Origin of the sequence: Niveispirillum sp. SYP-B3756, assembly GCF_009495745.1 — a bacterium.
Lineage (GTDB): Bacteria > Pseudomonadota > Alphaproteobacteria > Azospirillales > Azospirillaceae > Niveispirillum.
The window spans coordinates 1-55297 of sequence record NZ_WIDQ01000016.1 but is presented as its reverse complement, the minus strand read 5'-3'; the positions used below and the strand labels follow the sequence as shown (position 1 = coordinate 55297).

Annotated in this window: 61 protein-coding genes and 1 pseudogene (1 of these 62 cut by a window edge); 12 read left to right on the top strand and 50 right to left on the bottom strand. The window is 63.7% G+C overall.

Features of this window, described 5'->3' with window-relative positions; genetic code table 11:
• The 3 genes from nifB to nifT form a co-directional block, all read right to left on the bottom strand.
• Positions 1 to 1287, bottom strand: the 5' portion of a protein-coding gene (gene nifB, locus GE253_RS21455; RefSeq protein WP_247878803.1) for a nitrogenase cofactor biosynthesis protein NifB. It extends 213 nt beyond the left edge of the window; the window shows 1287 of its 1500 coding nt (coding positions 1-1287); it begins with the start codon at positions 1285 to 1287; its stop codon lies off the left edge, out of view.
• Positions 1288 to 1546: 259 nt separating this feature from the next.
• Entirely contained in the window at positions 1547 to 2431 is an 885-nt protein-coding gene (locus tag GE253_RS21450; protein ID WP_153206185.1) for an SIR2 family protein, read from the bottom strand.
• A gap of 1 nt (position 2432) precedes the next feature.
• Positions 2433 to 2648, bottom strand: coding sequence for a putative nitrogen fixation protein NifT (gene nifT, locus GE253_RS21445; RefSeq protein WP_029011754.1), 216 nt, complete (start codon positions 2646 to 2648; stop codon positions 2433 to 2435).
• A 273-nt stretch (positions 2649 to 2921) separates the two neighbouring features.
• Between nifT and GE253_RS21440 the strand changes: the two genes are divergently transcribed.
• On the top strand, positions 2922 to 3485 hold the full coding sequence (locus tag GE253_RS21440) for a DUF2478 domain-containing protein (protein ID WP_153206184.1): 564 nt from the start codon (positions 2922 to 2924) through the stop codon (positions 3483 to 3485).
• A gap of 27 nt (positions 3486 to 3512) precedes the next feature.
• Here GE253_RS21440 and GE253_RS21435 read toward each other — a convergent pair whose 3' ends face one another.
• From GE253_RS21435 to GE253_RS21375, 13 genes are all read right to left on the bottom strand, one after another.
• A complete protein-coding gene (locus tag GE253_RS21435; protein WP_153206183.1) occupies positions 3513 to 3722 on the bottom strand; it encodes a TOBE domain-containing protein in 210 nt (69 codons plus the stop codon).
• Between the two features lie 43 nt (positions 3723 to 3765).
• Positions 3766 to 5430, bottom strand: coding sequence for a nif-specific transcriptional activator NifA (gene nifA, locus GE253_RS21430; RefSeq protein WP_348770924.1), 1665 nt, complete (start codon positions 5428 to 5430; stop codon positions 3766 to 3768).
• Between the two features lie 305 nt (positions 5431 to 5735).
• Positions 5736 to 6608 (bottom strand): ModD protein, encoded by an 873-nt coding sequence (gene modD, locus GE253_RS21425; protein ID WP_153206181.1) that lies wholly within the window; start codon positions 6606 to 6608, stop codon positions 5736 to 5738.
• A gap of 5 nt (positions 6609 to 6613) precedes the next feature.
• On the bottom strand, positions 6614 to 6928 hold the full coding sequence (locus GE253_RS21420) for a ferredoxin family protein (protein WP_247878800.1): 315 nt from the start codon (positions 6926 to 6928) through the stop codon (positions 6614 to 6616).
• Complete coding sequence (locus GE253_RS21415) at positions 6925 to 8229, bottom strand: FAD-dependent oxidoreductase (protein WP_153206180.1); 1305 nt, start codon at positions 8227 to 8229, stop codon at positions 6925 to 6927. The genes GE253_RS21420 and GE253_RS21415 overlap by 4 nt, the downstream gene beginning before the upstream one ends.
• 12 nt (positions 8230 to 8241) lie before the next feature.
• Positions 8242 to 9345: an electron transfer flavoprotein subunit alpha/FixB family protein gene (locus GE253_RS21410; RefSeq protein ID WP_153206179.1), complete on the bottom strand. Its 1104-nt coding sequence runs from the start codon at positions 9343 to 9345 to the stop codon at positions 8242 to 8244.
• Between the two features lie 26 nt (positions 9346 to 9371).
• Positions 9372 to 10226 carry an electron transfer flavoprotein subunit beta/FixA family protein gene (locus GE253_RS21405; protein WP_153206222.1) on the bottom strand — a complete coding sequence of 285 codons (855 nt, stop codon included), beginning with the start codon at positions 10224 to 10226 and terminating at the stop codon, positions 9372 to 9374.
• Between the two features lie 172 nt (positions 10227 to 10398).
• The gene (gene nifW, locus GE253_RS21400) at positions 10399 to 10749 is read right to left on the bottom strand and encodes a nitrogenase stabilizing/protective protein NifW (protein ID WP_153206178.1); all 351 of its coding nucleotides are present in this window, start codon (positions 10747 to 10749) and stop codon (positions 10399 to 10401) included.
• Complete coding sequence (gene cysE, locus GE253_RS21395) at positions 10736 to 11497, bottom strand: serine O-acetyltransferase (protein ID WP_153206177.1); 762 nt, start codon at positions 11495 to 11497, stop codon at positions 10736 to 10738. Before cysE ends, nifW begins: the two co-directional genes overlap by 14 nt.
• A 16-nt stretch (positions 11498 to 11513) precedes the next feature.
• Positions 11514 to 12641 (bottom strand): homocitrate synthase, encoded by a 1128-nt coding sequence (gene nifV / locus GE253_RS21390; RefSeq protein WP_153206176.1) that lies wholly within the window; start codon positions 12639 to 12641, stop codon positions 11514 to 11516.
• Positions 12642 to 12654: 13 nt separating this feature from the next.
• On the bottom strand, positions 12655 to 13836 hold the full coding sequence (gene nifS / locus GE253_RS21385) for a cysteine desulfurase NifS (RefSeq protein ID WP_153206175.1): 1182 nt from the start codon (positions 13834 to 13836) through the stop codon (positions 12655 to 12657).
• 43 nt (positions 13837 to 13879) lie between these two features.
• Complete coding sequence (locus GE253_RS21380) at positions 13880 to 14182, bottom strand: NifU family protein (RefSeq protein ID WP_153206174.1); 303 nt, start codon at positions 14180 to 14182, stop codon at positions 13880 to 13882.
• A gap of 32 nt (positions 14183 to 14214) precedes the next feature.
• Positions 14215 to 14535, bottom strand: coding sequence for an iron-sulfur cluster assembly accessory protein (locus tag GE253_RS21375; protein ID WP_153206173.1), 321 nt, complete (start codon positions 14533 to 14535; stop codon positions 14215 to 14217).
• 298 nt (positions 14536 to 14833) lie between these two features.
• Here GE253_RS21375 and GE253_RS21370 point away from each other — a divergent pair, with 298 nt between their 5' ends.
• Positions 14834 to 15424: a hypothetical protein gene (locus tag GE253_RS21370; RefSeq protein WP_153206172.1), complete on the top strand. Its 591-nt coding sequence runs from the start codon at positions 14834 to 14836 to the stop codon at positions 15422 to 15424.
• Between the two features lie 28 nt (positions 15425 to 15452).
• On the opposite strand, the gene GE253_RS21365 is transcribed toward GE253_RS21370, so the two are convergent.
• The 11 genes from GE253_RS21365 to nifH form a co-directional block, all read right to left on the bottom strand.
• On the bottom strand, positions 15453 to 15881 hold the full coding sequence (locus GE253_RS21365) for a Rieske 2Fe-2S domain-containing protein (protein ID WP_153206171.1): 429 nt from the start codon (positions 15879 to 15881) through the stop codon (positions 15453 to 15455).
• A 15-nt stretch (positions 15882 to 15896) separates the two neighbouring features.
• Positions 15897 to 16511, bottom strand: a complete 615-nt coding sequence (locus GE253_RS21360) for a nitrogen fixation protein NifQ (protein ID WP_153206170.1) — start codon at positions 16509 to 16511, stop codon at positions 15897 to 15899.
• A gap of 7 nt (positions 16512 to 16518) precedes the next feature.
• The gene (gene fdxB / locus GE253_RS21355) at positions 16519 to 16812 is read right to left on the bottom strand and encodes a ferredoxin III, nif-specific (protein ID WP_153206169.1); all 294 of its coding nucleotides are present in this window, start codon (positions 16810 to 16812) and stop codon (positions 16519 to 16521) included.
• A gap of 29 nt (positions 16813 to 16841) precedes the next feature.
• Positions 16842 to 17042 carry a CCE_0567 family metalloprotein gene (locus tag GE253_RS21350; protein WP_153206168.1) on the bottom strand — a complete coding sequence of 67 codons (201 nt, stop codon included), beginning with the start codon at positions 17040 to 17042 and terminating at the stop codon, positions 16842 to 16844.
• A 21-nt stretch (positions 17043 to 17063) separates the two neighbouring features.
• The gene (locus GE253_RS21345) at positions 17064 to 17534 is read right to left on the bottom strand and encodes a NifX-associated nitrogen fixation protein (protein ID WP_153206167.1); all 471 of its coding nucleotides are present in this window, start codon (positions 17532 to 17534) and stop codon (positions 17064 to 17066) included.
• An 8-nt stretch (positions 17535 to 17542) separates the two neighbouring features.
• The gene (gene nifX, locus GE253_RS21340; RefSeq protein WP_153206166.1) at positions 17543 to 17938 is read right to left on the bottom strand and encodes a nitrogen fixation protein NifX; all 396 of its coding nucleotides are present in this window, start codon (positions 17936 to 17938) and stop codon (positions 17543 to 17545) included.
• A complete protein-coding gene (gene nifN, locus GE253_RS21335) occupies positions 17935 to 19329 on the bottom strand; it encodes a nitrogenase iron-molybdenum cofactor biosynthesis protein NifN (protein ID WP_153206165.1) in 1395 nt (464 codons plus the stop codon). The genes nifX and nifN overlap by 4 nt, the downstream gene beginning before the upstream one ends.
• 5 nt (positions 19330 to 19334) lie before the next feature.
• Positions 19335 to 20780 carry a nitrogenase iron-molybdenum cofactor biosynthesis protein NifE gene (gene nifE, locus GE253_RS21330; RefSeq protein ID WP_173012765.1) on the bottom strand — a complete coding sequence of 482 codons (1446 nt, stop codon included), beginning with the start codon at positions 20778 to 20780 and terminating at the stop codon, positions 19335 to 19337.
• A gap of 78 nt (positions 20781 to 20858) precedes the next feature.
• Complete coding sequence (nifK, locus tag GE253_RS21325; RefSeq protein ID WP_153206164.1) at positions 20859 to 22418, bottom strand: nitrogenase molybdenum-iron protein subunit beta; 1560 nt, start codon at positions 22416 to 22418, stop codon at positions 20859 to 20861.
• 79 nt (positions 22419 to 22497) lie between these two features.
• Complete coding sequence (gene nifD / locus GE253_RS21320; RefSeq protein ID WP_153206163.1) at positions 22498 to 24003, bottom strand: nitrogenase molybdenum-iron protein alpha chain; 1506 nt, start codon at positions 24001 to 24003, stop codon at positions 22498 to 22500.
• 71 nt (positions 24004 to 24074) lie between these two features.
• Complete coding sequence (nifH, locus tag GE253_RS21315) at positions 24075 to 24959, bottom strand: nitrogenase iron protein (protein WP_153206162.1); 885 nt, start codon at positions 24957 to 24959, stop codon at positions 24075 to 24077.
• 385 nt (positions 24960 to 25344) lie between these two features.
• On the opposite strand from nifH, the gene GE253_RS21310 reads away from it, so the two are divergent.
• The 4 genes and pseudogenes from GE253_RS21310 to GE253_RS21295 all read left to right on the top strand — a co-directional run bounded on the left by GE253_RS21310 (position 25345) and on the right by GE253_RS21295 (position 27541).
• Positions 25345 to 25827 carry a response regulator gene (locus tag GE253_RS21310; RefSeq protein WP_247878799.1) on the top strand — a complete coding sequence of 161 codons (483 nt, stop codon included), beginning with the start codon at positions 25345 to 25347 and terminating at the stop codon, positions 25825 to 25827.
• A 68-nt stretch (positions 25828 to 25895) separates the two neighbouring features.
• Positions 25896 to 26786, top strand: coding sequence for a xanthine dehydrogenase (locus tag GE253_RS21305; protein WP_153206161.1), 891 nt, complete (start codon positions 25896 to 25898; stop codon positions 26784 to 26786).
• Positions 26787 to 26918: 132 nt separating this feature from the next.
• Positions 26919 to 27079, top strand: a pseudogene (locus GE253_RS21300) (IS3 family transposase); the annotation flags it as partial.
• Positions 27080 to 27175: 96 nt separating this feature from the next.
• Positions 27176 to 27541: an NnrS family protein gene (locus GE253_RS21295; RefSeq protein WP_173012764.1), complete on the top strand. Its 366-nt coding sequence runs from the start codon at positions 27176 to 27178 to the stop codon at positions 27539 to 27541.
• Positions 27542 to 27708: 167 nt separating this feature from the next.
• Here GE253_RS21295 and GE253_RS21290 read toward each other — a convergent pair whose 3' ends face one another.
• From GE253_RS21290 to GE253_RS21280, 3 genes are all read right to left on the bottom strand, one after another.
• Positions 27709 to 28416, bottom strand: a complete 708-nt coding sequence (locus tag GE253_RS21290; protein WP_173012763.1) for a cyclic nucleotide-binding domain-containing protein — start codon at positions 28414 to 28416, stop codon at positions 27709 to 27711.
• An 80-nt stretch (positions 28417 to 28496) separates the two neighbouring features.
• Entirely contained in the window at positions 28497 to 28991 is a 495-nt protein-coding gene (locus GE253_RS21285) for a hemerythrin domain-containing protein (RefSeq protein WP_211101538.1), read from the bottom strand.
• A 116-nt stretch (positions 28992 to 29107) separates the two neighbouring features.
• Positions 29108 to 29368: a hypothetical protein gene (locus GE253_RS21280; protein WP_153206159.1), complete on the bottom strand. Its 261-nt coding sequence runs from the start codon at positions 29366 to 29368 to the stop codon at positions 29108 to 29110.
• A 299-nt stretch (positions 29369 to 29667) separates the two neighbouring features.
• On the opposite strand from GE253_RS21280, the gene napE reads away from it, so the two are divergent.
• The 6 genes from napE to GE253_RS21250 are packed head-to-tail and all read left to right on the top strand — an operon-like array spanning position 29668 to position 34071.
• Entirely contained in the window at positions 29668 to 29826 is a 159-nt protein-coding gene (gene napE / locus GE253_RS21275; protein WP_153206158.1) for a periplasmic nitrate reductase, NapE protein, read from the top strand.
• A 15-nt stretch (positions 29827 to 29841) separates the two neighbouring features.
• A complete protein-coding gene (locus GE253_RS21270; protein WP_153206157.1) occupies positions 29842 to 30138 on the top strand; it encodes a 4Fe-4S dicluster domain-containing protein in 297 nt (98 codons plus the stop codon).
• Positions 30135 to 30404 carry a chaperone NapD gene (locus tag GE253_RS21265; RefSeq protein ID WP_153206156.1) on the top strand — a complete coding sequence of 90 codons (270 nt, stop codon included), beginning with the start codon at positions 30135 to 30137 and terminating at the stop codon, positions 30402 to 30404. Before GE253_RS21270 ends, GE253_RS21265 begins: the two co-directional genes overlap by 4 nt.
• Entirely contained in the window at positions 30401 to 32902 is a 2502-nt protein-coding gene (gene napA / locus GE253_RS21260) for a nitrate reductase catalytic subunit NapA (protein ID WP_153206155.1), read from the top strand. Before GE253_RS21265 ends, napA begins: the two co-directional genes overlap by 4 nt.
• Positions 32903 to 32905: 3 nt before the next feature.
• Positions 32906 to 33436 carry a nitrate reductase cytochrome c-type subunit gene (locus GE253_RS21255; RefSeq protein ID WP_153206154.1) on the top strand — a complete coding sequence of 177 codons (531 nt, stop codon included), beginning with the start codon at positions 32906 to 32908 and terminating at the stop codon, positions 33434 to 33436.
• Positions 33436 to 34071: a NapC/NirT family cytochrome c gene (locus GE253_RS21250; RefSeq protein ID WP_153206219.1), complete on the top strand. Its 636-nt coding sequence runs from the start codon at positions 33436 to 33438 to the stop codon at positions 34069 to 34071. The genes GE253_RS21255 and GE253_RS21250 overlap by 1 nt, the downstream gene beginning before the upstream one ends.
• A gap of 540 nt (positions 34072 to 34611) precedes the next feature.
• On the opposite strand, the gene hypE is transcribed toward GE253_RS21250, so the two are convergent.
• From hypE to GE253_RS21150, 20 genes are all read right to left on the bottom strand, one after another.
• The gene (gene hypE / locus GE253_RS21245) at positions 34612 to 35670 is read right to left on the bottom strand and encodes a hydrogenase expression/formation protein HypE (protein WP_153206153.1); all 1059 of its coding nucleotides are present in this window, start codon (positions 35668 to 35670) and stop codon (positions 34612 to 34614) included.
• A complete protein-coding gene (hypD, locus tag GE253_RS21240) occupies positions 35667 to 36806 on the bottom strand; it encodes a hydrogenase formation protein HypD (protein WP_153206152.1) in 1140 nt (379 codons plus the stop codon). The genes hypE and hypD overlap by 4 nt, the downstream gene beginning before the upstream one ends.
• Positions 36803 to 37093, bottom strand: coding sequence for a HypC/HybG/HupF family hydrogenase formation chaperone (gene hypC, locus GE253_RS21235; RefSeq protein ID WP_153206151.1), 291 nt, complete (start codon positions 37091 to 37093; stop codon positions 36803 to 36805). Before hypC ends, hypD begins: the two co-directional genes overlap by 4 nt.
• 86 nt (positions 37094 to 37179) lie before the next feature.
• On the bottom strand, positions 37180 to 38694 hold the full coding sequence (locus GE253_RS21230) for a sigma-54 dependent transcriptional regulator (protein ID WP_153206150.1): 1515 nt from the start codon (positions 38692 to 38694) through the stop codon (positions 37180 to 37182).
• Positions 38695 to 38697: 3 nt separating this feature from the next.
• Positions 38698 to 39702 (bottom strand): hydrogenase nickel incorporation protein HypB, encoded by a 1005-nt coding sequence (gene hypB, locus GE253_RS21225; RefSeq protein WP_153206149.1) that lies wholly within the window; start codon positions 39700 to 39702, stop codon positions 38698 to 38700.
• On the bottom strand, positions 39702 to 40043 hold the full coding sequence (gene hypA / locus GE253_RS21220) for a hydrogenase maturation nickel metallochaperone HypA (RefSeq protein WP_153206148.1): 342 nt from the start codon (positions 40041 to 40043) through the stop codon (positions 39702 to 39704). The genes hypB and hypA overlap by 1 nt, the downstream gene beginning before the upstream one ends.
• Before the next feature lies 1 nt (position 40044).
• Positions 40045 to 40950 carry an uptake hydrogenase HoxC gene (locus GE253_RS21215; protein ID WP_153206147.1) on the bottom strand — a complete coding sequence of 302 codons (906 nt, stop codon included), beginning with the start codon at positions 40948 to 40950 and terminating at the stop codon, positions 40045 to 40047.
• Positions 40950 to 41789 carry a [NiFe]-hydrogenase assembly chaperone HybE gene (hybE, locus tag GE253_RS21210; protein ID WP_153206146.1) on the bottom strand — a complete coding sequence of 280 codons (840 nt, stop codon included), beginning with the start codon at positions 41787 to 41789 and terminating at the stop codon, positions 40950 to 40952. The genes GE253_RS21215 and hybE overlap by 1 nt, the downstream gene beginning before the upstream one ends.
• Positions 41786 to 42613, bottom strand: coding sequence for a hydrogenase expression/formation protein (locus GE253_RS21205; RefSeq protein WP_153206145.1), 828 nt, complete (start codon positions 42611 to 42613; stop codon positions 41786 to 41788). The genes hybE and GE253_RS21205 overlap by 4 nt, the downstream gene beginning before the upstream one ends.
• Positions 42614 to 42702: 89 nt before the next feature.
• A complete protein-coding gene (locus tag GE253_RS21200; RefSeq protein ID WP_153206144.1) occupies positions 42703 to 43092 on the bottom strand; it encodes a hydrogenase in 390 nt (129 codons plus the stop codon).
• Between the two features lie 14 nt (positions 43093 to 43106).
• On the bottom strand, positions 43107 to 43427 hold the full coding sequence (locus GE253_RS21195; protein WP_153206143.1) for a HypC/HybG/HupF family hydrogenase formation chaperone: 321 nt from the start codon (positions 43425 to 43427) through the stop codon (positions 43107 to 43109).
• Complete coding sequence (locus tag GE253_RS21190; RefSeq protein WP_153206142.1) at positions 43427 to 44056, bottom strand: HyaD/HybD family hydrogenase maturation endopeptidase; 630 nt, start codon at positions 44054 to 44056, stop codon at positions 43427 to 43429. Before GE253_RS21190 ends, GE253_RS21195 begins: the two co-directional genes overlap by 1 nt.
• 285 nt (positions 44057 to 44341) lie before the next feature.
• Positions 44342 to 45088, bottom strand: a complete 747-nt coding sequence (cybH, locus tag GE253_RS21185) for a Ni/Fe-hydrogenase, b-type cytochrome subunit (RefSeq protein ID WP_153206141.1) — start codon at positions 45086 to 45088, stop codon at positions 44342 to 44344.
• 11 nt (positions 45089 to 45099) lie between these two features.
• Positions 45100 to 45669 carry a HupE/UreJ family protein gene (locus GE253_RS21180; RefSeq protein WP_211101536.1) on the bottom strand — a complete coding sequence of 190 codons (570 nt, stop codon included), beginning with the start codon at positions 45667 to 45669 and terminating at the stop codon, positions 45100 to 45102.
• 14 nt (positions 45670 to 45683) lie between these two features.
• A complete protein-coding gene (locus GE253_RS21175; protein WP_247878798.1) occupies positions 45684 to 47495 on the bottom strand; it encodes a nickel-dependent hydrogenase large subunit in 1812 nt (603 codons plus the stop codon).
• Positions 47495 to 48610 carry a hydrogenase small subunit gene (locus GE253_RS21170; protein ID WP_153206139.1) on the bottom strand — a complete coding sequence of 372 codons (1116 nt, stop codon included), beginning with the start codon at positions 48608 to 48610 and terminating at the stop codon, positions 47495 to 47497. Before GE253_RS21170 ends, GE253_RS21175 begins: the two co-directional genes overlap by 1 nt.
• A 223-nt stretch (positions 48611 to 48833) precedes the next feature.
• Positions 48834 to 51170 (bottom strand): carbamoyltransferase HypF, encoded by a 2337-nt coding sequence (gene hypF, locus GE253_RS21165; protein ID WP_153206138.1) that lies wholly within the window; start codon positions 51168 to 51170, stop codon positions 48834 to 48836.
• Positions 51170 to 52621, bottom strand: a complete 1452-nt coding sequence (locus GE253_RS21160) for a nickel-dependent hydrogenase large subunit (protein WP_153206137.1) — start codon at positions 52619 to 52621, stop codon at positions 51170 to 51172. The genes hypF and GE253_RS21160 overlap by 1 nt, the downstream gene beginning before the upstream one ends.
• Positions 52618 to 53628 carry a HupU protein gene (locus GE253_RS21155; protein WP_153206136.1) on the bottom strand — a complete coding sequence of 337 codons (1011 nt, stop codon included), beginning with the start codon at positions 53626 to 53628 and terminating at the stop codon, positions 52618 to 52620. The genes GE253_RS21160 and GE253_RS21155 overlap by 4 nt, the downstream gene beginning before the upstream one ends.
• Positions 53625 to 54923: an ATP-binding protein gene (locus tag GE253_RS21150; RefSeq protein WP_247878796.1), complete on the bottom strand. Its 1299-nt coding sequence runs from the start codon at positions 54921 to 54923 to the stop codon at positions 53625 to 53627. Before GE253_RS21150 ends, GE253_RS21155 begins: the two co-directional genes overlap by 4 nt.
• Between the last annotated feature and the right edge of the window lie 374 nt (positions 54924 to 55297).

Here is a 55297-nt window from a genome sequence, read left to right as displayed (position 1 = left end):
GTGGCAGTCATTGATGGCACGGATCACCGTGGCCAGACTGTCCTCATCCCCATAACCGCCCTGGCAATAAAGATCGACACGTCGGTGACCGACGAACTTGGCCCCCTTGGCCGACAGTTCGTAGACCTGGAATTCCTTGGCATGGCCGAAATGCTCGTTGATCAGGCCCGACCCCTTCGTGGCGACGGCGACCAGCAGGGAGATGTCGGCATCGGCCCCTTCCAGTCCGGCCAGTTCCTCGGCCTTGGCCGCCACCTTCGCCACCCGCTCTTCCTCAACCAGGGCCTGATAGGCCTTGCGGCCTTCCAGGTCATAATCGACCTCCATCTCCATGATCTTTTCGGTGGTGAATTCAGCGCTGCGATCCTCGCCCAGCAGACCAACCGCATCGGCGCGGCACTGCCGGCAATGGCGCATCATGTTCATTTCGCCCTCGCAGGCATCCTGCAGGGCCTTCAATTCCTGCGCCGTCGGCCCGCGCTGGCCGGTCAGGCCGAAGACGGTGCCATGTTCGGGCGCCGAGATCAGGGGCATGATGTTGTGCAGGAAGGCGCCGCGCGACTTCACGGCCCGGTTGACCTCCACCAGATGCTGGTCATTGACGCCGGGGATCATCACGGAGTTGACCTTGCACAGGATACCCCGCTCGGTCAGCATCTCCAGCCCGCGCAACTGACGTTCCGTCAGCAGCCGTGCCGCCTCCACGCCCGTGTAGCGCTTATGCTCCCAAAACACCCAGGGATAGATCTTCGCCCCGATTTCCGGGTCCACCATGTTGATGGTGATGGTGACATGGTCGATATTGTAACGCGCGATCTCGTCGACATAGTCCGGCAAGGCCAGCCCGTTGGTGGACAGGCACAGCTTGATGTCGGGTGCTGTCTGCGCGATCAGTTCGAAGGTCTTGAAGGTCTTGGCCGGGTTGGCCAGCGGGTCGCCAGGACCGGCAATGCCCAGTACCGTCATCTGCGGAATGGTGGAGGCAACGGCCAGCACCTTTTTGGCCGCCTGTTCCGGGCTCAGCCGCTCGCTGACCACACCGGGGCGGGATTCATTGGCGCAATCATATTTGCGATTGCAGTAATTGCACTGGATGTTGCAGGCGGGCGCCACGGCCACATGCATGCGGGCATAATGGTGATGCGCCTCCTCGCTGTAGCAGGGATGGTTCTTCACCTTCTCCCAGATCTCCGGTGGCAGGTCGTTCTGGCCGGCGGATGATCCGCAACTGGCCTTGCCGCTGCCGCCCGTGGTGCCGCAGCCCTTATGTTCGGCCACCTGCTGCATCACGGCGTCGATATTCACCAGATGGCCGGTACTGCCACCCTGCTGTGTCGATGCGTGCATGTCCGCTCCTTAGCATTAGGCCGCTGGCAGGGCCGGCAGGCCGATTGGGGGTGAAGCGCTTTTGTCCATGGGGGACGCCTGATGACCCAAAAGCAAAGGGCGGGCCAAAGGCACTGAGATAAAATTTCTTTTTATTACAGATATTTACTTGTTGGATGGTTCGTCTGATTAACGACAGGCCTGTGGTCTTTGCGACATATCATGTCGCGCCACAGAGGATTTTCACGGCGCGCGTCAAGGGCATGGCGATGGGCGTGATCCCCTGCTCAGCCAAGAACCGGATTTCATTGCGGGTCAGTATCTCCGGTTCCACCAGGGCGAAATGCCGGTCGCCGGACCGTTTGGAAATCTGGCGTGCATAGGTGCGCAGAAGCTGGTCGTGGAAGCGGCAGCCGATATAGAGGAAGCCATGCGAGCGCCGCCGTTCCTTCACCGCCTCGGGAATGGGGGTCTGAATGTCGATCTCTGTCAGCACTTCGACATAGTCGGCGTCCGAGATCAGAAAATTGCGCGCGGGCGACACACCGCCATGGGGCTTGTAAAGCAAGGTCGCCCACGCGGTGACCTGATCGCGCCCTACCTCCACGCCATTGGCGTCATAGAAGCGATACCAGCGATCTTCACCGATGCCAGCACGGGTGATGCCTTGCACCTCTCCCCATTCGCCGGCGGGACGCCGCGCCGACAATGCGGCGCGCATCGCGCCATCATACCAACTGTCGACGATCAGGGGCAGCGGAAGGGCCGCCAGATGAAGATGTAGGTCCGTCGGTGCCACCGGCTGGGAAAATGCCTCCGCCATCAGGGCGGAAAGGGTCGACCGGTGCCGCGTACTCTCAATATGTTGGGCTGAGGCCCAGGCATTGCCCTTGGCGCGGCGGGGCAGCGCCACCTTAAGGGCAAAGAAGGTGGCCAGATCCTCCGGCGTCGCTGGAACAGCGCTCGCGCCCGTATCCAGTAAACCCGGTCCCAGATAGGGCACAAGTGCGCCTTCAACCAACTGTCGGGCCAAATCCGCGACCAGCGCCTCTGCTTCCGCCGGTCGGCTTACCAAGCGCTCCGCAGATATTTCCAGCACGGCCATGTCAATCCTCCTCCCCGCGCTTGCGGGCATTGACCGTCACCGGCAGCCGCGTGTCGGCGGCCATCTCCGGCAGGTCCAGTACCCAGCCATTGGCGATGCGGATCCAACCACCCCACAGGGTTTCGTGCTCCGTCTCCACCACCGGTTCCTCCAGATCCTTTTTCGGGACATAGATGGACAAGCCGGTTTCAGGCGAACGGCGGATCATGACTTTCATAGGGACGGTCCTTCCACTGATGGTCTGGGCCAGCAGGGGAAAAGCAAAGGCCATGCCAGGGGGCCATGATCGGTTAAGCCGGCCATTTCCGCTGGGTATATCGCGGCGACCCCACCCCATGAACGTCGGGAAGTCGACAAGCATGTCGCATCCCCGACCGTGTTTGGAGGCGTAAAATGGCCAAAGGCCGTCTGACCGGGGGGTGGCATGGAGACTGCAAGCCCCACACTATCCGGCATATGGCCGGACGACATTCAGCGGCGGGAGAGCAACATGCCAGATGGTTTCGCCTATACAGAGAACCTGTTGAATCTGGCGGCAGTCGTCTATCGACCGGAAGATGACGTCGACAGTCTGTTGGCTGGCTTCGCCACCGGATTGCAGAATCTGGGCCGCCGTGTCGGCGGCATCGTCCAGCGCAATCGCAAGGGCGATTGCGGGCCCGTAAAGCTGATGGAGATCATGGATCTGACCACCGGCCAGATCATTCCCATCTGCCAGAATCTGGGACCGGGTGCCGTATCCTGTCGCCTGGATACGGGCGGCTTGGCCGACGCTGCTTTGGCCGTGCAACATGCCATTGCAGAGGGGGTGGAACTGGTCGTCATCAACAAGTTCGGCAAAACGGAAGCCGAGGGGCGCGGCCTGCGCGGTGAAATGGCCATGGCGGTGGAAGCCGGGCTACCTGTGCTGACCGCTGTGCCCTGGCGCTTCTATGATGCCTGGTGCGATTTCACCGGCGGGTACGGCACGACCATGCTGTGCGAACCCAATGTGATCGCGGACTGGTGGGAAGAAACCAGCCGCCGTGCAACGTGGATGCACACGCGGCATTGATGCCGCGTGTGTTTGAACCGGAAACAATCAATCCTTGCCGATGATCACGTCTGAGGATTTTACGATTGCCGAAACCTCATCACCAACCTTGATGTCCATGTCCGCCACCGCCTCGTTGGTGATGGCGGATGTGATCACACAGCCATTTCCGATGTCGATCTTCACATTGGCTGTCGTCATCCCCTTGGTGACGGCAATAACCCGTCCCGCGATGACGTTCCGTGCGCTCAGCTTCATGGGGAAACTCCACTCCTAAGGGGCGAATTGCCGGGAACCAATGTCAGAATTTCTTGACCGGGATATTATGCTTGACCAGGGCGTAACCGACCTGACGCGGGGTCAGGTTCAGCAGCCGGGCTGCCTTTGCCTGAACCCAGCCGGCCATCTCCATGGCCTGCAGCAGCCGTTCCCGCTCCGACATGCGGTCACCCTGCGCCGCCGTACAGGTGGCTGCCTGCGGACAGGCGCCCGGCATGCCCAATCCCGTATCCAATGCTTCCTCGCCATCGGAGGTCGGCGTTGGGGGGGATAGTGGCGGCGGCATCGGAAGAGGTGCCGATGGACGGGAAACGATTTTCAGGGCATTTCCCGGTCCGATCACGCCCTGCCACAGGGTCGCAGAGAGGCATTCATCATGCCTGCAGGCGAAGTCGTCCGCACCGATGCCCGCGTCACGCGACAAGGTGGCGGTCCGCCGAACGCAATTTTCCAGTTCCCGGACATTGCCGGGGAAGAAACAGCTTTCCAGTACGGCCCGCGCCGAAGCGCTCAGCGTCTTGGCCGTGCCATGTTCATCATTGAATCGGCGCAGAAACTCCCCCGCCAGGGGCATGATATCCTGCCGCCGATCACGCAGGGCCGGCAGAAAGATCGAAACGACATTGATCCGGTAGTAGAGATCGGCCCGGAATTCACTACGGGCAACTGCCTCTTCCAGGTTCCGGTTGGTGGCGCAGACCAGACGCACATCGACCTTCAACGTTCGCGTCCCGCCAACCCGTTCAAATTCCCCCTCCTGCAGCACGCGCAGCAGCTTCGCCTGGAATGACGCAGAGATCTCCCCGATCTCGTCCAGGAACAGGGTGCCGCCGTGGGCCAGTTCAAACCGACCCTTCCGCTGCGCCAAGGCACCGGTAAAGGCACCTTTCTCATGTCCGAAAAGCTCGGACTCAAGCATGCTTTCCGGCAAGGCGGCACAGTTCAGTTTAATGAAGGGACCAGAACGACGGGAGGAAAGGTCATGGGTGGCCCGGGCGAACAGTTCCTTGCCGGTACCAGACTCCCCGCGCAACAGCACGGTTGAATTGCTGCGGGCAACAATCTTGATCTTGTCGATCACGGAACGGATCGCCTGGCTGTCACCGACAATGCCCGCAGGTCCAGGATCACGTTCCGGGCGCACGGTCTGTGACAGTTCTTTTTCCAACATGCGCTGCGCGCTCATCAACCGTTCTCGGTCGCGGGCGATCAGTTCATGCAGCCGCACTGTCTGCCCCACCAGATTGGCGATCATCACCAGGAAACGCACATCCTCATCCAGCCGGAAGTTCGCCTGCGCATCCCAAGTGCGGTCCAGGGTCAGGGTGCCGATAACCCTTTCCCGATCCTTGATGGGCACCCCAACGAAGGAAACGCGCGACGCTTCCCCCCATTCCGCCGGAGCCCAATCCTCAAACAGCGGATTGTCCGCGACATTGCCCACCACCACCGGCATCTTGGTGGTGACGATCTGGCCGATCGCCCTTTCTGGCAGCCGGTCGAAATAGCTCTTGGCGTTCTTTTCTGTCCAGCCCAGCCCCACCACCATCTGCGGCGTCCCATCCTCGCTGAACAGCGCGATGATGCCGTGATGCATTTCCAGAAAACTGGACAGCAATGCCAGCACGTTGGACAGGGTCGTTTCCAGACGGTTCGGGACCGCCAGGATTTTGGAAATCTCATACACCCCGTGCAAGGCAATTTCAGCACGGGATGAGAACCCGGAACCACGATGCCGATCAGCGCCAACGGCGGGCGGCGGGGAAACGGCTGGGGACTGCGAAGCGGAACTAACCAGTGGCATCGCACGAATCCTTTCGTGTCTCGAGGCCTACCGATATGGATGCTTTGCAACGGGGATGACGCTCGTCAAACCAAGCACCCGTCAAACAGTTTCGCAGGTGCAAAAGGGACTCGCAAGCGGATTCATAAAGCTCATCCAAAATAGATTCAATATTCGCCGAACAAATTATTTTAATATAAATATATGATTCACAATACATTCAGGGTCACCTGAATATCCGTTGGCATCGCATTGTACGGTGCCGAGGTCACGATGATGTCGGCACCCGCCTTCGCATATGCACCCGCATTGGCAGCATTGATGCCACCGGCGGCGGCCAGCAGGGGGCGACCATCACTGCGCCGCAGCAAGCGTCTGGCCAGACGGTCGACCCGCTCGGGGGGGAATTTTTCAAGCTGGATGACATCCACCAGGGCGTCGGCAGCGGCCAGGGCCTCGGCCTCGCTGGTGACCTCGACCATGACCGACCGGCCCGGTGCCGCCCAGCGCAACCGCGCGACCGCCGATCCCAGATCGTCGGGCGGGTCCAGGAAGACCCGGTGTTCGGGGAACAGCAGGATCGTGTCGGACAGCCCCAGACGATGGGCGTCGCCCCCGCCAGCCTGGATGGCCTTCAGGGCCAGTTGCCGGGTGAAGGGCGCGGATTTGCGCGTGCACAGCACGGCAATGTGCGGATTGACGGCCTGGGCGGCGTCAACGATGCCACGGGTCGCCGTGGCAATGCCCGATGACCATTCCATCAGGGTCTGGGCCGCCTTCCAACCGGCATGCAGCGCCGCGGCCGGCCCCGTCGCCGTCAGCAGCAGGCGGCCGGGATCACAGCGGCTGCCCGGCGGCGCAGCATCCCCGACCGTAATCCCCAGCCGGACCAGCATCCGCGCCGCTTCCTCCACGCCCGCCAGCACCAGGGGCATACGGGCCTGGAACAGCATGCGCCCTGGCGTGGGCCCGATCCCCAGGGCCCGCGTGGTCAGATCGCCGAAACGAAGATCCTCTTCCAGCAACCGCTCGATCGCCGCGTCGGAAACCGCCCAGGGGTCGCCGCCGGAAGGACCCGCCATCGTCATCAGCCGAACTTGAACAGCACACCGAAGCCGCCACGGGGATAGTTCCATTCCAGCTCCCCGGTCTGGGCCGTGACGACGCGGCAGGTGCCGCATTCGACGCAGCCATCCACCACGGCCTCCACCTGCCCCCGGTCATTCACGCTGTAGCAGCCGGCCGGGCACAGCCGCGTCATGGCCAGCAGCGCCTTGGACGGCGTTTCATGCGGCCGGATGCGGATATGGGGTCGGCCCGCATCCACCATGTAGCGGTTCTGGAACAGCCGTTCCTCGACCTTGACCGGGGCGGTGCCGCCCGCTTCTCCGATATTCATCATCGCCATGACCTCGCCAGTTTGAAGGCATCGCCGATCAGGCCGGTAAGCTTCCGGCCGGCGCGGAACGACTGGAAAATCTGCTTTTCCTTGGTGCGCTTGTCGACGCCATCGACCCGGAACCAGGTCTGGGCGGCACCGCTCAGCAGCTTGGGATAAAGATTGAAGAAATGCTTGTTGTGATGAAGAAAGTCCGGGATCTTCCGGTACTTCTTCATGTCCTTCATCACAAAGGTCTCTTCCAGGCGCCGCTGATATTCGGCCAAGTTGCCCTTGCTCAGTTCCTCGCGCCGACGCTTCAGCCACACCACCGTTTCGGCGGCAATCCGCCCGGTGGTCATGGCCAGGTTGGAGCCTTCGCGATGGACGGCATTGACGAACTGGCCGGCATCGCCGACCACGATCCAGCCGTCACCATAGAGCTGCGGCATGGCGTTATAGCCGCCCTCCGGGATCAGGTGGGCGACATATTCCTTGCATTCCGATCCTTCCAGCAGCGGCTGCACGGACGGATGGCGCTTGAAGGCTTCCAGCAATCCGTAGGGCGTGCGGTTGCTCTCGGTGAAATCCGACACGATGCAGCCGATGCCGATGGAGATGGATTCCTGGTTGGTATAGAGGAAGCCCGTTCCGGTCATCCCGTCGGTGATGGTGCCCATGGCCTCGATCACCACGCCTTCATTGCCCTTCAGGTTGAAGCGCGCCTCGATGGTCTCGCGCGGCAGGAAATGCATTTCCTTCACGGCCAGCGCCACGGTGTCGGGCTTCAGTTCCGGGCGCAGGCCGGCGCGCTGGCCCACCAGGCCATTGACCCCCTCGCCCAGGATCACGATATCGGCGAAGGCCGTGCCGCCCCCGCGGTCGGTGCGCACGCCGATGACGCGGCCCGCCGTGTCGCGCAGCAGTTCGGTCACCGTCGTCTCGCACAGCAGCACGGCCCCCGCCTCCCGTACCTTGCCGCTGAACCATCGGTCGAACTGGGCGCGGATGATGGTGTAGCGGTTGGGGCGTTCCTCGTTGAAATCGTCGGAACGGTAATGCATGCCGACATGGGAACCATTATCCATGGTCCACAGCCGCTGTTCGATGACATGGCGTTCCAGGGGCGCATCCTCCCGGAAATCCGGGATGATCTTCTCCAGCGCGTCGGCATAGAGAATGGCGCCCTGCACATTCTTGGAGCCGGGATATTCCCCGCGCTCCAGTTGCAGGACCTTCAGCCCTTCCTTGGCCATCGTGTAGGCGGCGGCATTGCCCGACGGGCCGGCACCGACGACGATGGCATCAAACCGTTCCTCGATCATGGGAAGCCTCCTTCAGCCGGCAAGGCGGTTGACCGACAGATGCGCCCTGAAGGCCCGGGTCAGGGCCGGCAGCAGCTCGATGGCATCCGCCACCACGCCCAGATGGGCGAATTCGAAAATAGGGGCCTTGGGGTCGGTATTGATGGCAACGATGGTGTCCGCCCCTTCCACCCCAACCCGGTGCTGGATGGCGCCGGAGATGCCGGCGGCGATATAGAGCTTGGGCCGGATGGTCTTGCCGGTCTGGCCGATCTGCCGGTCGGCACTGATCCAGCCCTTCTGCACCAGCGGCCGGGACCCGCCATATTCGGCCCCCAGCACTTCGGCCAGCGACCGCACCAGCTGGAAATTCTCGGCCGAGCGCAGGCCCAGCCCGCCGGCCACGACGATGTCGGCATAGGCCAGCTGGGCCTTGTCGCTCTCCCTGTCGGCCACGAAGCGCAGGACCTTGGTGATGATGTCGGCCTCGGTCAGGTTCAGGGGATGTTCGACAATGCGGCCCCAGCGACCGGGCGTGCGTTCCGGCAGCGACATCACGCGCGGCCGCACCGTCGCCATCTGCGGCCGGTAATTAAGTGTCATGATGGTGCAGAGCAGGGAGCCGCCAAAGGTCGGCCGCGTCGCCGCCAGCGATCCTTCATCATCGATGGCCAGCTCCGTACAATCCGCCGTCAATCCGGTCAGCAGCGTGGTGGCCACCGATCCCGCCAGGTCGCGGCCCAGATTGGTGGCCCCCAGCAGCAGGATTTCCGGCTTGTAGGTGTTGACCAGATCGGTCATGGCCCGCGTATAGGACTCGTTGCGGTAATGGGCCAGGATCGGGTCGGTGACGACATAGGCCAGGTCGGCACCATGTTCAAAGGCGGCGGCGGCCACCTGTGCCGCCGTCAGCGGGTCCCCCGCCAGCACCACGCCGGCCAGTTCCACCCCGCGCTTGTCGGCCAGCTTCCGGCCCTCACCCAGCAGTTCCAGCGACACCGGGTGGACGATGCCATGCTCACATTCGATCACCACCCAGACATGGCGGTAAGCCTTGAAATGCTCGGGCAGTTCACGCTTGGTGCCGGCCCGGCCGGCGGCGGGCTTGGGGGCATCGGCCTTCGGTGCGTCGGTCATGGTCTGGTTCCTCTCTGGCCGCCCGGTCACTGCCCGGCGGCGAAGCGCAGCAGATCGCCCTCAAGCGCCGGCTGCTTCTGGAAGATCGCGGCCATGACACTGGCCGCAAGCGCATCGGTGGACAGGTCGCTGGTGGGGATCTGCTGCACCTTCTCGGCACGGGCCTGGGGGGCGAACACCTTCTTCACGATGGTGGGCGACCCTTTCAGGCCGCATTTGGCCAGTTCGGTGATGCCGGCATCGGCGGCACTCCATTTCACGATCTGCGACCGCGCGGCCCGATAGGCATCGTCCAGCGAGCCGCGGCGCATCTCGTTCGTGCCCTCCAGCATGGTGATCAGCACCGGCATCCGGGTTTCCAGCACCTGGACCCCGCCTTCCGCCCGGCGTTCCACGCTGATGGTCCCCGCTGCCGGGTCCAGGTCGCAGATGCGGGCGACATAGGTCAGCTGGTTCAGGCCCAGGCGCTTGGCGATGCCGGGGCCGACCTGGGCCGTGTCGCCATCGATGGTCTGCTTGCCGGTGAAGACAATGGGCGTCGGCCCGAATACCTCACCGATCTTCGCCAGGGCCATGGACAGCGCATAGCTGGTGGCCAGCGTGTCCGATCCGGCAAAGGATCGGTCGGTCAGCAGCACGGCCCGGTCGGCACCGAAAGTCAGCGCCTTGCGCAGCGCGTCCTCCGCCATGGGCGGCCCCATGGTCAGCACCGTCACCTCCCCGCCCAGCCGGTCGCGCAGGCGCAAGGCCTCTTCCAGCGCGAACAGGTCATAGGGATTGATGATGGTGGGCACGCCCTGGCGCATGATCGTGTTGGTCACGGGGTGAACCCGGATCTGGGCGCTGTCGGGAACCTGTTTGAGGCAGACCACGATATGCATCTTCAAGTCTCCCATCCCTTGCCACTGATGTCCTTACATCCCAAAGGCAAGCGGCGTGCCAACCCTTGGTTTTGACCTAACCACTTGATTTTCCACCCATCACCCGTCACGGGGGGCCAGACGGGCTTTGTCGCAGACCCGACAGGTCTGTCGGGTCTGTGTCGGCGATGCGTCAGGGCCCCTTCACCTCGCCCAGTGCCGCCAGCGGGACAAAGGGTTTTGCCTCGGGCGCCTTGGGTGCCACAGCGTCGCGATGCACCTTGAACAGCCGTTCCGCGATGGGGCTGGAGGCGACGAAATCCTGGTAGGCCTGTTCCAGATGTGACCGGCACAGGGCCCGCAGGTCGGCCTCTTCCCCCGTCAGCAATTCGCCATCGACATCCGAACCGCGCAGATACTGGCCCATGCGCCGCATGATGTGCAGCCGGGCGACCCGCACCACGGCGGGATCGTAAGGCACGTCAAGATGCACAAAGAAATCTTCCGCCGAGGAAAGGCGGGATAGTTCATCAAGGATGCCCATGGCCGGTCCCCTGCTTGTGTTTGGCACGAAAATCATTGCCGCCGGCCCCGACCGGGGACGGCGGCGGCGGGGTCCGGCCCTGCATATGGGCCAGCCGCGTTTCCAGAAAGGTGATGCGGTCCAGCATCAGGGTCAGCGCCTCCCCGACCGGATCGGGGATCAGGTGACGTTCCAGGTCGATACGCCCCGCCACCGCCTTGCGGCAGCGCGGATCGCGCACGATGCGGCCGGGAATGCCCACCACGGTCATGTCGGGCGGCACATCCTCCACCACCACCGAATTGGCCCCGACGCGCGACGCCGCACCGACATGGATGGGCCCCAGGATCTTGGCGCCAGCACCGATCAGAACCCCATTGCCGATGGTGGGATGGCGCTTACCCGGCGACCAACTGGTCCCGCCCAGCGTCACCCCGTGATACAGCGTGACATCGTTGCCGATCTCCGCCGTTTCCCCCACCACGACGCCGGCGCCATGGTCGATGAAGAAGCGCCGCCCGATGCGGGCGCCGGGATGGATGTCGACATTGGTCACCAGCCGCGCGAACCAGGACAAAAACCGCGCCGGAAAGCGCAGGCCCCGGCACCACAGCCGATGGGCCACACGATGATGGATGACAGCATGCAGGCCGGGATAGGTCAGGATGATCTCGGCCATATTGCGGGCGGCGGGATCGCGCGCCTTCACACAGCCGATATCCTCCCGCACCATGGCCATCAGGCCGGGTGGGCGATCCTTTCCCGCCATGGTGCCCTCCCTTGGTTCAATCGCCGACCGCCTGATAGAAATCCAGCAGCTGCCCGTCGCTGACGGGGCGCTTCCAGACGATGGCGCTGTTGCGCACCTGTTCCAGCACCAGCCGGGCCCGGCTCTCTTCCGGGGACACACCCAGGGCGTTCAGCGCATTGATGATCGCGGCCATGCCGGAATGCTTGCCCAGCACGATGGACCGCACCCGCCCGAACCAGGCGGGATTCAGTGCCTCATAGGTTTCCGGGTCCCGCAGCAGGCCGGAAACATGGATGCCGGATTCATGGGCGAAGACGGAGGGGCCGACGATGGATTTGGCCGCCGGGATCGGCCGGCCGGCGGCGGCGGCCACCAGTTCGGCGAGATCAGTCAATTGCTTCAGATCGACGCCCGACCGGCGGCCGGCGATGGGGCCAAGGGCGGCCACGATCTCTTCCAGCGCCGCATTGCCGGCCCGCTCGCCCAGGCCCAGCACGCAGACGCTGGCATGGCTGGCCCCGCCGCGCACGGCAGCCAGGGTATTGGCGGTGGCTAGGCCAAGATCGTCGTGCCCGTGGAATTCCAGCTCCAGGTCGGTCTCCGCGCAAAGCTGGCGGAAAATCTCATGGGTGCGGAACGGGTCCAGGATGCCCACCGTATCGGCGAAGCGGAACCGGTGGGCACCCGCCTCCTCCGCCGCCGCGATGACGCGCAGCAGGAAATCGATATCGGCGCGGCTGCTATCCTCTCCACCCACCGCCACTTCCAGCCCATGATCGCGGGCATAGGCAACGACGCGACGGATGCGGGTGATGATGTCCTGCCGCGTGCCGTTGAACTTCACCCGGATCTGCAGGTCGGAAACGGGCACCGACAGGTTCACCCGCTTCAGGCCGGTGCGCAGGGCCGCGTCGACATCGGCCTCCGTCATCCGGCACCAGGCGATGGCGGCAGAGCGGGTCAGCGCCGCCCCGACCGTCGCCATCGCCTCGATTTCCTCATCCCCCATGGCGGGGATGCCGGCTTCGATCTCATCCACGCCAGCGGCTTCCAGCTTCAGCGCGATGGCCAGCTTTTCCGCCGCCGTGAAGGCCACGCCGGGCGCCTGCTCGCCATCGCGCAGCGTGCTGTCATTGATGATGATGGGGGGTGCGTTCAGCATTCTATGCCTCTCCTCATGCGGGGACGGGCGCGTGGTCCCGCCACAGGGGCGAACTCGCGCGCAGACGGGCGACGATCGGGGGCAATTCCTCCAGCACCCGGTGGATATCCGGGGTCGTTGTGTCACGCGACAGCGAGAAGCGAAGGGCGCCACGCGCCGCATTGGCGGGAACGCGCATGGCGCGCAGTACATGCGACGGTTCCATGGCGCCCGACGCGCAGGCCGCGCCGGAGGAAACGGCGATGCCGACCCGGTCCAGCAGCAGCAGCAGCGCGTCACCATCCACATAATCAAAGGCGATGCAGCTTGTATTGGGCAGCCGGTGCTGAACATCGCCCAGCACGCGGGCCTGGCCGATGCGCTGCATCAACCCCTGTTCCAACTGGTCGCGCAGCGCGCCGACCCAGCCCTGCTCAACCTCCAGATACCGGGTGGCCAGGGCGGCGGCGGCACCGAGCCCGACAATGCCGGGCACATTCTCCGTCCCCGCCCGGCGTCCCCGCTCCTGCCGTCCGCCGCGCAGCAAGGGGCGCACCGCGACACCCTTGCGCACATAAAGGGCGCCGACTCCCTTGGGACCATGCAGCTTGTGGGAAGACAGCGACAGCATGTCCACCGGCACCGATTTCAGATCGATGGGTACCCTGCCGGCCGCCTGGACAGCATCGGTGTGGAACAGCGCGCCAAAGGCATGGGCGCGCTCGGCCAGGTGGGTGATGGGAAACAGGGTGCCCGTCTCGTTATTGGCCCACATGACCGAGACCAGGGCGGTACGCGAGCCCACATATTCGTCGAACTGATCAAGGTCCAGCCGACCGCTGCTGTCCACCTCCACCACCCGCAGGGTCACGCCGCGCGTTTTCGCCAGATGCGTCGCCAGTGACAGGATGGCCGGATGTTCAACGGCGGTGACAACGATCTCGTCGCGGTCGGGCTGGGTCTCCAGCGCCGACAGCAGGGCCATGTTGTTCGCCTCCGTCCCGCCGGAAGTGAAAATGATCTCCTGCTCCTGCGCGGCCCCCAGCAGGGCCTGAACCTGCCGCCGTGCCAGCCGCATCCCGTCCGCCGCCGCCGATCCGAACCCGTGGCTGGAAGAGGCATTGCCGAAATGCACGTCGAAATAAGGCAGCATGGTGCTGACCACTTCCGGGTCCGTGCGTGTCGTGGCGTTATTGTCCAGATAGACGGGCTGCATGGTGCTTCCCCTTTCTGTCAGGGACGGGGGCAGTACGGGCAGGTCAGTGCGCCCCCGGTGTCCGTCCCATCACCGGAACCAGCCGTACGAAGGTGCCCAGGCGTTCAACGACGCGGGCCTGGATACCGTCCAGCGTGGCGCTGGACAGCCGGCACATGACACAGGCGCCCGTCAGCCGGACCTTGACGGTGTCGCCCTCCATGCCCAGCAATTCACAGTCTCCGCCATCCCGGCGCAGGCCGGGGCGGATTTCTTCGATGGCGGCGCGGACGATTTGCAAACGGGGGTCCGCCGTCTCAGTGCCAGACGGCGGGGCCGTGTCGAGCGCAATGTCGGGAGCAAGCATGGGGTGGCTCCTGTCAGAAGGGATGACGGTGATCAGCCGAACGACTTGCCGCAGCCGCAGCTCGACTTGGCGTTCGGGTTGTCGAAGGTGAAACCGGACCCTTCCAGGGCCACGACGAAATCGATGGTGGTGCCGTCCAGCAGCGCATGGCTGTTGGTGTCGACGAAGACCTTCACGCCATCCTGGTCGATGACCTTGTCTTCCGGCGCGGCCTCGCCCGCCAGACCCATCATGTATTTGTAGCCGGCGCAGCCACCGGCATCGACGGCGATGCGCAACCCGCCGGCGGGGTTGGCGGCACCGGCGATGGCGCTGCGGACGGCGTTTAAGGCGCTCGGGGTCAAGGTGATCATGGGAACAGCCCTCTGTTGCCATTGTGCGGAAGATGGCTTCACCACAGCAAAGGACGTGCCACCGCACAGTTCGTTGAAAAGCCTTGGTCTTTCCCTTCACCCCTGTCGTGTTTGTCGCGCTTCTGTCGCAAACCCGACAGGGGGAAACCAACGCAATCCGACAGGCAAATGCAGACAAATCCGCATGTTGGCGGCAGATGCCCCCGCCCTTGCAAAACCGGCAGAGGGTTTGCAAGGGCGGAAATGACGCCCCTTTCCCGTGGGCTGTCCCTTGCTGTCAAACAGGAGCGTTGCGCCCATGACCACCATCGACAAGACCGCCCTTGCCCGCCTGGACCAGGACGGGCGCCTGTTCAACGCCGTGCTGAAGGGTCCGACCAGCCATCCGGGCCGCTTCGGCTTCCGTGGCGACATCGCGCTGAAATTCCAGCCGCAGATCGCCGACGAGAAGCGCCCCCCGGATTTCTCGATGGAACAGGTCTTGACCGCCGCACAGGAGGGAGAGGCCACCCTGCCTGTGCTGGCCGGCTACATCCATTCCTTCGCCTATCTGGAAACGGTGGCCGAGGTGCTGGGGGGCCTGCTGCGGCCCGACGGTCGCTACTTCATCTTTTGCAATAACATCGACCTGCTGACCAGCTATCGGGTGGTGATCGACAACATTACCTACATGATCCTGCCCTGCGACGAATCCACCGTCTGGAAGGAGATGATGGACCTGATGGGTGTCGACAAGAACGACATCAAGAAGCTGGATACGGGGGCCAAGCTGGATGTAGTGCTGGACGTGGCCGCCCGGTTCGACGCGACCTCCCCCTTCATCAGCTTCGCCGAAGGGGTGGCGCGCATGGAACCCGTGAAGAACCGCAACGCCAACCGACCGGTTTGATGGAAACGGGGTGCGAGGGGAAAGCCCCTCACACCCCTTCGGCCTCGCAGGGCAATTCCGGTTCGTCCTCTTCGGCCAGCACCACGCCCGTGACGCAGATATCGCCATCCAGCACAGTCAGCGCGACCGGCGTCAGGGATTGCCCCCGACAGGGACCGTCGACGCAGGCACCGGTGCCCAGATCGAACAGGGCCCCATGTTTGCCGCACATCAGCCGCGTACCGTCAGGGTCCAGGAACTGGTTGCGCTCCCAATCCAGATGCACCCCGTCATGGGGGCAGCGATTGACATAGCCGACCACCTGCCGGCCCCAGCGCACGACGATGATGGTCCAGGGCCGGGTCCCCCCGTCCGCCTCCAGCCGCAGCAGGTGGAAGCCGCGTGCCTTGCGGCTGGGAATGTCGTCAAGCCGGCACAGCGCATAGGCGATGTCCGGCGGGTTCTGCGGCTGGGTCATGGGGTGGGCCTCCCTTTAAGGATGGCGATGCGGTCGGTCGGAACGGATATGGGCCAGCACCGCCTCCCCCTCCTCCGCGCCGAAGCAATTGTCGAAATCCTCACAATCGCTGCAGACAGGGGCCGTGCACAGGCTGAACCCTTCCGACCGGCAGATGGTGCGGTAGAGATATTTCTTCCATTTCATGTCCTGGCTGTTGCGCGCCGCCAGCAGGCCGAAATGCCGCGACATCAGCAGCGACAGTTCCCCCCGGTTGCGCAGGCCCAGATCCTGCCAGAGATGGTTGGGCCGGGTGCAGCGCCGGGCGATCATCGCCGACAGGCAGCGCTGCAACGCGGTGCCGCCATCGGCATACATCCATAGCAGGTCGCGCACCGCCATCTCGTCATCGCCCAGCACAGCCGGCCCCGGCAGCAGCGGCGCCAGGGCGGGAAAGGCATCGGGGAACAGCCGCGTGATCATTCCGGCCGCCGCATCGCCGTCCAGGCCCAGCCCTTCCGGCAGGCCGCCACCATCGGCCACGGCCTCCGCCCAGGCCAGCGACAGGATGCAGGCGACGACATGCAGGTCGAACGGGTCGCCCGCGCCGCCGCGCGCCATCAGCCAGGGATAGGCGTCGCCTGCGCGCATCGCCGCCTCACGCCGCCACGGGTGAATGAACCTGGCAATTGGCCGGGCAGACGCGGGCGCAAGCCCGGCAGCCGATGCAGGCGCCGGCATCGGCCATCACCATCACCTTCTTCTCGATTTCCTCATCCTCGTCATCGTCGAGCGAGACCAGCTCCCCCTCCTCGTTCAGCCCCTTCAGCTCCATGACGCCGCGGCCGCAGACCTTGAAGCAGCGCCCGCAGCCGATGCAGCGCTTGGCGTCGATGGCGATCAGGAAATCCGGCTGCCAGGACCGGCCGTCGCGGGTGAAGGGGGCGGACATCGGGGGTTCCTTTCAGGTTCTGCTGTATCTCAAGCGCTTTCCAGGGCCTTCAGGCTGGCGCGTTTGGCCTCCAGTTCGGCGAAGGCGCTGTGGGTGCGCTGCGCCACCTCCAGGATGGAGGTCCAGTTGACGGGCAGTTCCTCAGACAGGTCATGCAGGTCCATCTTGGCCTGCATGGCCTTGGCCGACAGCTTCTTGATCTCGGTCTTCAATGTGTCCATGTCGCTCATGGCCAATCCTCCGGCAGCGGGTCAGTAGCGGGCGACATCGGGGAAGCGCCCGATCATCTCCACCCCCTGCTGGACATATTTGGTCCCTTCCTCGGCCAGCTTGGCCAGGCTGTCGAAGCCGAAACGGTGAACGTCGCGCAACTGCTTGTTCACCACGATCAGCCGCCCGCCGATCAGCACCATGCGGCCGAAGCCCTCATGGCTCATCTTCAGCATGGGCGAGACCATGACGCCGGTTTCCAGCTCGATCGACAGGGCGATGGCATTGAAGAACAGCTCCAGCCGCCAGATCGTCTCCGGATCGGGATCGCCCATGATCGGCAGCAGGCGACGCTTGGCCTTGTCGATGATATAGGGTTCCAGCAGGTCCAGGTCGGACTTGCCGTCCCAGGTGCCGTGCGTATCCTGGGCGCGCCAGATCTTCACCAACTGCCGGACGAAGGGCGATTGCGCGGCCGCTTGGTCAGGCGATAGTTCCATTATCTCGGTCATGGCGATCCTCAATCCTCGAAATCCAGTGTCCGGGCGGCACCCTTGCCCATGGCCTTGCGCAGCCAGGGCGGCGGCGTGCCGTTCAGCACGTCGCGCAGCTTCTCCAGCAGATCATCGATCGGCTCGGGCTGGTTGACCTTCATCGGGTGGATATTGTTGGCCACGACACGCGCGGCACCCGACCCGCCGATGGCGGCGACATAAAGGATGGCGCAATCCTTGATCGCCTCGATCTTGGGCGCCAGCTTGTCCTCGTTGCCATCCTCCTGCAGGTCGCCAGCGAACTCCACCGCCTCCAGGAAGCGGTGCCCCTCGGGTTGCAGGTCGTAGATGGCGATGTTGCGGGCCCAGCCGAAATGGGCATCCACCCGTTTCAGGTCCTGTGTGGCGAAGGCGACTTTCATGCGGCTTGCCCTTTCTGCTGTGCGCCATCGGTGGCGCCGTCCTCTTCCGTCAGCCGCCAACTGTCGGGCGTGGGCTGATGGTTCTGCTCGGCATCGGCGATGACGAGGTTGCTGATGGCGAAGATCAGGTCGCGGACACCGCGATACCCGACCGTCAACAGGTGTCCGGCCCCCAGTCGGTCGAACATGGGAATGCCGACGCGGAAGAAGGGAATGCCCAGCCTTGCTGCCGCTTGGCGGCCATGGGAATGGGTGACCAGCAGGTCGCAGCCGCGTTCACCGGCCAGCCGCTCCAGATCCTCCAGATCGCCGATCAGCACCTCTTCCGTGTCGATCCCGGACAGGATGGGGGAATGGGCCGTGGTCACCGCCACGCTGATTTCCGCCCCCATCTCGCGCAACATGCCGGCGACATCGGCCAGCAGGTCGGGTTCGGCGGCAATGGCCAGCTTGCGCCCGCCGATGTGGAAATGCCCGTCCAGCATGGCATCGACCAGCTGGCCCCGCTGACGCCGGTATTTCGCGGGCACGGGCCGGCCGCTGGCGGCCGACAGGAACATGATGAATTCATCCATCGCCGCCAGCCCGCACAGGCGCGGGAACAGGCGGAACGGCACGCCTGCGCGCGTGCGCAGCGCTTCCGCCGCCGGTCGCATCTGCTCCCCGATGGCCACAGCCCAGGCAGCCTCGCCCAGGCTCGCCACCTCATCCACCCCGATGCCGCCGATGGTGGTGGGCGTGAAATCCTCCGGGATATGGCCGTCCAGCGACCCGGACAGGTCGGGCAGGAAGCTGGGCCGCAGGCCAAAATCCTCAATGATGGTGCGCAGTTCCTCCAGATCACCCGGCGTCAGGTGACAGCCCGGCAGCACGGCGATGCGACCCGCATCGCGGACGGCACCGGGTTCCGGCACCCGCACCAGCACGTCCACCATGCGCGTCACCGCCTTGGTCCAGCCATCCTGGAACGCGTCCTTGAAATCGGGCGTGGAGACATAGACCAGCGGCAGGCTGGCCAGCTCCGGGTGACGCTCCCGGACCAGCTGGATATAGCCTTCGACATCATCGCCCTTGGTCTCGGTGACGCCGGTCGAACAGATGCCGATGATTTCCGGCTTGGTGCGCTTGTGGATGTTGAGGATGGCCTGCTCGACATTCTCATAGCCGCCCAGCACCGTGGCCACTTCGCTCATGGCCGTGGTCTGCAACGGGATGGCCTCCTTGAAATGGCGGACGAACAGCACCAGCCCGAACGATGTGCAGCCTTGCGATCCGTGCAGCAGCGGCATGGCACCGCGCAGGCCCATGAAGGCCAGTGCCGCCCCGATGGGCTGGCTCATCTTCAGCGGGTTGACCGTGCAGGCCTTCTTGACATGGGTGACCTTGGCCATGGTCCCTACTCCGCCGCCAATTGGGGGGCGACGATTTCCGCCAGGGCGCGGGCCTGCCAGTTGTCGGCCGGGTCGTCCCAGGGGGCGGGGCGGCGCACCTGTTCCCAGACGGGGTTGAACAGGGTCTTGGCGATCTCCCGCAGCAGGTCGACCATGCCGACATAGCCCATATAGGCGTGGTGGCGTTCCTGGTTGATGTCCAGCCAGGGCATGGCCGCCTTCAGCGCCACGAACTGCGACCGCCCGCCCGACAGCATGATGTCGGCCTTGGCGTCCTTCAGCATGCGATACATCTCGCGCGGGGTCATGTCCTCAATCATGTGGGCGTCTTCGCCCATCAGTTCCTTGATGCGTTCCTTGTCTTCCTTGGTGGATTTCTTGACGCTGGTGCCGGCGATCTCCAGCCCCGCCTCCTGCAGCGCCGCCACCACCGACCAGGATTTCACACCCCCGGTGATCAGCAGCACGCGCTTGCCGGCAAACAGCGGCTTGAAGGGGGCGATGCTGGCCCAGGCCTTGGCCTCCTCCCGCGCGATCAGCGCCTCGGTACGGTCCAGCAGGTCGGCCGGCGCGCCGCGCGACACCAGCAGCCGCGCGATCTCGCGCAGGCTGTCGCTGGTATCGCCGATACCGTAGAAGGAACCTTCAAAGAAGGGGATGCCGTAGCGTTCCTCCATCTTGCGGGCGACATTGATCATGGCCTTGGAACAGACCATCATCGCCGCCTTCGCCCGATGCGACTGCGCCACTTCCCTGTAGCGCCCGTCGCCGGAAATGCAGGACAGGACGCGGATGCCCAGCGCATCCAGCAGCGGCTTCACCTGCCACAGCTCGCCGGACAGGTTATATTCGCCAATGATGTTGATGTCATAGGGCGTGGTGTATTCAGGCTCCACCGTGCCGATCACATGGTCCAGCAGCGCCTCGCCGGCCAGCTTGTTGCCCAAATTCTTCGGCCCGACAAAGCCGGGGGCGTTGATGGGGATGACGGGCTTGCCGAACTTCGCCGACGCGGCCTTGGCCACGGCATTGATATCGTCGCCGGTCATGGCCGGGATACAGGTCTGATAGACGAAGACGGCCGGCGGGTCGTATTTCCCGATGATCTCGCGGATGGCCTTGAACAGCCGCTTTTCCCCGCCGAAGACGATGTCGGTTTCGTTGATGTCGGTGGTGAAGCCGGTGCGCCACAGGCTGGGGCCGGAGGATTTGGCCCCGCGATTGTCCCAGGAATTGCCCTCGCACGCGATGGGCCCATGCACCAGATGGGCAACATCGGTCAGCGGCTGCAGGGCGATCTTGGCACCGTCGAAGGCGCAGCCGCCCGCCGCCCCACCGGGCTGCAACTGCTTGGTGCAGCCCTTCTTGCGTTCCTTCTCCGACTTGGCCGCGTTCTTGGCGCAGGCCGGTTCGTTGAACACTTCCTGGATGGTAGCGGACAAGGTGGTCATGCCGGTTCTCCTGGGCGGTCGCTTGGGTGGGGTGCGGCGCCCCCTTGAACGGGACGCCGCAACGCGCGGGAGACGGGATCAGCGGATGATGTCGAAGCTGTAATCGCTCTTCGACGGGATGTTGGTGTTGGCATCGAACGTATCAAAGATCTTGTCCAGGATACGCACCAGCACATTCATGCCGCCCTGATAGCCCCAGACGGGGTAGCGGTGATGATGGTGCCGGTCGAAGATCGGGAAGCCGATGCGGATCAGCGGCGTGCCCGTATCGCGTTCCAGATATTTGCCATAGGTATTGCCGATCAGATAATCCACCGGCTCGGTGAACAGCAGCGACCGCATGTGCCACAGGTCGCGGCCCGGATAGGCCTTGCAGTTCTTCCCGAACGGCGAACTGTCGAACAGTTCCTGCATCTTCGCCGCCCAACCCTTGCTGCCATTGGTGGCCAGCACATGTGTCGGCTCCGCGCCCAGTTCCAGCAGGAACCCCGCCAGACCCAGGCAAAGGTCGGGATCGCCATAGAGCGCGAACTTCTTGCCATGGATGTGCGAGCTGCTGTCCGCGATGGCATCGACCAGTCGGCCACGCTCCCGCGCCAGCGCGTCGGGGATTTCCTTACCGGTCAGGCGGGCCACTTCCATCAGGAAACGGTCGGTGCCCGCCACCCCGACCGGGTGGTTGAAGGCAACCGTCTCATGCCCATGGCCGGCGATGAAGGGCAGCGTCTTTTCCGTGCAATATTCCTGCATGGAGAGGGTGGCCTTGGCATGGACGGCCGCCGCCGCCTCTTCCAGTGTCGTGCCACCATCATACATGCGGAACTCGCCATCGGTGGGCGTGTCCCAGACATCGCTGTTGTCGCCCAGGATGGTGTATTCCACGCCCATCAGGTCGAAGATGCGCTTGATCTCGCGGATATTGCCGACCGTGTAGCCGTCGAAACCGCCGATGAAGTTGATCTTGCCATTGGGCTGGCGTTCCACCTTCGGGGCCGTGCCGGCCTTGCCGTCCCAGAAATGTTCCAGGATGCCCTTCAGCGCATTGTCATAGCCCGTGACATGGCTGCCGACGAAGGCCGGCGTATGGGCAAACGGCACATCGAAGGCCTCGGGCACGGAGCCCTTTTCCTTGGCCGTCTTGATGAAGGCGTTCAGGTCATCGCCGATCACTTCCGCCATGCAGGTGGTGGAAACGGCGATCATCTTGGGCTTGTACATGGAATAGGTATTGGCCAGCCCGTCGATCATGTTGTTCAGGCCACCGAACACCGCCGCATCCTCGGTCATGGAGGAGGAAACGCAGGAGGTCGGTTCCTTGAAATGACGGGAGAAATGGCTGCGGTAATAGGCAACGCAACCCTGGGAGCCATGGACGAAGGGCAGCGTGCCCTCGAACCCGACCGCCGCGAACACGGCACCCAGCGGCTGGCAGGCCTTGGCCGGATTGATGGTCAGCGCCTCACGGGCGAAGTTCTTTTCCTGGTATTCGGCCGTCTTGGCCCATTCCCGCACCCGCTCTACCTCGGCGGGATCGCGCCGGTTTTCAAACAGCTCGCGCTTGGCGGCCAGCATGTTCTGATATTCCGGACCCCGGAACAGCTCGAAATGGTCGAGCACATTGTCAGCACTCTGCGTCATGATCTTGTACCCTTCCAAGGGATTATCCGAGGCTGTCCCCCCACCCCGGACAGGGGCGCAGGGACAGGGCGGAAGCCGCTTACTCGGCGGCCATCAGGTGGGGTTTCGGCTTGGCCTTCCAGGGCGTCTCGGCCATCTTCCAGACCGGGGCGTTGATGGCCATGTCCATGTCGCGGGCGAAGATGGCGAAGCCGTCATAGCCGTGATAGGGGCCGGAATAGTCCCAGGAGTGCATCTGGCGGAACGGTACGCCCATCTTCTGGAAGACGTACTTCTCCTTGATGCCGGACCCGACCAGATCGGGCTGGACCTTCTCGACGAATTTCTCGAACTCGTATCCGGTCACGTCGTCATAGATCAGCGTGCCGTCCTTCACATAATGCTGGGCCGTGCGCTGATAATCGTCGTTATGGCCGAACTCATAGCCGGTGCCGACCACCTCCATGCCCAGATCCTCATAGGCGCCGATGACGTGGCGGGGGCGCAGACCGCCCACGAACAGCATCACCGTCTTGCCTTCCAGGCGGGGGCGATACTTGGCGATGACATCATCGACCAGGGCCTGGTACTTGGCGATGACGCGCTCGGCCCCTTCCTTGATCTTGTCGTCGAAATAGCTGGCGATCTTGCGCAGCGATTCCGCGATCTTGCTGGGGCCGAAGAAATTATATTCACACCAGGGGATGCCGTATTTCTCCTCCATATGGCGGGAGATATAGTTCATCGACCGGTAGCAGTGCAGCACGTTCAGCTTGGCCTTGGGCGTGGCTTCCAGCTCGGCCAGCGTGCCGTCGCCCGACCATTGCGCGATGACGCGCAGGCCCATCTCTTCTAGAAGGATGCGCGACGACCAGGCGTCGCCGCCGATATTGTAATCGCCGATGATGGCGACGTCATAGGGCGTGGCCTCGAACCCGGCCGGCGCATCCTTGCCCTGGGCCTTGTCGAACACCCAGTCGCGAATGGCGTCGTTGGCGATATGGTGGCCCAGCGACTGGGAAACGCCGCGGAAACCCTCACAGCGCACGGGCACGATGGTCTTGCCCTCATATTCCTTGGACTTCACCTTGGACACGGCCTCGATATCGTCGCCGATCAGGCCGATCGGGCATTCCGACTGGATGGATATGCCGTTATTCAGCGGGAACAGGTCCTGGATCTCGTCGATGATCTTGGCCAGCTTCTTGTCGCCGCCGAAGACGATGTCCTTTTCCTGGAAGTCGGACGTGAACTGCATGGTCACGAACGTGTCGATACCTGTCGTACCAATGTAGTAATTGCGACGTGCCGCCCAGGAATATTGGCCGCAGCCGACGGGGCCATGGCTGATATGGATCATGTCCTTGATCGGTCCCCAGACCACGCCCTTGGAGCCGGCATAGGCGCAGCCACGGATGGTCATGACGCCGGGGATGGATTTCAGGTTCGATTTGACGCCGCAATCGGACTTGCCGGCCTCATGCACGTTCAGGTGCTTGGCGCGGCGCTTCGCGGTCTTCTCCGGGTAAACCTGCAAGACCTCGTTGATCAGCTCCTTGTTGCGGGCCTTGATCTCCGCAACATTCTGCGTTTCCGACATGCTCATGTGACTGCCCTCATGTTACCCGGGAAGGGAGGGTCCGGCGGGACATGCCAGCCGGACCCGGGTTCCGCCGATCAGGCCAGTTCAAGCTGGGCGGCACTCTTGCCGACCTGGCTCTCGTCGATGGTCTTGATCACCCCATGCTCCATCAGCATGTCCTCAAGCTCGTCCATGGTGATGGGGGTGGGGATGACGCCATTACCGGCATTGTTGTGGATGCGCCGGGCCAGTTCCCGGTAATGGTTGGCCTGATCGGATTCCGGCGCATATTCCAGCACCGTCATGCGGCGCAGCTCGGCATGCTGCACGATATTGTCGCGCGGCACGAAATAGATCAGCTGCGTGCCCAGCTTCTTGGCCAGGTTTTCCGCCAGCTCCAGCTCCTTGTCGGTCTGGCGCTCGTTGCAGATCAGGCCGCCCAGGCGCACGCCGCCGGACATGGCATATTTCAGGATGCCCTTGGAGATATTGTTGGCCGCGTACATGGCCATCATCTCGCCGGACATGACGATATAGATCTCCTGCGCCTTGTTCTCGCGGATGGGCATGGCGAAACCGCCGCACACCACGTCGCCCAGCACGTCATAGGAGACATAGTCGATATCCTCGTAGGCGCCGTTCTCCTCCAGGAAGTTGATGGAGGTGATGACGCCGCGGCCGGCGCAGCCGACACCCGGCTCCGGACCACCGGATTCCACGCAGCGGATATCCTGGTAACCGACCTTCATCACGTCCTCGATCTCCAGGTCCTCGACGCTGCCGGCGGCGGCGGCGAGGGAGAGGATGGTGTCCTGGGCCTTGGCGTGCAGGATCAGACGCGTGCTGTCCGCCTTGGGGTCGCAGCCGACGATCAGGATGCGGTGCCCCATCTCGGCCAGGGCCGCCAGGGTATTCTGGGAGGTGGTGGACTTGCCGATGCCACCCTTGCCGTAGAAAGCGATCTGTCGCAGAGCCGACATTGAGAGTTCTCCTTGAACCGATAGTTAAGCCGATTGCCAATGCCGCCCCGGCACGCGCCGGAACGATCCTCGTTCACAGAAGTTGGCTCAGCGGATGTCGGGAAGGAGCACATCGCTCGACAGCGCGTAGGCGTGTACTCAGCCCTCACTAGCCGGTTCGGATTGGAGCAACTGGCGTGCCAACCGAAGAATTATCATCAAGTTATTGATTTTATTTGTTATTTCTACAGTAACATCCAAGCGACAAAGATGTGTCGAACCCGACACCCAATGTCAGCCTGTCGTAAATGGAACAAGCCGCCTCCACCCGTCGCCGGGGCAAACCAAGGCTCCCAGCCGCACTATGTGTACGGAACGGATTTTGCTTTGGCTTCCGGCACTTCCTATGTCGGAAACGGAGGACAAGGCGATGCAGATTGGTGTGGAGACAGCCAAAGCCGTGGACCCGCGTCGGGTCTTTGTCGTGGACGCGGATGAGATCACCAGGGCGGCCTTGCAGTTCATGCTGCATGACGAGATCGAGACCCACGAATTGGCCAGCCCGGAAGAGGCCTATGCCAAGGGTGTCGATTGGCTCCGCCCGGATCTGGTGCTGCTGGGCGTATCCTTCATCGCGGAACGGGGACCGGGCCTGGTGGGGGATTTCCAACGCACCTTTCCCGGTGTCCGGCTGCTGATCACCTGTTCGCCAAGCGAAGAGGCGACGGCGCTCAAGGCCCTGGCAGCAGGTGCGCATGGGGCATTGGTCAAGCCGCTGACACTGGAAACCGTTCGGCGCAAGGTGGACACGGTGCTGGGCCGGGGTGGGGCTGCACCGTTGATCCAACTGGGTATTGCCGGCATCGGCGCGCGGGCCGGCACCTCATGATCTTGCTGTGACGAACGCTCAACCGGCAACCGGGCTCTCCATCTCCAGTCCTGAAGGACGACGGCACAATGATTAACAGGCCCCTATCCGCGATCATCCATCCCGGTGAAAACGGCAACCGCGCCCCCTATGCCGTCATTCTCGGGACCAACGAGATCGCATCGGCAGTCGCCGTGCGGCTGCATAAGCGGGGCTATGGTGTCACCATGTCCCACGATCCGCTGCCCCCCGTCATCCGTCGCAAGATGGCCTTCCATGACGCGCTGTTCGATGATCCCGTCACATTGGCCGGCGTGGCGGCGGAACGGATCGACAGCGGCGCTGATTTACCGGCCTTCCTGTCCGCAAGGACGGCCGTGGCCATTACGGAACTGGGTCTGCTGGACCTGATCGTGGTGCGCAAACTCGACCTGTTGATCGATGCCAGGATGCAGAAGCACCAGATGAGGCCGGACCTGCGCCATCTGGCGGACTTCACCATCGGGCTAGGTCCGGGCTTCCACGTGGACCGGAACTGCGATTTCGCCATTGAGACAATGCCCGGCAAGGCAGGCACCATCCTTCGCCACGGCTCGACGGAACCTGCCGACGGCACGTTCCGCCTGCTGGCGGACCGCGGGGGTGAGCGCTTTGTCTATTCGACCATGCCTGGCCGCTGGCACACGGCGATCGACATCGGATCCCGCGTATTCCGGAACTATATCGTCGGATATCTGGGCAACACTCCCATTCAGGCGCCGTTCGACGGCATTCTGCGCGGCGTCGTGCGCGACGGCACGGAAGCGCCGGCAGGTGTCAAGCTTCTGGAGGTTGACCCACGGATGCGTGGTGCCGTCTGGACTGGTATCGACGACCGTGCGCATGGCATTGCGATCGCCGTCGAACAGGCACTGGATCTTCGCCGGGAAACCTGCGTAGCTGTTATCAATAGCCGAAAATCAGCAATGCCTGGACCGTGATGTCCGATATCCATCCCAATGTCGCAGCCTCTCCGCCAGAATGATCGGGCACCTGAAGACGGACAGGTCGGTGGCCCCCTGAACCGCACCGGGATTGTCGGCGGCTCCAACTCCTGAAAAGATGGAGCTACGCTGAGCAAGACAACGAACAAATTTTCAGCTGAGGTCCGGGAGCGGGCCGTTCGGCTGGTTCTGGACCACGAGAAGGATCACCCGTCGTGATGGACGGCGGTGTCGTCTGTGGCGTCGAAGATCGGCTGTTCGGCGCATACGGCACGAACGAATGGGTCAAGACGCCGCATGGCCGCGCGGCTGATGCGGGAGAAGGGCCTGCGGGGTGCCATCCGCGGCAAGCCGGTGAAAACCACCATTGCCGATTTATCCTGCATGTGGCTTATGGCTGGATCCCCGTCGGCCTGATCCTGAAGGCGGGATGGCTGCTGGCGGGACTCAATGTCGGCCAGAGCTGGGTCCATGCGTTGACGGCCGGCGCCTTCGCCACCATGATCATGGCCGTGATGAGCCGTGCGGCGCTGGGCCATACCAGGCGGGAGATTGTTGCCGCCAAGGCAACGGTCGCCGCGTACTTGCTGTTGACCCTGGGCGCGCTGGTCCGGGTTCTTGCCCCGTTGTTGCCCGACATGATGATCGCCTACAGGATTGCCGGGACAGCATGGGAGGCGGCCTTCATCCTGTTCCTCATCATCTATGCACCGATTCTGGTTTCCCGCCGCGCCGATGGCCGACCGGGATGACCAGAACCGATCGGCCGGGGCGTTGGCATGTCTTGCCCCCCTTTCCAGGATCAATCCCTGGAGCGTGTTTCCACTGACCAAAAACAAGCTCCAGGCTCCAGCTTTCCTCAATCGCCGGTGCGGCAACGGCCGCCGCCGGACCGGCGTCCAGTCAAAGGAAAGCCGCACTAAATGATTGAAAGCGGCTTATCAGCCTGATCAATAAGGGCCGCCGGACGGGAGAAGGCGGTCAGCCGAACCCGATCCCGGATCACCATCCGGCTTCCCTCTACAGACAATCCATGGTCTCGCAATGTTGCAAAGGCACGCGAGAGGTTTTCCGCCGTCATGCCCAGGCGTGAAGCGAAAGTTCGCTTGTCAAAAGGCAATATCGCCTCATCCGTTTCCCCCGCCAAGGACAGCACATAGCAACCCAGGCGCTGGGCTCCTGTTCGCAGCTTCAGATCTTTGATCTGGCGGACCAGCCTGCGGAAATGCTGGGCAAGCTCCTCCATCACGGGGATAGAAAGATCAGGATCAGCCGCCACAGCCCGACGGAAGGCCCCAGTTTCCAATAGAAAAATGCGTGATGGCATGAGGGTTCGGGCCGACATCAGATAGGGGGCTCCGGTCAACGCCGCAGCCAGGATGAAACTATCAACGGGGAACAGGATGTCTACCACCGCCTCCTTCTCATCCTGGTCGCGGGCAAACAGTTCAACCGCACCTTCAAGCAGCACCATCAGGAAATCGGCTTGTTCCCCCTCGTTGAACAGCAGGGTGGAACGCGGATAGCGCTGCAGCGATCCACATGCCGCCAGGGCCGACAATTGCCCGTCGGCCAGCTTGCGAAACATCGGAAGGCTGCGCACCAAGCTCAGGTCGTCGGGCTTCATTGTCATTATCTGTGAGGCGAGGTCATCTGATGGCCCGTGGCTAGGTAGGATATGTGGCGCTCCCGCGTCAATATCACTGCTCAGATCGATCTATTAAAACGCGCAAACAGGACATTGTTCTCCAGGTGCACATGCTCCCCGGCCTCCTGCACGAAATGGTGCAGGCTGCTATAGAGTGCCCGCCAGGTGGCGCAAGCGCGGGCCGGGGACGTGAAGTTGCGCGTCAGCGCCGCCATCTGGTGCAACTGATCGCCGAATACGTCATGTTCCTCCATCATGCAGGCGATGGGGCCGGCAAGGAACAGGGAACCGCCGGACAGCATGGCCGGGAACAGCACTTGTTCCTCCTTCTGCATATGTTCCTCCAACTCAGCCGCCACCTGGACCAACAGGGTATGAAGGCCCTTGGGACAGTCCGGGTGTTGGCCATGGACGCTCCCCACCTTCCACGACAGGTAGAGCAATTCCTCCCACTGTCGCCGGTGACCTTCATGGAAGCGGCTCAGGATCAAACTGATCAGTGCCGGGGTGGACACACTGGCAGGGGCCGCACCCTCACCATCCGGCGGGCTCATCAGTTCCCGCAAAAGTCGATGCCATGGCGCCGAAAGACGGCGGTGGCGCCTGGAATGGTGGCAGCCAACAGCGATACGGGTTGTGTCAGGGATGTCATGTCATTCCTCGGGCCTTGTCAACCGCCACAGCGGCCACCGCAGCAGCCACTATCGCGTTCGGGTAAATCGGTAAAGCTGATCCGGGCCGTGCCCGGTGTCGGGAACAGCCCCTGCAACCGTTGCAGCAGCCGTTCGGACGGATCGGACGGAAGTGCCTCGGGACAATCGTCAATGGCACAGATAATCGATCCATCGGCCTGTGCGCCGAGCACGGCATCCTGCTGCAACAACAGGAGATGTGCGGCATCGCGTCGGAACTGGATGAATTGCGTCTTCATCTATCAAGAACCTTCACTGTGGGGATGCAAGCCATCCAAGCAGGCCCGAACACCGCAGTCCTTGCGACTTGGCAAATTCCGCACAAGTGCGACACCATAAATGATGATGAAAATCACGCGGGTTTAAATTGACTATTATCAATTCATGATTGGACTATTATCAATTTTTAACAAATCACTGTGCGTAGCGGCACAAGATTATTACTGTTGACGTTACTCAAGATTGATTCTGATCAATGTTTGCCCCTACACTTGGGGGTATGGTTTTGTCAGAAAATAATAGATTTTGGCAGGATGTCATGGATGCAACCCCCGCTCCGGACTCCAGAAAAGCCGAACTGCTTAAGTTCGTCTTTCTGGCCTTCGTTTTCTTCCCGGTTCTGTCGATCGGGGTGGTGGCCGGCTATGGCTTCGCTGTCTGGATATATCAGATATTCGCGGGCCCGCCGGGCATGTGACGGGGGACAAACGCCATGGAAACAAGGCTTTCCCGCCGCGCCCTGTTCGGGCGTGGACCAGACCCCACCGTCCCGCCTGCCGCCGGTCCGCCTCTGGCCGTTATTGCCGCCCATTGCCTGGCGGAAACCGGTGCCTATTGCCGGACCTGCGGTGATGCCTGCCCGGAAGGGGCCATCCGCTTCCTGTTGCAGCCACGCGGGCGGGCGCGGGCGGATGTCGATGGGGACCGCTGCACCGGCTGCGGTGATTGTCTGGCCCCCTGCCCCGTCGGTGCCATCCAGCTTGCCCCCCGCGATGGAGACAGCGCATGAGCGATGAAATCCACATTTCCAGCCTGATCGTCCATGCCTGCCCCGATGCGTTGGCCGCGATCGCCGCCCGCATCCAGGCTCTGGGGGGCGAGATCGTGCCCACCGACGGCGATGCCAGCCGGCTGATCGTGCTGATCGAACAGCCCAGCGCCCGCGCGACCGCCGACATGCTGGACGCCATCAATGCCATTGCGGGCGTCTACAGCGCCCTTCCCGTCTATCACCACGCCGAACCTGCCTTGTCCCTTGCGGAGCCCATGCCATGACACTGACCCGCCGCGATTATCTGAAGGCCCAGGCCGCCGCCACGGCGGCCGCCACCGCCGGCGTCACCCTGCAGGCCGGCGCTGCGCAATTGCCCACCGGCATGGATGCCAAGGTGAAATGGTCCAAGGCCGCCTGCCGCTTCTGCGGCACCGGCTGCGGCGTCATGGTGGGGGTGAAGGAAGGCCGCATCGTCGCCACCCATGGCGACCAGAAGGCCGAGGTGAACCGGGGCCTGAACTGTGTGAAGGGCTATTTCCTGTCCAAGATCATCTATGGCCAGGACCGGCTGACCACGCCCATGCTGCGCATGAAGAACGGGCAGTACGCCAAGGATGGGGATTTCACCCCCATCACCTGGGATCAGGCCTTTGACATCATGGCCGAGAAATGGAAGGCCACGCTGAAGGCCAAGGGGCCGGAAGCCATCGGCATGTTCGGGTCCGGGCAATGGACGGTGCATGAAGGTTATGCCGCCGTCAAACTGATGAAGGCAGGATTCCGTTCCAACAACATCGACCCCAACGCCCGCCATTGCATGGCATCCGCCGTGGCCGGCTTCATGCGCACCTTCGGCATTGATGAGCCGATGGGCTGTTACGATGATATCGAAGCCGCCGACGCCTTTGTGCTGTGGGGCAGCAACATGGCGGAGATGCACCCCGTCCTGTGGACCCGCGTCACCGACCGCCGCCTGTCCAACCCGGATGTGAAGGTGGCGGTGCTGTCCACCTTCGAACATCGGTCGTTCGAGCTGGCGGACATCCCCATGGTGTTCACGCCGCAGACCGATCTGGCCATCCTGAACTATATCGCCAACCACATCATCCAGACCGGGCGGGTGAACAAGGATTTCGTCAACAAGCACACGACGTTCGTGAAGGGCCGCACCGATATCGGCTATGGGCTGCGGCCCGATAATCCGCTGGAAAAGGCAGCCCAAAACGCCGCCAAGGCCAATGAGTCCGACCCGATCAGTTTTGAGGAATATGCCGCCTTCGTCGCCCCCTACACGCTGGAAAAGGTGGCCGCCCAATCCGGCGTGCCGGCGGCAAGGCTGAAGGCGCTGGCGGAGCTGTATGCCGACCCGAAGATCAAGGTCACCAGCTTCTGGACCATGGGTTTCAACCAGCATACGCGCGGCGTCTGGGCCAATAACCTTGCCTATAACATCCATCTGCTGACGGGCAAGATCGCCCAGCCGGGCAACAGCCCCTTCTCCCTCACCGGCCAGCCCAGCGCCTGCGGCACGGCGCGGGAGGTTGGCACCTTCTCCCACCGGCTGCCCGCCGACATGGTGGTGACGAATGCCGAACACCGCGCCCACGCCGAACATCTGTGGAAGCTGCCGGAAGGCACCATCCCGGCCAAGCCCGGCTTCCATGCCGTGCAGCAGGACCGGATGCTTAAGGATGGCAAGCTGAACTGCTACTGGGTGCAGGTGAACAACAACATGCAGGCGGCCCCGAATACCGCCAACGAGACCTGGCCCGGCTATCGCAACCCGGACAATTTCATCGTCGTCTCCGATGCCTATCCCACCGTCACCACCATGGCGGCCGATCTGGTGCTGCCAGCCGCCATGTGGGTGGAAAAGGAAGGCGCTTACGGCAATGCCGAACGCCGCACCCAGGTCTGGCACCAATTGGTGAACGCGCCCGGCGAGGCGCGGTCGGACCTGTGGCAATTGGTGGAATTCTCCAAACGCTTCAAGGTGGAAGAAGTCTGGCCGGAGGAATTGCTGGCCAAGGCCCCGGAATTCCGCGGCAAGACCCTGTTCGATATCCTCTATCGCAACGGGCAGGTGGATAAGTTCCCGGTCAGCGAGTGTGACCCGGCCTATGAGAACCGCGAGTCCAAGGAACTGGGCTTCTATCTGCAAAAGGGGCTGTTTGAGGAATATGCCAGCTTTGGCCGTGGCCACGGCCATGATCTGGCCCCCTATGAACGCTATCACGAAGAACGCGGGTTGCGCTGGCCAGTGGTGAACGGGCAGGAAACGCGCTGGCGCTTCCGCGAAGGCAGCGACCCCTATGTGCCAGCGGGCGAAGGGATGCGCTTTTATGGCCATAAGGATGGCAAGGCCCGCATCTTCGCCCTGCCCTACGAACCGCCGGCCGAAAGCCCGGACACGGATTATCCGTTCTGGCTGTCCACCGGCCGGGTGCTGGAACATTGGCATTCCGGTTCCATGACCAGGCGCGTACCGGAACTGCACCGCGCCGTGCCGCAGGCGCTCTGCTACATGCATCCCGATGATGCGCAAGCCATGAATGTGCGGCGTGGACAGGAAGTGCTGGTGGCCTCCCGCCGGGGTCAGGTGCGGGCGCGGGTGGAAACGCGCGGCCGCAACAAGCCGCCGCGCGGGCTGGTCTTCGTGCCCTGGTTTGATGCCGATGTGCTGATCAACCGCGTCACGCTGGATGCCACCGACCCGATCTCCAAACAGACCGACTTCAAGAAATGCGCCGTGCGCATCACGCCGGTCCAGGGGGCATGATCCATGAAAAACCTCCGCACCGCCCTGATCCTTTCCCTGCTGGCGGCCTTGCCCGTGCTGGGTGTGCCGGTGGCACAGAAGGCCTTTGCCACCGACCCCACCCCCGCTGTCACAGCCCGCGACGTTACCGCCAGCGGTCGCCCGGCCTTTACCGGGGCTGAGGGGCTGACCGTGCAGGAAGCCCCACCCATCCCCAAGGATGCCACCGACGACCGCCGCCGCCAGCGCAATTACCCCGAACAGCCGCCGGTGATCCCGCACCAGATCGTCGGCTATCAGTTGGACCTGCGCGCCAATAAGTGCCTGACCTGTCACGCCCGGGAATTTACCGGCGACAGTCAGGCGCCGATGATCTCTGTCACCCATTTCCAGGATCGTGACGGGCAGGTGCTGGGCGCTGTGTCGGCGCGCCGGTATTTCTGCCTGCAATGCCATGTGCCACAGACGGACGTACAGCCGCGTGTGCCCAACAGCTTCCGCGATGTCGATAGTGTCATCCGCGAAAAGGATGCCGCCGCCAAAGGGGGCGAATGATGGGCATCATCCGCCGCGCGCTGGATCTGGCCATGGTGGCTTGGCGGGCCTTCAACCGCCCCGCCGGCCATCTCTCCCTCGGTTTCCTCACCATCGGCGGCTTTGTCGCCGGCGTGCTGTGGTGGGGTGGCTTCAACACCGCCCTGGAAATGACCAACAAGGAAGCGTTCTGCATCGGCTGCCATGAGATGCGGGACAATCCCTATGCCGATCTGAAACAGACCATCCATTATTCCAACCGGTCGGGCGTACGGGCCACCTGCCCGGATTGCCATGTGCCGCATAAATGGACGGACAAGATCGCCCGCAAGATGCAGGCCTCGAAGGAGGTCTGGGGCAAGATCTTCGGCACGATCAACACACCGGAGAAGTTCGAGGCCAAGCGCAAGGAACTGGCCAGCCATGAGTGGGCGCGGTTGAAGGCCAATAATTCCCTGGAATGCCGCAACTGCCACAGCGCCGATAGCATGGACATCACCCGCCAGGGCGTGCGCGGTGCCGAAGCCCATCAGCGCTTCCTGTTCACCGGCCAGGCCACGTGCATCGACTGCCACAAGGGCATCGCCCACCGGCTACCCGACATGACGGGCGTACCGATCTGGACCATGCCGCAACAGGCGGCCGCCCCGCATTAGATGCCGTACTGGGCTTACGCCAGCTAGTAGCGGGCGGGTCGGCTGTCCTCCAGAGTGATGGTGTCAACAGCGGGGTCCGGCTGGATCGGCCTCAAGCCTCATTGGAGGATGTCCATATAACAATATAACAGCACCCACCGTGCCAATGATGCTGAGACTTTCCCTCACTGAAAGATTACCCTTTTGGGTATAGGAGAATGCTCACGCGGTTATGCGAACCAATCCATCCCCATCCTCCGCAGTGGCCGGAGCCGCCCCCGAGGAAGGCCGGAGGCCGACGACAGTGGCGGCACCGGCCACGGCATCGCCTGAAATGGTTGCCAAGCCCGAGCGGGCGCATTTCCACAGCGGCTCGTTGCGACGAAGGCAGATCGACCACGGCGCAACCGAACACGCCGACGGCAAGGTCCGCCGGCTGGCCTATGGCGACAGAGATCGGTTCGCGGATGTTTCGGAACGACAGTGTCGGGTTCCTCCAGGCCAGGCCAACGCGTTCTGGAGCAGACGGATCCCGCAGGAGAAAAGCCGCCGATGACCGTGTCAGCAGATGCGCGGCAGTTGTTCGCCGACCAGCATATCGACGATGCGGCTGCCACCGAACAATGTTCTCATCTCCACCCGTCCCGCCGGCCCCTGGCTGACCTTGCCGATGGCCACCGCATCCTTGCCCTCCGGCACCGCGCGCATCGCTGACAAGGCCGCGTCCGCCTCCTCCGGCGGGACGAACAGGACCAGCGTGCCTTCATTGGCAAGGTATAGCGGGTCGAAACCGAGGATCTCACAAAAGCCCCTGATCTCCGGCCGCAACGGCAGTGCCGTTTCCTCCAGAACGATGCGCGTTGCGGACGACGCCGCGATCTCGTTCAGCGCGGCCGCCAATCCGCCACGCGTGGCGTCACGTGCGGCGCGCAGGTTGGGTGCAGCCGTCAGCGCCGCCTCCATCAGCCCGTTCAGCGGCGCGCAGTCGCTGACAATATCGGTTTCAAGCGCCAGATCGCCGCGTGCCGCGAGGATAGCCGCGCCATGATGGCCAAGAAAGCCGTTGACGATGACGACATCGTCGGGCCGGACCCGATGGGCACCGATATCCCGCCCCCTGGGAATGATCCCGATCCCCGATGTCGTGACGAAAAGCTTGTCGGCCGCCCCCTTGGCGACGACCTTGGTGTCGCCTGTGACGATGGCGACGCCAGCGCGGTCGGCTGCATCCCGCATCGACGCGGCCACGCCGCGGAGGATGTCCACGTCGCAGCCCTCCTCGATGATGAAAGAGGCCGAGAGCCATTTCGGCACCGCCCCGCCGACAGCGAGGTCATTCACCGTCCCATAGACCGCCAGCTTGCCGATGTCCCCACCCGGAAAGCTCAGGGGATCAACGACGAAGCCATCCGTGGTGAAGGCCAGCCGGCCGCCATCCAAAAGCTCAGGCGGTGGCATCAGCCGGGCCTGATCCTCCATCGTGCCCGTCTGCGCATTGTAGAAGGTGGAGATGAACACATCCTCCACCAGATCGCGCATCGCCTTACCACCGCCGCCATGGGCCAGCGTCACCCGCGTGGCCTTCGTCCGGTGGAAAGTGGGCCTGGTTCCGTCCTTCATTCCGCCGCCTCCTGGCGGACGCCGCCATATTGGTAATAGGCGGCACACGCCCCTTCGGATGACACCATCAAGGCGCCAAGCGGTTGTTCGGGCAGACACTCGGTCCCGAATTTCGGACAAGCGGTCGGCTTGGCCAAGCCCTTGATGACATCGCCGCAGCGACAGCCGTCCGGCTCCCGTCCGGCGGTCTTGCCGGCGCCATAGCCGACCCCGAACTTCTGTTCCGCATCATAGGCGGCATAGGCGGGCCGGATCTTGACCCCGGAATGATCGATCTCCCCCAGCCCGCGCCAATCGAAACTGTCACGCGGCTCAAAGACCGTGTCGATCGCGGCCATGGCCTGGGGATTGCCATCCTCCAGCACCAGACGGGCATACTGGTTTTCGATCTCGGCGCGGCCCTCGGCCAGTTGTTCCAGCACCATGCTGATGGATTGCAGCAGGTCCAGCGGCTCAAAGCCGGCGATCACCAGCGGCTTGCCGAACTCCCCGGCAATGAAGCGATAGGGTTTGGCACCGGTGATCATAGAAACGTGACCGGGGCCGATGAACCCGTCGATGCGCATCTGCGGGTCCTGCAACAACGCGCGCAGCGGTGGCGGCACCAGGATATGGTTGCAGAACAGAAAGAAATTGCTGACCCCGTCGCGCGCAGCGGTCAGCACGGTCAGGGCCGTCGCCGGCATCGTCGTCTCGAAGCCCAGGCCGAAGAACACGACCTGCCGGTCGGGAAATTTGCGCGCCAGGGCCAAAGCATCCAGGGGGGAATAAACCATGCGGATGTCGGCCCCGTCGGCCTTGGCCTGCATCAGGCTTTTGCGGGTTCCCGGCACGCGCATCGCATCGCCGAAAGTAGTGAAGATCACCTCTTTCCGTTCCGCGATCTCGATACAATCATCCACCCGGCTCATCGGCAGCACACAGACCGGGCAGCCGGGCCCATGCAGGAATTCCAGGCCCGCCGGCAGCAGCCGGTCCAGGCCGTAGCGGAAGATCGCATGGGTGTGGCCGCCACAGATTTCCATGATGGCGATGGGCTTTTCCTCCGTCCCGCCGGCGAGCGGCACCAGTTTTTCAATGTGGGCGATCAGGTGGCGGGCCAGGATGGGATCGCGGAATTCGTCGACATATTTCATGATGCCGTCTCCAGCGTCCGGGCGGAATGGCGCATGGCCGCGATCTCCTCCTCCGCCTCGCCCAGTTGGGCCAGGGCGGCCAGGGTCAGGCGCGCCTCCTCCGCATCGATGATGCCCATGGCAAAGCCGACATGCACGAGCACCCAGCAGCCCACCACCGCGTCGGGCCGGCCCGTCACCACGCAGGTCAGGTTGACCTCACGCCGCACCCCGGACACATCGACCAGCCCCATCAGGCGTTCCGGATCGGTGATGGCGATCACCCGGCCGGGAATTCCAAGACACATGGTTTCCTCCTGCGCCCATTGGCGCCTTTTTCTTTGCGGCCCCGCGGCCGGGCCTGGGCGGCCGCCCTGACTTGCGGCCGCCGGCATCAGTTGATGGGCCCGCCCATCAAATCATCATGGTCGGATAGCAGGATGGGCACGGCCCCCTCCGGCTCCAGAATGCCATAGCGGTCCAGCTTTGACCGCAGCCCGACCCTGGACAGGCCCAATTCCTCCGCGGCGCGCGACTTGTTCCAGCGGTGGCGGGCCAGTGTCTCCCGCAGGATGCGGGCCTCCATCCGTTCCACCCGGTCCTTCAGATCGCCATTGCCGCCAATCAGCCGCTCGACATTGTCGTCACCATGCTCGCTGGGGCCGGCGGCCAGCAGGACGTGGCGCTCGATCAGATCGGCGCCCAGCACAGGGCTCTCGGCCAGCATCAGCATACGCGTGATCTGGTTCTCCAACTCACGGATATTGCCAGGCCAGCGATAGCGGGCCAATGCCTCCAGCGCCTCCCGCGAAAAGCCCTCTACCGGCTTGCCATGGCGGCGGGACGCCCGCGACAGCAGGGCAAAGGCGATGGCCTTGATATCGACCCGCCGTTCGGCCAGCGACGGCACCCGGATCGGCGACACGGCCAGACGGAAATAGAGATCCTCGCGGAAGCGGCCGGACCGTGCCTCCGCCAGAAGGTCACGGTTGGTCGCGGCGATGACGCGGACATCCACGCGCCGCGTCTCGTTGGCACCCACCGGCCGGATCTCGCCCTCCTGCAGGAACCGCAGCAGTTTCAACTGGAAGGCCGGGGTGGTGTCACCAATCTCGTCCAGCAGGATGGTCCCGCCATCGGCCTGTTCCAGCAGACCGACACGTGTGGAATGGGCACCGGTAAACGCTCCCCTGCGATGGCCGAAAAGCTCGCTCTCCAGCAACTCATCCGGGATTGCACCGCAATTGACGGCATAGAAGGGCCGGTCCGACCGGCGGCTGGCATAATGGATGGCCCGCGCGATCAGTTCCTTGCCCGTGCCGCTCTCCCCCAGGATCAGGGCCGGAATGTCGAACCGGGCGATCCGCTCGGCCAGTTTGCAGACATCGTTCATGGGCGATATCGGGGTGCGGACGATGATGTCGAAATTGTACGCCCGCAGCACTTCTGCCTTTTTCGCCGTCAGCCGCTGTTCCACCGAGGTTTGCAGGAGTTTCATTTCCAGCGACAGCCGGTCATGGTCCCGCTGCAACTGATAGAGGCGTACACCGTTGCGCGCGGCGATGGTCAGTTCGTCGGGATGCCAGGGCTTGGCGATGAACTGATAGATGCCGGCCTCGTTCACCGAGCGGATGATGTCACCGACATCGGTGTAGCCGGTGATGATGATCCGCATGACCTCCGGCCAGCGCCGCCGCACCTCCGACAGCAGTTCGACCCCCGACATGCCGGGCATCCGCTGGTCGCAGAAGACAACCTGTATCCACTCATTCTCCAGGATTTCCAGCGCCCGGTCCGCGGTCACGGCACAGAACACCTGGAATTCGTCTTCCAGGATGCGCTCGATCGCCTCCACCGAGCGCGGCTCGTCATCGACGATCAGAATGGCAGGCAGGCTGGATCTGGCCATCCCTCACTCCCCGGCGGCAAGACGCAACCGCGCGACCTGGGCCTCCGCCACAGCGATGGACCGGGCCAGAACCGCCTTGCGGCGATTGTCCAGCCACTCGACCCAATCAGCCAAGCCTTCGCCGGTCCGGGCGGAGACGTGCAGGATGTCGATCGTCGGGTTGATCCGCCGCGCATTGGCGGCACAGGCGGCCATATCGAAATCCAGATGCGGCAGAAGATCGGTCTTGTTCAGGATCATCAGGCTGCTGGCCGCGAACATGTCGGGATATTTCAGCGGTTTGTCCTCGCCTTCGGTGACCGACAGGATGGCGACCTTGGCCTCCTCCCCCAGATCGAAGGCCGCAGGGCAGACCAGGTTGCCGACATTCTCGATGAACAGGATGCCATTGTCAGTCAGGCCCAGATGATCGATGGCATGACCCACCATATGCGCATCCAGATGGCAGCCTTTGCCCGTATTGACCTGGATGGCCGGCACGCCGGTGGCCCGGATGCGATCGGCATCGTTGCTGGTCTGCTGGTCCCCCTCAATGACGGCGACCGGCAGGCGGCCCGCCAGGGCGCGGATGGTGGCGACCAGCAGGCTGGTCTTGCCCGACCCGGGGCTGGAAACCAGGTTCAGCGCCAGCGTGCCCGTCCCCTGCAGCCGCTGCCGGTTCCGCGCGGCATAGCCGTCATTCTTGGCCATGATATTCTGCTCGATCTCGATCATCCGTGCCTGCGACAGGCCCGGCGCATGGGCACGGGCAGGACCCGTGCCGTAATGCAGGTCGCCAGACTGGCTGTCCGCTTGCACCGCCACAGATGCAGGGGAAGGACCATGATCGTGATGGTGATGGTCATCGCCATGATGATGATGGTCGTGGTGGTCATGGTCATGGTCATGACCATGTTGGTGGTCGTGGTGATGATGGTGACCATGACCGTGGTGGTGGTGCCCGTGCTCGCCCCCCTTCCCGTCCTCGATCTTCGCGCCCTCACCGGCACAGCCGCAAACCGTACACATCACATGACCTCCAGATCCTTGATGCGGAGTTCGTCCCCGCCGGTAACCGTGACCCTGGCGCCGCCGCATCCGGGACAATCAATATCCCTGCGCGTCACCGGGAAGGAATTCGAACAATTAAAGCACCAAGCCTTACCCTCGCGCTCCAGGATTTCAAGCGCTGCCCCTTCGGCCAGCGTGCCGCGTGTCGTCACGTCGAACCCGAAACGCAGGGCCTCCACCTCCACCCCACCGAAACAGCCGATCTCCAGCCTGACCTTGGTGACGCGCGAAAACCCCTCCCGCCGAGCACTGGCCTCCAGCGCGGAGACGATGCTCTCACAGATGGACAGTTCGTGCATGTCAGGCGGCCTCCCGTTCGACCTGGACTGGCAGGCAAGGGTCCGCCGCGGACAGGGCGATCGCAAGCACCTTTTCGCGCAATCCCGCCGGTGCTGCCAGGGCGGCGGTCAGCAGGTGCTGCAAAAACCCGTCGGGCCCGCCCATCGCGCCGGTCGGCGTCTCGATGGTGTAGGCCTGGATGATCCCGCCTTCCACGCGCACCCGGTGGATCAGCCGGCCGCGTGCAGCCTCCACCACCCCGACACCGTCCACCCCCGCCCGGAAACGGGGGGCGTGATGACCCGTCGTCAGCTCGACGATCAGCCGCGCCGCCTCGCGCAGCCGGGCCAGCATACGCAGGGCCAGGGTGACGCCCCCCCGCGCCTGTTCCGACGCGATCAGCGGATCGTCGGTACAGCGGGCGAAGTAGGTGGGGTCGGCCGCGACCGGGCCCGGGCCGGGCGGAACCGGCCAGTCCGCGACCAGCCGGAACATGGCGATGGGCCCGGCGGGAGCAGCATGGGGCCCGATATCATCGATCAGCAGGAATTGCGCGGCCGGCATCCCGAACAGGTCCCGTTCCAGCCGCAGCAGACGATCGGGTGTCAGGGCGCCCAGGCCGCGCAGGGCCGCACCGTCCGGGGACAGGCCCAGCGCCACCGGCCAGTCGCGCAACATGACCAGTGCATGTTCGCCCAGGATCTCCTGGGCCAGCAGCCTTTCATCATCCGGCCGCGGCTGCCGCCCCAGCGCCAGCAGGGCCGCCAGCCGGTGGGCCGAGGGGCAGAGATTGTGCAACAGGATCACCAGACGCAACGCTTCATCGGGGGTCCGGCCCACAAGCAACCGTTCCCGCCCCGTACCCGGCCAATGGCCGATCCGGACCTTGTCCCCCTGCACATGGATCGTCAGGCGCGGTTCCCCCATCACGCCGCATCCTCGCCGGGCTTGTTTTGGCCCAAGGTCAACAGGGCGCGGCGCGACGGCACCGACTCCACCACCGCGACCGGGGCGGCCGCCGTCTCTTCGACAGCTTTCGTGCGGTCGGCCTCAGCAGCCAGATCGGCCTCCCGCAAGGCCCGGATCTCGCCGGCGCGGTCATCCTCAGCCGCCCGGCTGGCCGGGTCGAACAGGGCGGCCATGACCATGCGGGCCGTGTCGGTCGCCTGCAACTGGCTGGAAAAATCCTCCATGGGCGAGAACAGGGAGCAGGCGAAATAGGGCCCCGTCGACGGGCGCTGGTTGAAGACGAACTCATAATCGCCCGAGGGGAAGGTGAAGATATGCTTTTCCCCCGTCTTGAAATGGCCCCAATCGTCCTCCGGCCCCGGCATCAGCACCAGATTCATGAACCAGGGCACGACCAGCACGCCCAGAATATGCCCGTCCCAGGGACGGAAACCGATCGCCTCCACCGCCAAGGACCGGTTGGTGAAGGGCGTGTCGCGCATCTTGTTGTCATGGATGTCGCGAAAGGCGTCCGTCAGTTGCCGGGCCTTTTCGATGGCCAGCATGGCCAGGGTCGGCGCCGCGGGGACAGGGGCGGTGCCGGCATGGACCACCATGAACTGGTCCCGCTCCCCATCGCATTGCGGGCAGCGCCAATCGTCCGGCAGGGCCGAAAAGGGGGTGCCGGCCTTGATCTGCCGGGTGTCGTCCCCGATGGCGGGGTCATAGACATGCCAGCAGATCTTGCATTCAAGGACGGCGTCGGGCGCGATCTTGCCGGCGTCGCCCAGATAGGAGCCCTCGAACCGGGCGCTCATACCAGGGCCTCCGCCACCTCGGCCAGACGCTCGGCACTGTCGGCGATATCCTCCGGTGCAGCCAGCGCCACCTCCGGCACCGACGTTACCTCGATGGAATCCAGGATCAGCGCGTCCTGGGAGTTGTAATAGCGGACCCGCCAGATATTGGGCCGGGCCGTCTGTTCGATACGGCAATTACCGTATCCGCGCGACAGGATGGTGACGGGACCGCGCCCCAGCACCCGATCCAGATAGTCGAGATCCTCCGGCGTGTGCGGCAGCAAGGTCAGGTTGATGGCATGGGGGGAGCCGCCGGCCCGGTGCTGCGCCGCGTGGTCCAGCAGTTCGGTCAGGATGGCCGGCGCATTGACCACCCCCAGGTCCGGCATGGGTGGCTCCGGCACGGCAATGGGGGGGCTGTCCAGCACCGCAGCCGGGATGGCCCCGATCTCGATATGCTCGCGGCCATTCTCCGCCACCCGCCATATCCCGGCAAAAACCGACTCCTGGATATCGATCTTCCTGGCCCCCCGGATGGCGATGGCAACCTCCCCCTCCCCCATCGCATCGGCCAGAATGGACCGGGCACCGGCATCAAGGGAGGCGATATCGCGGCGGATCACCCCGCCGGCTTGGGTCCAGTCACCGGCATCCTGCGCCAGCGTGGTCAGCATCCGGCAGGCAGCGGAAGCCTTCAACGGATCGTCCACCATGGGGAAATGCGGTTCAAAGACCCGCATGCCCGACGGCATGGCTAGATAGGCAAGGTCCTCGCCTTCTTCGGGGCCGGGCTGGCTGCCCGGACCGAAACCCACCGGCGGAAACATGAAATTGGCGGCCATTATGGAACTCCCAGTCGGTGGGGGCCGGCGCAAAGGCAGGGGCGGAACCGGGGCCCGGTTCGCCGCCCGCACCCGATCCGGTACAGCGGTCAATGCAGGGCGCGCGGGGCGGCCGGACGATCCAGGATCGTGGCGATTTCGGACAGATAATCGGCCCAGTCCCGGACCTTGGCGATGGCGCCCCGCATCTCCCCATCCTTCAGGAAGATCAGTGACGGCACGGGCCAGATATCGAAGCGCTCTTTCAACGATTGTTCGATGGAACGGTCGACGACGGCGGGATTAAGGCGGCCGGCAAAGGCCCGCTGCAATTCCGGCAGGATCACCGCCAGATCGTTCGTTTCCAAATTCTTGACCGGATCGCCCGTCAGGAACAGCACCCGTTCACCGGCTTCGGCCAGGATGTCGTTCAGGTTGCTGGCATCGACACGCGGATAATGCAGTTCATCGACCAGCCGGTCGATCAGGGGGCTTTCCATGCCCTTATCCTCCCTTATGCTGTTTCAAGACCCTGGCGGCGGGCGGCTTCCAGATGCGGCGGGAGGCTGGGTTCGCGGTCGGCCAGGTCGGCGAAGAATCCGTCCAGCGACCGGCCGGCGGCCACGGCTTCCAGTGCGGCCAGCGCATCGCGCATTTCCGCCGCCTCGGCTTCCGGCACCAACCGGCGGGCGGCCCCCAGGAAGACCAGCACATGGTCACCGACGGCGGCGTCGGGCACCAGGCGCAAATCCACCTCCAGCCGGCCGTCGCGCCCCGCGCACCAGCCATTCTCGCCACGAACCTCCAGGATTTCCATCGGCTCCCCGATGCACATTATTCGGCCCCCCGCAGGGCCAGCACACGGATATCGCCCTTGCGATAGGCTTCCGTCTCGCTGGGCCGCCCCTCCTCATAGGCTTGGCGATGCAGTGGATCGGGTCCGAGACCGGGCGTCACCGGCGCACCCCCGTCACGCGGGGCCACCTTCACCCCCAGCCGCGTCAGTTCCGCCACCGCGATGGCGATGACCCGGTCCAGGGTTGCGGCCACCACCGGGCGCAGGGAACCGCCATAATCCTCGATCTCCTCCGGCTGCACACCGATCAGGACGACCCGTTCCGGCTCCCAGCCCAGCAGCAGGGCGCTCGCCAGCACCTCCTGGAAGCCGGTTTGGTGCAGTGACATCTTCTTGGCGCTCATGAAAGCCGGGACGTCCTTGTCCTCGATCAGACGCACCGTGCCGGGGTCCAGGCCATAGTCGATGGCATCGAAGATGATCAGGGCCCGGCAGTCCTGGATATGCGGCAGCAGATACATGCCCTGCGTTCCGCCATCCATGACGGTCACCCCGTCGCCGCACGCGTAGCGACGGTCGAACTCCTCGACGGCACGCACGCCGAAGCCCTCGTCGGCCCATAGCAGATTGCCGATCCCCAGAACGAGAATCTGGTTTGCACTGTCCAACCGGTCCCTCCCCAGGTACCAAAGTGGCAATTTTCTTTTCAGTTGCCTGTCACCTACTTATCAAATCGCGTGCCAATTGCAGCCCCATGCGCTCGGCCCTGTCCGATCAATGCGTTAGGGAAATTATTCCATGTGCAGGCATTGGCAGGTGTGAAAAGTTTCTATCCACTTCTACAGCCAATCCGGAAAGAAAAATGGCGGCCAGCGGCCGCCAAGTTGCTCAGGAAGGAACGGTTGAAAACAGCGCTGCCGGCCCGCCGTGATGACACGAGGGAAAGTCCGGCATCAGTCCGGATCATCATCCTTGAAGGTCCGGTGACCGGAAACCATCGTCGACACGATGCTCTGGCGGGACATGATGTCCTCGCGGATGGCGACATAGACATGGATGATCACGAAGATCAGGATGAACCACATGCCCAGATGATGCAGCGTGTGGACATCCATGCTCTGACCGGCCAGTGGGATGACCCAGCCGAACAGACGATTGGCCCAGCTTCCGGGCTGGCTGCCTTCGCCATACAGGGCAAAGCCCGTGACGATCATGAAGATCGACCCCAGCGTGATGAAGACGAACATCGCCATCTGCGCCAGCGGATTGTGCCCGATATATTTCTTCGGCTGCTTCTCCAGGAACAGGTACCAGCGGATTTCCGTCAGCACTTCCAACCACCAGGACGCCTTCCAGACGGTGGGCGCGAACAATTGCCGTGCATGGTGATTGCCGACAAACGCCCAGTAAAGCCGGAAGACGAAGCCGATGGCGAAGATATAAGCCGCCGCGAAATGGGCGAAGCGGATGTAGCCCATCAGGAAATTGGCACTGGCCTCCCCCGACATGGTCGGCAGCGGCGTGCCGATGAAATAGCCGGTCAGGGCCAAGGTGGCGATGGCAAAGGCGTTGATCCAGTGCCACAGCCGCACCGGCGCCTCATAGACATAGACGGAGGTGGTCCGTGCGGTGACCGACTTGTCCGTCTCGTCGAAATCCGACGCGATGACAGGGGCTGGGAAAGGCTCTTGGACACTCATGATAGCCTCCCTCAGCCGGCAAGCATGGCGATACCGGCCAGTGCCACAGCACCCCCGGCCAGCGGCACGGCATGACGGACAGCCGCCAGCCGCCAGCCAGCAAAGCCGCCCGCCGCATGCAGCAGCGCCGTCGCCAGCACGAAGCCGCCGACATAGGCCAGGGCCGAACCATTGGCTTCCACCGCGTGGGCATGGCCGTGGAACAGGCCGGCGGCGAAGGTCAGGGTACCGGCCAGCAGCAGCGGCAGCCGCGCCTTCAGCGCCAGCGCCCCGCCGAACAGCACCAGGCTGAGGGCGATCAGGCTTTCCGCCCCCGGCAGGCCCGTGCCGCTGAAGCCCAGCACGGCGCCGGCCAGCATGCCGCCGACAAAGCCCATGGGCAGGGCCAGTCCCTTGCGTCCGCCATATTGCGCGGCCCACAGACCGACCGCGACCATGGCCAGTAAATGGTCGGCGCCCAGGAACGGGTGGGCAAAGCCGGCGGGGAAGCCGGCGGTGACATCATGGCCCGGATGGGCGAAGGCCGGGCTTGCCATCAGAGCAGCGACGGTCGACAGGCCGGCGATCTTGAGAAACTTCATGGTTTTATCCTCCCTCAACGGACCGTGACGGTCGCCAGATCCTGTCCATCTTCGCTCATCACATGGGTGGAGCAAGCCAGACAGGGATCGAACGAATGCAGCGTGCGCAGAATTTCCACCGGCTCTTCCGGCCGCTCCATGGGTGTGTTCAGCAAGGATGCCTCAAAGGCGCCGATATTGCCGGCCGGATCGCGGGGCGAGCCGTTCCAGGTGGTCGGCACGACACACTGGTAATTCTCGATCTTGCCATCCTTGATCTTGATCCAGTGACCCAGCGCGCCGCGCGGGGCAGCAACGGTGCCCACGCCCTTGGCCTCCTTCGGCCAGGTCGCCGGGTCCCACTTCGCCACATTGGCCGTGGACCTGTCGCCGGCCTTGATATTGGCGATCAGCCGGTCGAAGTCCTCCAGCATCATGGCGGCGCAATAATGCGCCTCCAGTGCGCGGGCCAGCGTGCGGCCGATGGTGGAGGGCAGAGCCTGCTTGGCCGTCAGCTTGGTGCCGGCCAACTGGTTGAAGGCGGCCAGGGAGCTGTCGACCTGATCCTTCACGAACGGCACACCCTGGGCATAGGCCAGGATATAGCGGGCCAGCGGGCCCACTTCGACCGCATGACCGCGCCAGCGCGGCGACTTGATCCAGGAATATTTCCCGCTCTCATCCAGTTCCTGGATGGCGGTCTTCGTGCCCTTGAAGTTGGGGCCGAGTACAAAGTTGGGCTCCGTGATGCCGTCCCAGGGGTGCAGGCCCTTGGCCTCGTCCGGATATTTGTACCAGGAATGCTGCACAAATTCCTGGACCTGCGCCGGATCGGTGGGGTCGACGGGATGCACCTCATCCCAATTGCCGCCCAGGATGACGCCGCCCGGCAGTTGGTCGGTGGACTTGTCATAGGGGGTGCGGGCGTAATCGCCGTAATCCATGACATTGGTCGCGGCCAGACCACCGCCATGCAGCCAGTTCTTGTAGAAGCTGGCGATGGCGATGACATCGGGCAGGTAGACATTCTTGGAGAACTCGTACGCCTCCTTGAGGCGCCGATGCACGAAATTCAGCCGTTCCATGTTCAATGGCGCGCCGGCCGCCAGGTCACCATCCAGGTTGATGGCGCAGGGCACGCCGCCGACCATGTAATTCGGGTGCGGATTCTTCCCGCCGAAAATGGTGTGGACCTTGACGATCTCCTTCTGGAAGTCGAGCGCCTCCAGATAATGCGCCACCGCCATCAGATCGCCCTCGGGCGGCAGCTTATAGGCGGGGTTGTCCCAATAGCCGTTTTTGAAAATGCCGAGCTGACCGGATTCAATGAACTTCTTCAGCCGGTTCTGGATATCCCGGAAATAGCCCGGCGACGACATCGGATGGGAGGGCGACACCATCTGCTGCAATTCAGACGTCGCCTTGGGATCGGCCTTCAGCGCATTGACCGGGTTCACCCAGTCCAGCGCGTGCAGATGGTAGAAATGGACGACATGGTCGTGCCATTGCAGCGTCTTCGCCATGATCTCGCGGATCAGATAGGCGTTCAGCGGGATCTTGATGTCCAGGGCGTTTTCAACCGCGCGGACAGAGGTCAGGGCGTGGCAGCCCGTACACACACCGCAGATGCGCTCGACAAAGGCCCAGGCGTCGCGCGGATCGCGGCCTTTCAGGATGACTTCCAGCCCGCGCCACATCGTGCCGGTCGACACGGCGTTGCGGATGACATTATTGCTGTCGACATTCACCTCGCACCGCATATGGCCTTCGATGCGGGTGACCGGGTCCACGACAATGCGCTTGCCAGAAGTGTCCAGGGAGAAGCCGTTGGCTGTCTGTATGGTCATCAGACGGATTCCTTATCCTTGGCGACGCCATGGCCGCCTGCGCCATTGCCGTTCTTGACCTGCGCGCGCTTCAGGGCGCTGACCGCGGCGTGAAGCGCCACGGCACCGCCGACACCGGCTGCGACCGTGCCGCCGATCTTGTCGGCATTGGCCTCAATCCCGAACTGGTGGATGTCCTGCAACCGGGCGTACCAGGAACCCTTGTCCCAGAAGCCGTCTTCCGAACAGCCGATACAGCCATGGCCGGCCTGGATGGGGAAGCTGGTGCCCTCGTTCCAGCGCACCGTGGAGCAGGCATTATAGGTCGTCGGTCCCTTGCACCCGACCTTGTACAGGCAGTAACCGCGCCGCGCCCCTTCATCATCGAAGGATTCGACGAACTGGCCGGCATCGAAATGGGGCCGGCGGTAGCATTTGTCGTGAATACGCTGGGAATAGAACATTTTCGGCCGCCCGGTCCGATCCAGTTCCGGGATGCGGTCGAAGGTCAGCATATAGGTGATGACACCCGTCATCACCTCCGCGATCGGCGGGCAGCCCGGCACCTTGATGATCGGCTTGTCGGTGATGACCTGATGGACCGGCGTCGCCCGCGTGGGATTAGGCCGGGCCGCCTGGACACAGCCATGGCTGGCGCAGGACCCCCAGGAAATGATGGCCTTGGCGTGCTTGGCGGCGTGGCGCAACTGATCGACAAAGGGCTTGCCGCCGACGATGCAGAACATGCCATCTTCGTTCAGCGGCGGGTTGCCCTCCACGGCCAGGATATACTGGCCTTTGTAGCGTTCGATCGTGTCTTCCAGGGCCGCTTCGGCCTGGTGCCCGGCCGCCGCCATCAGCGTGTCGTCATAGTCGAGAGAGATCATCGACAGGACGACATCCTTCACCAGGGGGTGGGCCGAACGGATGAAGCTTTCTGAACAGCAGGTGCATTCCAGACCGTGCAGCCACAGCACCGGGGTGCGGGGCTTCGTTTCCATGGCGTTGGCGATAGTGGAGGTGAATGCCGGCCCGAGGCCGAGCGCCGTCGCCGTCAATGAACAGAATTTCAGGAATGAGCGTCGCGTAATGCCCTGGCGTCGCATGACGTCGTAAAATGTTTCCGTGGGCTGCATGGAATGCCTCCTCCCGCACCGGTTATTGACCCGGGGCCGCCACCCCAGGTTTGACGGCTGCCACAGCAATGCCTGTGCCAGGGGAGAGATGTCTTTATTTTACAAATGGTTAGATGGGCCTGCCGATAGTGCTCCGGTATTACCGCTTTTCGCCTGCCGGGCCGGTTTGGAAAGGTGCTTTCCAGGAACGTCGCCAGTACGGCAAACAGGTGGCAGGTGCAGGTCAGGTCCCCGCCATCGCCTGCGCCGCCGCGATGGCGGCCTGTCCATAGGCAAGACCGCCATCATTGGCCGGCACCTGGCGCTGGGTCAGTACCGGCAGCCCGCAATCGGCCAGCCGGGCCAGCAGCAGTTCCATCAACAAGGCATTCTGCATCACGCCGCCCGACAGCGCGATGGCGCGGGCCTGATGGCGGCGGACCAGCACGACCGCGAGGTCGGCGCTGGCAGTCGCAAAGCCACAATGAAAACGGCGCGCCACCAGGGCCGGTGAAACACCACCGGCCAGATCTTCCAACAAGAGCCGCCACATCGGCGCCGGATCAAGCCGCGCCAAGTCCCCTTCCATCCGGATGGCAAAGGCATATCCATCCTCGTCGCCCCTGCCGGCCAGAGCGGGAAATGTCCGGGCCAGACTTTCCAATTCCATGGCCGATTGCCCTTCGAAGCTGACCCGCGTGAAGGCGCAGCCCAGCGCGGCACCCACCGCGTCGAACAACCGACCCACAGAGGAGGTCAGCGGCGTGTTGATGCCCCTTTCCATCATGCTGAGAATGGCGGTCACGGGCTTTGCCGCCAGGACCGGGCCAAGGCCCGCCCGTTCCAGCGCCGCCAGGGCCGCGTCGGGGGTCGAGAAGGCGGAAACCGTCTGGGCCAGAAGATTGCGCCATGGCTCCCGCACGGCCGCCGCCCCACCCGGAAGCGGAAACGGCGTCAGGCTGCCCACACGGGTGAAGTCCGCATAATTCGCCAGCAGAAACTCCCCTCCCCAGACGGTGCCGTCCGGCCCGTGGCCGGTGCCGTCGAACGCGATGCCAAGCACCGCCCCCCCATCCCGCGGCCAGCCGTTTTCCGCCATGGCAGACGCGATGTGCGCGTGGTGATGCTGCACCTGGATCAGCGGAAGGCCCTTCGCCTCCGTCAGTTCCTGCGCCTTCAGGGTCGATCGGTAACCGGGATGCTGGTCACAGGCGATCAGCGACGGACGGTGGTCGAACAGGGTCGCATAATCGTCAATCGCCTTTTCGAACTCGGCATAGGACAGCGCATCCTCAAGATCGCCGATATGATGGGACAACAGCGCTTCGCCATCGGCAAGCTGACAGATCGCCGATTTCAGCTCGCCCCCCAGGGCCAGGATGGGCGGGGCACCGGCGAAGCCCGGCGGCATTTCCAACGGCGCCGGCGCATATCCCCGCGCCCGGCGCAGGACGCGGCGGTCACCGCCGACAATGGTCGCCACGGAATCATCCAGCCGCCGGGCGATATCGCGGTCATGCAGCAGGAAGCCATCGGCGAAGGCAGCCAGCTTCTCCAGCGCCTCCTCATTGCCGATGACCTGCGGTTCACCGCTCAGGTTGCCACTGGTCATTACCAGGGGCCGGTTCAGCGCCAGACAGAGAAGCTGATGCAGGGGCGTCGTCGGCAGCATCCAACCCAGAATGCTGAGACGCGGTGCCACGGCGGGGGCCAACCCGGTCTCTCCCCCCAGCCGGTCCAGCAACACGACCGGCCCCGCCGGCTCCGACAGCAGGGCCAGATGACCCGGCGTCAGCCGGCAATGACGTCCGATCATCGCGGCATCAAGGCCCATCAGGGCAAAGGGCTTGTCGGGACGCCGCTTGCGCTGGCGCAGTGCCATCACCGCCCTCTCGTCGGTCGCATCGCAGGCAAGATGAAATCCACCCAGCCCCTTCAGAGCCAGGACGCCGCCGGCACGGATTGTCTCAACCGCCAGCGCCAGGGGATCGCCCGCAATGAGGTGCCCTTGCCTGTCGCGGAACGTCAGCTGCGGCCCGCAATCGGGACAGGCAATAGGCTGCGCGTGAAAGCGCCGGTCGGCGGGATTCTCATATTCGCTGCGGCAGACCGGACACATCGCGAAATGCCGCATACGGGTGGCCGACCGGTCATAGGGAATGGCGTCAACGATGGAGAAGCGCGGCCCGCAATGCGTGCAGTTGGTGAAGGCGTAACCATGCCGACGCTCCCGCCTGTCCATGATTTCCGCACGGCAGGCGGCACAGAGGACGGCATCGGGCGTCACGCCGGTCTTTTTGGTTCCACCCTGCGTCTCGACAATCGAAAACCCGGCGGGCGGGGCCGCGAAAACGAATGGCCGGCGCTCGACAGAACGGATGCGGGCCAGCGGGGGCGCCTCTGCACGGATCGCCGCACAGAACGCGTCAAGATCGTGGCCGGTCGCCCTGATCAGGACGCCCTCACCATCGTTCAACACCTCTCCGCGAATGTCGAAACGAGCGGCGATCTGCCAGATGAAGGGACGGAAGCCGACCCCCTGGACAAGCCCGCGCACGCGGATCTCCGCCGCGTCATCCATCAATGCACCGTGCAAACCATGCACGGATCAAAGGAACGCACCACATGCTGAACCGAAACGGGCGTCGTTTCGCCGGGCAGAACCGGCGCGCCCATCAGCGCCTCCTCCACCGGTCCCGGCTGGCCAGACTGGTCGCGGGGGGAGAAGTTCCAGGTAGTCGGTGCAATGATCTGGTAGGAGGCGATGCGCCCCTTTTCGATACGCAGCCAATGGCCCAGCGATCCGCGCGCCGCTTCCGTCAGTCCCTCCGCCTCCACGGTATCGGGCAGTTCGAATGGGGTGATGAAGGGTTCGCCCGGAACCATCGCCCTTATCCACTCCTCCAGCGCCAGCGTGCTGATGGCGATCTCGACCAGCCTTGCCACGACACGCGCCCGCACATTCCCACGGCCCCCCATCAGCAGCGCCGGCGCCAGCGGCCGCCCTTCCACCACCAGCCGGGCAAGCGCGCCGACCTCCATGGTCTGGCCGGACAGGCGCGGGGCCTTGCACCAGCTATAGCCCGCCGCCATCTCCTCATCCGGCACGGTCAGGCCACGCGACGGATGCGCCGTGTCCCCCAGCATCCAGCTATGGGACAGGTCTTCGGTGATGGCTGCCGTATCCAGGGGACGCCGCCGCCCTTCCTCCACGATGCCCGGCGCCAGCAGATGCGCGCCGTCGCGCGGATAGGCACCAAAGGACATGAAGCGCGGCGGCCCCTTGCCCATCTCCGCCAGGCCAAGATCGTCAGCAATGGTCAGGAACAGCCGCAGGAAGCCCGCATCGCCGGCACGATGCCAGACATCAAGATCGCCAAGGCTGCCCAGGGCGGCGACATTGTCCAAGCTGTCGCCGAACAGGTTCTGCTCCAGCCATTGGCGGAACCGCCGGACGATGGCCAGCAGCCGGATGCGGTCACGGGCGTCGGGCGCGCGGGTGGTGCCGCCGGGCTGCACGGACAGCGTATGCGGCCATTTCCCGGCCAGCAGGCCCATGATGTGCAGCAGTTCCGCACGGGCCTGGATCGCCGCCTTGACCGCCTCGCCCCGCTCCGCCTTGAAATGGCGGACCGCAGCCTCGTGCCAGATCCGGCCCTCATAAACGGGCCGCGCGAAGTCGGCCATGAAGAAGACGTGGAAATGCGTCAGATGGTCCGCGATGTTTTCCGCCGCATGGATGACAGCCTGCGCCAGTTCGCCGTTGGGCGGCGGGCGCACACCCGATGCGGCGGCCAGGGTCCGGGCGACGGCAACCGACTGCGACACCGAACAGATGCCACAGATGCGCGGAACGATGGTCATGGCATCGCGCGGGTCCTTGCCTTCCAGAATGCGCTCGAACCCGCGGAACAGTGGCGAATTCGCCTCTGCCCGCGTGACCTTGCCGCCATCAATATCCAGGCGGATTTCAAGATCGCCTTCGACCCGGTTGAACGGACCGGCAATGATGCGTCTGCTCTCTCCATTCATCGCCGCGTCGTGTCCTTTACCGCGGGCGGTTGCACGATACGGTCCGCACGGGCATTGACGCGCAGCCGGTTCGGCGTCGCGGCCTTGGACAGGGACGCCAGGGCGATGAACCAGGCCTTGGGCATGTCGGTCGGCAAGCCAATCGGCACCCCGCCAAACTTGGGCGTCTCGGTGAAGCTGCGACCCGGTTCCTCGAATTCAGGGGCCGTGCAATTGATGCAGGGATAGCCGCCGCTGGTGCAGGAACCGCTGCCATTCCAGGGCCGGGTGTTGCAATCGGCATGGGCCTGCGTGCCAAGGCAGCCCAGATGCTCCATCATGCAGCCAAGCTCCGAAAGCTGTTCCGCGCTGGCCTTGAATTCATAGAATTCATTGCGGGAACACCCATGATGGACCAGATGGTCGGCAAAGAAGCGCGGCCGCCCGAACCTGTCCAGATCGGCCGGCCCCAACCCGTCTTCCGCCAGCATCATCAGCGTTTCCAGCACCCAGCCGGGATGGGTCGGACAACCGGCGACATTGATCACGGGCAGGCCGGCATTGCTGCGGAAGCTGGCGCCCAGCGCGCCGCCTTCAAGGTCGCCATCATATTGCAGGCCGCAGGCGTCGGCCGGATTGCTGCCGGCAGACGTGATGCCGCCATAGGCCGCACAGGTCCCGATGGCAACAGTATGGCGGGCCCTGGACGCCAGAAGCCGGACCCAGTCCAGCATGGGCCGGCCCGTGCCGGCCAGCATATGGTAACGCCCGCTGCCATTGGGTCCCCGGACGACGGAACCTTCAAAGCACAGGATATCCAGGCTCCGCCGCCCTTCCACGATGTCCGCCAGCAGGCCCGTCACCTCATCGGCACTGGCCTCGCTCAAGGTCGGATGCCACAGCAGGTCGATGCCGAAATTGTTGAACGTGTCGAACAGGCCGGGTGCTTCCGCGCACATCATGGACATGGTGCAGCCACCACACCCCGCCGATTGCAACCACAGAAGGGTCGTCTTGCGTCGGGTCATCTGGATCGCGCCCCGTCTGGCCCGCTATCTTGATTTCCGGCAATCGGCAATCGGATGGAAAAGACGGCACCACCGTCGGGGACATTCTCCGCCCCCAACTGACCGCCATGTTCCTCGATGATCTTGTAGCTGATGGACAGGCCGAGGCCGGTTCCCTTGCCCACGGGCTTCGTCGTGAAGAAGGGTTCGAACAGTTTGGTCCGTGCCTCCGCCGAAATGCCGGGACCATTGTCGGCGATGGTGATGACGGCCTCGTCCCGTTCCCTGCGGATGGCGACCGACACATGTTGTTCAGTCTGGCTTTCGATGCTGTCGCAGGCATTCTGGACGATATTCATCACCACCTGCTGGATATGCCCGCTGCGTCCCACGATCTCCAGCCGGTCGGGAACGTCGTAGCTCAGCGTGAAATGCCGGTCCCGCCCCTTGACGACCCAGCCAATCGCGGTCTGCACCGCCGCCACAAGGTCGAACCGCTCGCTCTGGCCACGACCATCGGCAGAAAAGCGCCGCAGTGATTCCACGATGTCGCGGACCCGCTCCGCCCCCTCCAGCGCACCGGAAATCGCCTCGCGCAGGCGGCTGACAGCCCGGTCGACATTCAGATCCTCGCGCAGGGCGATCAGTTCTTCGCGCGGCGCACCTGACCAGACCTTCTGGAAATAGGTCTCCAACCGTCCGACATAGCGTTCCAGCGCATGGGCATTGCCATAAACAAAACTGATCGGATTGTTCAGCTCATGGGCCACACCCGATACCAGCCGGCCAAGCGATGCCATCTTTTCCGCATGGACAAGCTGGGCCTGGGCCGCCTTCAGTTGTTCGTGCGCCGTATTGAGGCTGGCATAGGCGCGTTTCACCTCGCCGACAGGCCGGCCGATCAGCACAACCCCCATCACGCGGCCCCGTGCGTTAAGCCGCGGTGCGGCATGCACCTCGATCGGCACCTCTCCATGCCGGCCGGCCAATGACAGCTCCCGCGCGCCCATCGGTTTGCACCCCGCTGCAAGTCTCAGGATTTCCTGCAACGCGGTGGCACTTTCAGGGATGAAGATGGTCTGGATGGGTTCTCCCTCCAGCCCGACCTGCTCACGACCAAGCAGGAGTTCCAAGGCCCGGTTGATCTGCAGGATACGGCCGGTCTGATCGCAGACAATCAAAATGTCGGTCATCGCACCCAGAACGGAATCCATGAATTGGCGCATGGATTCAAGATCGGCGTTCTTCTTCTCCAGTTCCACCTGATAGGCGAGCAGGTCGGCATAGGTCTCGTCCATCTTCTGAAGGACGTCCATCCAGGCCGATTCCATTATTGAGGACGTGTCGGGATCGACACCCGTCGCCATCGCGAGACCCCGTGCGCTTCCATCGTATGGAAGCTAGAACGCCCATCCCTCAAATGCAATCTTCGAAAATTCCCCGCCCTTGCCGGAGGCCTATCCGCCGGGCAGATAGGAGGCTGCATCAGCCTCGGCCAACTGCGGGATGAGCCATTCCCGTAGCGCCGTCAGCCTGTAGGTCATCAGGTCGCTGTTGAGGGTATCTGGACTTGCCCTGGCAAAGTGGAGAGCCATCATCCTAAAATTTGGGTTTGATGGAGGTTTTGATGGTTCGAGTAAAGCAGGTCAAGATCACGGCGGAATTCAAGCGAGATGCGCTGCGGATTTTG

Coding starts and splice junctions, on each gene's coding strand:
- GE253_RS21450 (WP_153206185.1), bottom strand. CDS start 2,431: ATGGCCGTGCTGGAAATATCTGCGGAGCGCTTGGTAAGCCGACCGGCG.
- nifT (WP_029011754.1), bottom strand. CDS start 2,648: ATGAAAGTCATGATCCGCCGTTCGCCTGAAACCGGCTTGTCCATCTAT.
- GE253_RS21440 (WP_153206184.1), top strand. CDS start 2,922: ATGCCAGATGGTTTCGCCTATACAGAGAACCTGTTGAATCTGGCGGCA.
- GE253_RS21435 (WP_153206183.1), bottom strand. CDS start 3,722: ATGAAGCTGAGCGCACGGAACGTCATCGCGGGACGGGTTATTGCCGTC.
- modD (WP_153206181.1), bottom strand. CDS start 6,608: ATGGCGGGTCCTTCCGGCGGCGACCCCTGGGCGGTTTCCGACGCGGCG.
- GE253_RS21420 (WP_247878800.1), bottom strand. CDS start 6,928: ATGATGAATATCGGAGAAGCGGGCGGCACCGCCCCGGTCAAGGTCGAG.
- GE253_RS21415 (WP_153206180.1), bottom strand. CDS start 8,229: ATGATCGAGGAACGGTTTGATGCCATCGTCGTCGGTGCCGGCCCGTCG.
- GE253_RS21410 (WP_153206179.1), bottom strand. CDS start 9,345: ATGACCGACGCACCGAAGGCCGATGCCCCCAAGCCCGCCGCCGGCCGG.
- GE253_RS21405 (WP_153206222.1), bottom strand. CDS start 10,226: ATGCATATCGTGGTCTGCCTCAAACAGGTTCCCGACAGCGCCCAGATC.
- nifW (WP_153206178.1), bottom strand. CDS start 10,749: ATGGGCATCCTTGATGAACTATCCCGCCTTTCCTCGGCGGAAGATTTC.
- cysE (WP_153206177.1), bottom strand. CDS start 11,497: ATGGCGGGAAAGGATCGCCCACCCGGCCTGATGGCCATGGTGCGGGAG.
- nifV (WP_153206176.1), bottom strand. CDS start 12,641: ATGCTGAACGCACCCCCCATCATCATCAATGACAGCACGCTGCGCGAT.
- nifS (WP_153206175.1), bottom strand. CDS start 13,836: ATGCAGCCCGTCTATCTGGACAATAACGCCACGACACGCACGGACCCG.
- GE253_RS21380 (WP_153206174.1), bottom strand. CDS start 14,182: ATGCTTGCTCCCGACATTGCGCTCGACACGGCCCCGCCGTCTGGCACT.
- GE253_RS21375 (WP_153206173.1), bottom strand. CDS start 14,535: ATGATCACCTTGACCCCGAGCGCCTTAAACGCCGTCCGCAGCGCCATC.
- GE253_RS21370 (WP_153206172.1), top strand. CDS start 14,834: ATGACCACCATCGACAAGACCGCCCTTGCCCGCCTGGACCAGGACGGG.
- GE253_RS21365 (WP_153206171.1), bottom strand. CDS start 15,881: ATGACCCAGCCGCAGAACCCGCCGGACATCGCCTATGCGCTGTGCCGG.
- GE253_RS21360 (WP_153206170.1), bottom strand. CDS start 16,511: ATGCGCGCAGGCGACGCCTATCCCTGGCTGATGGCGCGCGGCGGCGCG.
- fdxB (WP_153206169.1), bottom strand. CDS start 16,812: ATGTCCGCCCCCTTCACCCGCGACGGCCGGTCCTGGCAGCCGGATTTC.
- GE253_RS21350 (WP_153206168.1), bottom strand. CDS start 17,042: ATGAGCGACATGGACACATTGAAGACCGAGATCAAGAAGCTGTCGGCC.
- GE253_RS21345 (WP_153206167.1), bottom strand. CDS start 17,534: ATGACCGAGATAATGGAACTATCGCCTGACCAAGCGGCCGCGCAATCG.
- nifX (WP_153206166.1), bottom strand. CDS start 17,938: ATGAAAGTCGCCTTCGCCACACAGGACCTGAAACGGGTGGATGCCCAT.
- nifN (WP_153206165.1), bottom strand. CDS start 19,329: ATGGCCAAGGTCACCCATGTCAAGAAGGCCTGCACGGTCAACCCGCTG.
- nifE (WP_173012765.1), bottom strand. CDS start 20,780: ATGACCACCTTGTCCGCTACCATCCAGGAAGTGTTCAACGAACCGGCC.
- nifK (WP_153206164.1), bottom strand. CDS start 22,418: ATGACGCAGAGTGCTGACAATGTGCTCGACCATTTCGAGCTGTTCCGG.
- nifD (WP_153206163.1), bottom strand. CDS start 24,003: ATGAGCATGTCGGAAACGCAGAATGTTGCGGAGATCAAGGCCCGCAAC.
- nifH (WP_153206162.1), bottom strand. CDS start 24,959: ATGTCGGCTCTGCGACAGATCGCTTTCTACGGCAAGGGTGGCATCGGC.
- GE253_RS21310 (WP_247878799.1), top strand. CDS start 25,345: ATGTCGGAAACGGAGGACAAGGCGATGCAGATTGGTGTGGAGACAGCC.
- GE253_RS21305 (WP_153206161.1), top strand. CDS start 25,896: ATGATTAACAGGCCCCTATCCGCGATCATCCATCCCGGTGAAAACGGC.
- GE253_RS21290 (WP_173012763.1), bottom strand. CDS start 28,416: ATGAAGCCCGACGACCTGAGCTTGGTGCGCAGCCTTCCGATGTTTCGC.
- GE253_RS21285 (WP_211101538.1), bottom strand. CDS start 28,991: ATGAGCCCGCCGGATGGTGAGGGTGCGGCCCCTGCCAGTGTGTCCACC.
- GE253_RS21280 (WP_153206159.1), bottom strand. CDS start 29,368: ATGAAGACGCAATTCATCCAGTTCCGACGCGATGCCGCACATCTCCTG.
- napE (WP_153206158.1), top strand. CDS start 29,668: ATGGATGCAACCCCCGCTCCGGACTCCAGAAAAGCCGAACTGCTTAAG.
- GE253_RS21270 (WP_153206157.1), top strand. CDS start 29,842: ATGGAAACAAGGCTTTCCCGCCGCGCCCTGTTCGGGCGTGGACCAGAC.
- GE253_RS21265 (WP_153206156.1), top strand. CDS start 30,135: ATGAGCGATGAAATCCACATTTCCAGCCTGATCGTCCATGCCTGCCCC.
- napA (WP_153206155.1), top strand. CDS start 30,401: ATGACACTGACCCGCCGCGATTATCTGAAGGCCCAGGCCGCCGCCACG.
- GE253_RS21255 (WP_153206154.1), top strand. CDS start 32,906: ATGAAAAACCTCCGCACCGCCCTGATCCTTTCCCTGCTGGCGGCCTTG.
- GE253_RS21250 (WP_153206219.1), top strand. CDS start 33,436: ATGGGCATCATCCGCCGCGCGCTGGATCTGGCCATGGTGGCTTGGCGG.
- hypE (WP_153206153.1), bottom strand. CDS start 35,670: ATGAAGGACGGAACCAGGCCCACTTTCCACCGGACGAAGGCCACGCGG.
- hypD (WP_153206152.1), bottom strand. CDS start 36,806: ATGAAATATGTCGACGAATTCCGCGATCCCATCCTGGCCCGCCACCTG.
- hypC (WP_153206151.1), bottom strand. CDS start 37,093: ATGTGTCTTGGAATTCCCGGCCGGGTGATCGCCATCACCGATCCGGAA.
- GE253_RS21230 (WP_153206150.1), bottom strand. CDS start 38,694: ATGGCCAGATCCAGCCTGCCTGCCATTCTGATCGTCGATGACGAGCCG.
- hypB (WP_153206149.1), bottom strand. CDS start 39,702: ATGTGTACGGTTTGCGGCTGTGCCGGTGAGGGCGCGAAGATCGAGGAC.
- hypA (WP_153206148.1), bottom strand. CDS start 40,043: ATGCACGAACTGTCCATCTGTGAGAGCATCGTCTCCGCGCTGGAGGCC.
- GE253_RS21215 (WP_153206147.1), bottom strand. CDS start 40,950: ATGGGGGAACCGCGCCTGACGATCCATGTGCAGGGGGACAAGGTCCGG.
- hybE (WP_153206146.1), bottom strand. CDS start 41,789: ATGAGCGCCCGGTTCGAGGGCTCCTATCTGGGCGACGCCGGCAAGATC.
- GE253_RS21205 (WP_153206145.1), bottom strand. CDS start 42,613: ATGGCCGCCAATTTCATGTTTCCGCCGGTGGGTTTCGGTCCGGGCAGC.
- GE253_RS21200 (WP_153206144.1), bottom strand. CDS start 43,092: ATGGAAAGCCCCCTGATCGACCGGCTGGTCGATGAACTGCATTATCCG.
- GE253_RS21195 (WP_153206143.1), bottom strand. CDS start 43,427: ATGTGCATCGGGGAGCCGATGGAAATCCTGGAGGTTCGTGGCGAGAAT.
- cybH (WP_153206141.1), bottom strand. CDS start 45,088: ATGAGTGTCCAAGAGCCTTTCCCAGCCCCTGTCATCGCGTCGGATTTC.
- GE253_RS21180 (WP_211101536.1), bottom strand. CDS start 45,669: ATGAAGTTTCTCAAGATCGCCGGCCTGTCGACCGTCGCTGCTCTGATG.
- GE253_RS21175 (WP_247878798.1), bottom strand. CDS start 47,495: ATGACCATACAGACAGCCAACGGCTTCTCCCTGGACACTTCTGGCAAG.
- GE253_RS21170 (WP_153206139.1), bottom strand. CDS start 48,610: ATGCAGCCCACGGAAACATTTTACGACGTCATGCGACGCCAGGGCATT.
- hypF (WP_153206138.1), bottom strand. CDS start 51,170: ATGGATGACGCGGCGGAGATCCGCGTGCGCGGGCTTGTCCAGGGGGTC.
- GE253_RS21160 (WP_153206137.1), bottom strand. CDS start 52,621: ATGAATGGAGAGAGCAGACGCATCATTGCCGGTCCGTTCAACCGGGTC.
- GE253_RS21155 (WP_153206136.1), bottom strand. CDS start 53,628: ATGACCCGACGCAAGACGACCCTTCTGTGGTTGCAATCGGCGGGGTGT.
- GE253_RS21150 (WP_247878796.1), bottom strand. CDS start 54,923: ATGGACGTCCTTCAGAAGATGGACGAGACCTATGCCGACCTGCTCGCC.